Here is a 57,671-nt window from a genome sequence, read left to right on the forward strand (position 1 = left end):
CAGGATAAACAGGATAAACAGGATAAACAGGATAAACAGGATAAACAGGATAAACAGGATAAACAGGATAAACAGGATAAACAGGACAAACAGGATAAACAAGACAAACAGGACAAACAAGTACAATCGGAAAATGTAGTCATAGTACCCACAGATTCACACAGCTTAGATATATGGGATGAAATTTCTCTAAAAGAAATACAAGCTGGGGAACACACAAATTTATTTGAAGAAAAAAGTGATTATCAAAATATTAATTTAGTACAAGTCAGCGATGTTCGCCTCTATTTGGACAAACAACTACAATTTAGTTCCGTTGATGAGCAAATTTATCATGAAGCACTTGTGCATCCGATTATGTCAAAGGTAATTGATCCAAAACGTGTTCTCATATTAGGCGGTGGCGATGGTCTTGCCTTACGAGAGGTATTGAAATATGAAACAGTGCTACATGTAGACCTTGTTGATCTAGACGAAGCAATGATTAATATGGCGCGTAACGTTCCTGAATTAGTTTCTTTGAACAAAAGCGCATTTTTTGATAATCGTGTGAATGTGCACGTATGCGATGCAAAAGAGTTTTTGAATTCTCCTTCCTCTCTATACGATGTAATCATCATTGATTTCCCTGATCCAGCGACAGAGTTATTAAGTACTTTATATACAAGCGAACTTTTTGCTCGTATAGCTACATTCTTAACAGAAGATGGTGCTTTCGTCTGCCAATCTAATTCACCTGCTGATGCACCTCTTGTATATTGGAGTATCGGTAATACAATTGAAAATGCCGGCTTAATTGTAAAAAGCTATCATATAATTGTTCCTTCTTTCGGAACTGACTGGGGATTTCATATTGCAGCTAATTCTGCCTATGTACTCGATCAAATTGAGCAATTATACGTAGTACCAACTCCTCGAACATTACCTTCTCTTCTTTTTCCTTTATTTCAATTTAAAGAAGAACATTTAGATCACCGTAATCTCGCTCTTCTAAACTCAGAATCCAATCTTATCCTACATCAATGTTACAAAAAGGAAATGGAGTTTTGACGATATTATAGTAAGGAGTGCTAACCTATGGAATATTCTACTTTCGGTAAGCATATAATAGTAGATTTGTGGGGAGTGGATTTTTCCCTCTTAGATGATATTCACTTTTTAGAACGCCATTTAGTTGTCGCCGCCGACCACTCTGGCGCACATGTTTTAAATGTAAGTACAAAAGAATTCCATCCTTATGGCGTTACAGTATTAGTGTTACTATCAGAGAGCCACCTTTCTATTCACACTTATCCGGAAAAAAACTTTGCAGCAATCGACTGTTATACTTGTGGTACAACTGTTGAACCGCAAATGGCGATTGATTATATCGTAAATATATTAAAACCGGAGCAGATACAAATAAAAAAATTGATTCGTGGTATAGGAGAAATTGTTACTATCGATTAACTATTTCTCTTACTCATCCGTAAAAAGGAGGATTGCAACTACCATCAGTGGGATGAACACCCCACTGATGGTGCGGGCAAATACATAAAAAAACCTTGCATACGCAAGGTTCATTCATTCACTGACATCTTCCTATATAACTCTACAAATTCACTCGCTAATTCCTTTACTGTAATCGCATTCATTAAATGATCTTGCGCGTGCACCATCAGTAAGGTAACCTCTGTCTTTTCCCCACCAGCCTCTTTTTGTATAAGCTCCGTTTGTACACGATGTGCCTCTTTTAATTCTTCTAGTGCCTCTTGTAATTTAGCTTCAGCTTCTGTAAACGCCCCACGCTTCGCGCAATCAATTGCTTCCATTGAACAACTTCTTGCATTTCCCCCATGCAAGATTAGATGAAAAGCTTTCGTCTCTATCGTATCCATTTTAGTTCTTTACTCCCCCTTTTCTTCAGCTAATTTTTGTTTATCCCATATTTTTAAGAACGGTAAATAAATAAAGAATGCTAGTGCAAAGTTAACAAGTTGCAAAATAACACCTGAAATTTTCCCACCCGATCCTAAATATCCACTAAAAAGAATAGGTGTCGTCCAAGGTACAGCCGCTCCGCTCGGACGAGCAACTAATCCCCATTCCATCGCAAAGTAAGAAACAAGCGTTAATACAACTGGAACTAATATAAATGGAATAAGTAAAAGTGGATTCATTACAATCGGCATGCCGAACGTCACCATTTCATTAATATTAAAAATACCAGGTGCAATGGACAATCGACCAATACTTTTTAATTGCTGACTTCGTGCAAACAATAACATTCCTACAACTAAAGCAAGTGTTGCACCAGAACCACCCATGTAAATCCATAAGTCAAAGAACTGTGCCGTAATTGTATTCGGTACATCTTGACTAGCCTGAAACGCTACGCGATTTTGATCCATTAACGATAACCAAATCGGGCTCATTACACCACCAACAATTGCAGCACCATGAATTCCGCACGCCCAAAGAACATGGACAATAATAACTGCAATTACTGCGCCCCAAAGACTAGCACCAAGTACACTAAGTGGCTCTTGCAGCAGCTTCCCTACAACATTATGAATACTTCCGAAAGTTGTATGTTCAAAAATCAATCTAATGATCCAAACAACTGTCACAACAATAAATCCTGGAATAAGAGCAGCAAATGAACGTGTTACTGCAGGTGGAACTGTCTCAGGCATCTTTATAATCATTTTTTTCTGTACAATAAATCGGTATATTTCAGTAGATATAATTGCAATAATCATCGCTACAAATAAACCTTGGCTTCCCATTAACGCCGCTGGGATTGCTCCATCTACAATCACACTTTCCTTCGTGCTTGGTATAATATATGCAACTTGAAATGGAGTCGCAAGTAAAAATGTCACAAGCGACAATGCCCCGGATGCTAAAGCATCCACTTTATAATACTCTCCAAGTCTGTAAGCGATTCCAAAAACAGCTATTAAAGCCATTATATTAAAAGTTGCACTAACTGGATACCCCAAAGCTTTCTGCCAACCCTCACCAAACAACCCTGCCATAAAATCATTATAACCTGGTATTGGTAATGCACTAATAATAAGAAAAAATGATCCAATAATTAAGAAAGGCATCGTTAAAATAATTCCATCACGTATAGCTTGCAAATGCCTCTGCTCTGCTACCTTTCCTGCTATTGGCATTACATATTTTTCTAAAAACCGTATCATCTATCCCACTCTCCTCATGGTTTCATTGACAAAGCTGCTTGCAAGATAGCCTCCCCATTACAAAGTCCGTAATGGACGGATTGAATGACATCAACAGGTATCCCTTTCCCCTTACATAGTTCTTTCATTTTCGGTAATAAATAACGTACTTGCGGTCCAAGTAAAAGTACATCTGCTTCATCGATGTGACTATTCACTTCAGAACCTGATACAGCCCAAATCTTTACCTCTATCCCTTTTGCCTGTGCTGCTTTCTCCATTTTTGTAACAATCAAACTGGAAGACATTCCCGCTGCACAGCAAAGCAAAATATTCATCCCGCATCCCTCCCCTTTTTTCTAAACCTAAGTTATGGTACATCCCTTGCTACCACTAGGTTACAAATATATATGTCTAGATTTCTAACTGTATGCCGAGCTTAAAAACAAAAATTTCTCGGTTTTCACGCTATTCCATCTATCGGTATTCTTCTAGTAAAGAGGACTCTAACTCGCTATAATAGTTCAGTATGATTTTTTATAATTGATAGGAGGGTATATTTATGAAGGCATATCGCTTTCCACTTATTTTATTATCTTCTATCCTAATTGGTGGTTTCATTGGTTATTTCATGGGTGCCGATGCAGTTGCTTTAAAGCCACTTGGTGACATTTTCTTAAACTTAATGTTTACGATTGTTGTACCTTTAGTATTCTTTAGCATCGCGTCATCTATTGCTAATATGGATGGATTAAAACGTTTCGGTAAAATTATGTCTAGTATGGCTGGAACTTTCTTATTTACAAGTATTTTAGCTGCTATTTTTATGATTATTGTCGTGAAAGTATTCCCGCCAGCACAAGGCGTTGTATTAGAACTAACACAACCTGACAAAGCTGAAAAAGCAGTGAGTGTTGCGGATCAAATCGTCGGTATCTTAACAGTATCTGACTTCTCGAAGTTACTATCTCGTGAAAATATGTTAGCTCTTATTTTCTTCTCTATCTTAATGGGGGTTGCAACTTCAGCAGTTGGTGAAAAAGGTAAACCGTTCGCTACATTCCTACAAGCTGGTGCAGAGATTTCAATGAAAGTCGTATCTTTCATTATGTACTACGCTCCAATCGGACTTGCTGCTTACTTCGCAGCATTAGTTGGCGAATTCGGACCACAACTTCTTGGAACTTACTTCCGAGCAGCAATGGTATACTATCCAGCATCTCTAATTTATTTCTTTGTATTCTTCACTTTCTATGCATACCTTGCAGGTCGCAAACAAGGTGTTCAAATATTTTGGAAGAATATGGTCTCCCCTACAGTTACATCTCTTGCAACTTGTAGTAGTGCCGCAAGTATTCCAGCGAACTTAGAAGCAACGAAAAAAATGGGTATTTCTTCAGACGTTCGTGAAACAGTTGTCCTTCTTGGATCTACACTTCATAAAGACGGCTCTGTTTTAGGCGGGGTATTAAAGATTGCTTTCTTATTCGGTATTTTCAACATGGAATTTGAAGGACCAAAAACATTAGCAATCGCACTTGTCGTTTCTCTATTAGTAGGAACAGTAATGGGGGCTATTCCAGGCGGAGGTATGATTGGAGAAATGTTAATCGTTTCTCTATATGGATTCCCGCCAGAAGCACTGCCAATTATCGCAGCAATTAGTACAATTATTGATCCTCCTGCAACGATGTTAAACGTAACAGCAGATAATGCTTGTGCCGTAATGACAGCTCGCCTTGTAGAAGGTAAAAACTGGATCAAAAATAAATTTGCTTAATAAATAAAAAGAGGATGCTCTAAACGAGCATCCTCTTTTTGTCGTTATTTGTTGATAAGTCGATATCCCTTGTCGAAACGTCGATATATTGAAAAAATCGTTGATATATTTGAAGTTATGATAGATATATTCGAAGAATCGTTGATATATTTGAAGTTATAATAGATATATCCGAAAAATCGTTGATATCTCCTCTTGCCACAAATTTGTTAAAATCTTCACAAATATTCCACACCTCTCATCCTTACTCCGTACTATAATCATGTATGGAAAAGGAGATGGAAACAATGACACAAAGCGCACCGGAATTTAAGGTTTTGCAAAGCATTGCATTTCTTGCTGTCATTTTGCAAAGTTCCTTATTATATACAATGAATCAAGGAAATGTCTTACTTGAACAATCCCTCATTATGGGTATGCTATTTAATCTCGCAAAGTTTTCAGCACCTGCATTCATATTTATCGTTGGGTTTCACCTAATTCGTCACTATACAAAGCAATTAGTATACAAAGAATATATTTCTGAAAAAGCCACACACCTACTCATTCCTTATTTCTTTTGGTCTATTCTTTACTTATTAACAACAAACGATATTATGACATTACAAGGCGGGATAAAAAGTTTACTACTCGGAACAGCCGCACCGCATCTTTGGTACGTTATTATGATGTTCCAAATTCATTTATTATTCCCTTTACTATGCACACTATTTTATTGGTTTCAAAAACGAACAGAAAATAAAAAAGACATATATAAATATATGACCATCTTTGCTTGTCTATATTTCCTTTTAATGTGGTACTCCTCTCACTACATTTTTAATGGAGAGAAATTGACTAGTTCAACCATTTTACATTATACAGATCGTTCCTTCTTCTTCTACTCGTTCTATTTCGTTATGGGCGGAATCGCTGCTGTATCATTAAAAACTTGGCGTATATTTGTCATGAAACATATCCCGCTTATCACAATATTATTTTTCATCTTATTTTTATTCATCAATTATGAGTTATTTAGTTTTTACGGGGCAAACTCTATTCATTTAACCGTTTCTACTTATTTAAAACCGTCTATGTTTTTATATATCGTTTGTGAAATTATGATACTGTACGTGCTATCTATTACAATCGTACAGCGACGCGGTTTCTTATATAAAGCTTTACGATTTATCGGAAATTACACGTATGGTGCTTATTTAGCTCACTTTTTCTTCTTGCAACTATGTACAAAATTCCTTTCTTTATTCACACTGCAAGCAAACACAATATTATATAGCCTATTATTATTTACAATAACGGCTACAATCTCGATTTCAGCAATGGCCATTTGCAGTACACTACCACTTCATACGTGGATTACAGGACCTTCCCCTACAACAAATATAAAGTGGGCGAAGATCATACTTCGGAAAAATCACGAAAAAGTATGCAAACCATATCTTTGATATAATAGAATTCCATACAAGAAAAGAAAGTAGGATACACCTATGATTAATCAAATTGGACAAATTATGTTATATGTAAATAATCAAGATGAAGCCGTACAATTTTGGACTGAGACAGTAGGATTCCAAATTATTGCGGAAGAAAATAACGGAAAAGGATTCCGCTGGATTGAAATTGCACCGGCGAAAGAAGCAGGAACAAGCATCGTCCTTCACGATAAAGCGTTAATCGCGAAGATGCAACCTGAACTAAATCTTAATACACCTTCACTTATGTTCTTCTCAAATAACTTAGACCGTCTATATAAAGACCTTTCTGAGAAAAATGTCACAGTTGGACAAGTTGTAGATTTACCTACTGGTAAAGCATTTAGTTTTGCTGATAATGAAAATAATTACTTTGCGGTAATGGAACGCAAATAAAAAAGAAGCTATCCGAAAAAATCGGATAGCTTCTTTCATTTTAAGAAACTTATTCTGCATTCGTTTCTCTATGCTGTATATGACTCGTAATCCAAGCAATTCCACCAGCAACAACGAGGTAACATAACAATATTAAAATTTGCATTCGTAATTGCGACCAATCTCCTAAAGAGATAACATCTTGTAATCCTCTAAGAGAATGTGACATTGGAAGAAACTGTCCGATTTTGCTAAGAACAGCTACGTTTAATTCTCCTGGGAAAGTCCCCCCACTCGTCGCTAATTGCAAGACGAGAAGTGTTACTGCCGCGAATTTCCCAACAAGACCAAATACCGTTACTAACATAAGAATAAACGTCATGAACGTAAAGGAAATAACAATACTTGATAAAACAAAGAGCGGTACACTTGCAACTTCTAATTTCATGGCTCCTAGCACAACAACATCTACAAGTAGCGCTTGAATGAGCCCAATTAAATATACTAATCCTAGTTTATTAATAAAGTGTACCGTTCCACTTACCTTCATATTTTGTCTACGGCCAAGCGGTAAAATATTTGATGCCATAATTCCGCCGACATAAAATGCAAGTGATAAGAAATATGGTGCAATACCTGAACCGTAGTTAGGTACGTCAGAAACTGTTGACTTCACTAATTGAACTGGCTCCGAGAACATCGTATTGCGTGCATCATCATTGCGAACATCCGCTATCTTCTCTGCGCCCTCTCCTAATTTCGTAGCAAGTTCTTTCGCACCGTCGTCAAGTTTAACAAGGCCATTCACTAACTTGCCAGCGCCATTATTCAGCTCTGTTCCACCACTCGCAAGCTGATTTACACCTTCTTGTAATGATGTAAATCCATTGCCCCACTTCGTAAATCCATCAGCTAGATTTGCCGCACCATCTGCTATCTTTTTCGTTCCAGCAGTAGCTTCATTTAACTTAACTCCGAATGTATTCATGCCTTCTTCAACTTTACGCTGACCGTCAGCAAGCTTCTTCGCGCCTTGTGTCAATTGTTGTTGGCCATTATTTAAAGTATTTGTTGCTTTAGCTAACCCATTAGAAGTAGCAACGATTTTTTGAAAAGCAGGATCTTGCTGTGCTTCTGGATGACTTTTCATGTACTCCTCTAATTGCTTCTTCACACTACTTGCCGCATCATCCGCTTTCACTTGTCCCTCAGCAAGTTTCTCGCTTCCGTTCACCCATTCATTTGTACCAGCACTTAATTCACTAACTCCTGATTGTAAAGTTCCTTCACCTTGCGCTAGTAATTCCAAACCACTATGAAGTGATGTCGCTCCTTGACTTAGCTCATTTGCTCCCCCGGTTAAAGCAGATTGACTGGATGCAAGCTTGTCACTTCCCTCTTTCAATTTCGATGTCCCGTCACTTAAACGATCAATACCATCCGCAAGCCGATTTGCTCCATTTTTTGCATCGGTCGTTCCTTCATGTAACTTCTCAGCCCCATTACTTGCATCACTCAATCCTTGTGCCAAATCTTGAAACTTTGAAAAGACACCTTCTGTATAAGATTTCGTAATACTGTTTGAGATTTTTGTTTTCATATTTTCAACAGCTGTCGTTCCAATTTGAGCTGCTACAAAGTTTTTACCTGGATTTACTTTGTACTGCAATTGTGCCGGTTCTGGTTTCTCATCCATAAGTGTACTTACTTTTTTAGAGAAATCTTTCGGAATCGTAACAACCATATAATACTTATCTTCTTTTAACCCTTCATCAGCATTTTTTTCTGATACGAAATGAAAAGCTAGTTCCTTATTCTCTTTTAAATTTTTAACAAAGTCGTCTCCTGCATGAATTGTTTTTTCATCCATTGCAGCACCTTTATCTAAATTCACAACTGCAACAGGTAATTTATCTAATCGTCCGTATGGATCCCAATATCCAGCTAAAAAGAATCCCGAATAAATTAAAGGAACGATTAACAAAAAAATTAAAGCGATACGTCCATGTTTATGGTGCCACATCGCTTTCCAATCTTTAAATACAAGTTGAATTCCCTTCATGAAACATACTCCTTCTCCGAATTTAACACCATTAGAATGGTTTAACAGATTTACTATACACGTCACTTTTCATACTGTATAATACATCTTTAATTATAAATTCATTCCTTTTGGTCTATAGAAGGGAGATTCGAAATGGAACTGCTCCAATTAAAATACTTTCAAACAGTCGCACGACTAGAACATATGACAAAAGCAGCTGAAGAATTGCATATCGCGCAGCCTTCACTCAGTAAAACAATTGCTAGACTAGAAAAGGACTTAGGCGTCCCCTTATTTGATCGCCAAGGTCGACAGATTGCATTAAACTCTTTCGGAAAAGTATTCTTAAAACGAGTAGAACGCATTTTTCATGAATTAAGTGAAGGGGAACGAGAAATTAAAGATTTAGCTGCATTACAACAAGGCTCTATTACGCTAGCCGTTTCTATTCCGCGAATATTACCAGAACTACTCGGTTCTTTTTTACTAGAACATCCTAACGTTCGGTTCCAACAATTTCTCGCATCTACTCCTTCTATGAAACGACAACTAGATAATATAGAAATTGACTTTTGTATCTCCTCTGTGCCAATTGAAGGTGAGGAAATTGTTTGGGAACCACTTATTACAGAAGAAATCTTCTTAGTCGTCCCTTCAGGACATCGGTTATCAAACCGCGAAAGTATCCACCTGCATGAAGTAAAAGACGAATCGTTTATTAGTATGAATACTGGTTACGGATTTCGGCACTTAACGGATGAATTTTGTAAAGAAGCTGGTTTCACTCCACATATCGCTTTTGAAGTAGATGAACCAACAGTGATTAGCGACCTCATTAAGCAAGGCCTCGGCATCGCTTTTGTTCCAAGTTTAACTTTATTAAAAAACTCTACTTTATCATCAAATAAGTTACGTATTATTGAACCTAATTGCGAACGAACTATTGGCTTAAGTTGGTCAAAGAAACGCTATCTATCAAAAACTGCCCAGCAATTCCGTGAATTCGTGATTGACTACTTCTCCAATATTAGGTCATAAAATTATATCGATCATAACTTCAAATATATCGACGTTTCGCCAAGGAATATTGATTTATCAACAAATAACGACACAAATAGAAGATGCCATCTCCATAGGATGGCATCTTCTATTTCTTACTCTTCTCTAATTCCATTTCAGCTAAAAGTGGTAGTACATTATCAAAAATATGCGTATTATTATTTTCGCCTGTTACGTACCCACCGTAATATCTACTAAATACATTATCATTTCGGAATGTGGCCATATGTTCATACAATTCCGTCGCAAACTTTGTATCACCTGTTTGTAGTACGTACAAAATCGTTAATCCATAAGCAGCTGGTGATTCATAATCCACAGTTTGTTTTCCCGTTTCTAAATTATAACGGCCGTATAACTTTCCGTCCTTCTGGAACTTCTTCTTTATGAATTCCAAATAAGCATCTGATGAAAGACCACCTAAACTACGATGGTAAGCAACATATGATTGATCAATAAGATTCACTTCTTTGTCGTACGTAAATGTACCATCTTCTTTATACTCTTTCGGGAATGCCCATCCATGCCTTGGATAATCCGCTAAAAATTGAACGACTTCCTGATATTGCTGAGTAGAAAATTTGCCATACTTTTTCATATAAGAGAATGCATGCGGATTTATATATGACGTTGTTGCAAAACCACTTTGCTTCCCTGCATCCGCGTCATAATAATCAACGTAATAATTATCTTTCTTATTGTAACGAAGTACAGCATCACTCAATTGATCTGCAAGATTTTTATAACGATCTTCCTTATACATTTCATAAGCACGATATAATTGTTCTATAATACGAAGATCATCTATAAGTGCATTTGTAGCTGATTGCATTTCTCCCTTTTCAGAGACTTTCCATAAAACGATACGATCCTTATGTACAAAGTTATTTTGAACGACCTTTACTTGTTCATCAAATAACGCTTGATCATCTTTATCCAATGTATATTGTAGCCATAGCCCTGCCGATTCTGATAAAGCTTCACGGCCTTTCGCTTCCCCAGTACCTGCCTTTGTATCTTCTAAACGATAGGTGGCAAGTGTCCCATTTTCATTCACCATATGTCTTAAAATAAAATGTTCCGTACGGTTTCCTTGTAAGGCTGACCAAAATACAATTCCACCTAAGGCGATTAAGAGAATAACTCCAATCCCTATATATAAACGTTTCCGCAATCTTTTCACCTCCCTAATAAGGCTAACCTTAATTTTACCAGAACATACGTAAATTAAAAAAGACAATCTATTAGATTGTCTCCCGCATTTCTATCCCTCACAAACCTCTTTAGAAGGTCTATATAGTGATTCCACAAGTCGGTCATATTCACGACGTGTAATTTCTTTATTATACAACTTCAATAATAAATCTCTATGCTCTTTTGAAAACGCCATCTTTTTAATGACTTCAGGATACATAAAACACCCTCTCCATTTCACATAAACTTCTTCAACCACAAAACAGAACTTATGTTCGCATAAAAGATTATAAAATATTCCTAGATAAAAAACAAACAAAATATTATTAAACATTAATTTCTTTCTATTTATAATATTCAAACATCATATTACCATATTCACTTTTTAAATACATATATATTTTTGGCAGTTTATTGAATAAATCTTCCAATTCAATCAGAAAATAATGGCAAAAAAGAAGAGGAGTATATATATGGATACCGTAACATTAGCAAGAGCGTTTTTTGGTTCTTCATTAGCATTCCACATTATCTTTGCAACACTTGGAGTCGGGCTATCTTTGATGATTTTTATAAGTGAGATACTCTATCACTGGAAGAAAGATTCCGACTATGCCATTATGGCAAAAAGATGGACAAAGGCTTTTGCTATTCTTCTCGGTGTAGCAATTCCAACTGGAACAATTGTTGGTGTACAAATCTCACTTCTTTGGCCTGGTTTCGCCAAAATTGTTGGGCAAGTTATTTCTGTTCCCTTTCAAATTGAGATTTTCGCCTTCTTTTTAGAAGCTTTATTCATGTCTATTTATGTATATGCAGCTGATAAATTACCTCCATTCATGAGATTAATCTCACTCTTTTTCGTCATGATTGGTGCCACGGCATCCGCCGTGCTTATTACATCAGCAAATACATGGATGAATACACCCGCAGGCTTTTCCATGGGGCCAGATGGATCGGTTTTTAACGTTGATCCGTGGAAAGCTTTCTTTAATCCGAGCTTTGGCACAAGCGCATTCCACGTCGTTATTACAGCCTATGCGACTGGAGCAGCCGTCATTGCCTCTATCGCTGGATTTAAATTATTAAAGAAGAATGTAAATGAGCGTGAAGTGGCTTATCATAAAAAGGGACTACTGTTAGGACTCGTCGTGACATTTATTACAGGTGCTACGATGTGGCTTTCGGGGCACGAATCAGCAATCGCCTTACATAAGCATTCACCTGAAAAACTTGCATCTGCTGAAGCTTTATTTGAAACGACATCACATGCTCCCTTATCAATTGGCGGGGTTGTGGATCCTAACACACTTGAACTAAACTATGCGCTGGAAATTCCGAACATGCTTAGCCTATTAGTGGGACTAGACCCTAGCACCGTCGTAAAAGGTTTAAAGGAATTCCCACAAGAAACATGGCCACCATTTTACACACATACTCTGTTCAACTTAATGGTCGGCACCGCTGCCTTTACCTTTGCAGTTGCAGCAATCGCTCTCTTATATTGGTACTTCGTTTACCGAAAAAAAGGAGCCGAGTTACCGAAGTGGCTTCTTTGGGGAGCTGCCGCATGTGGACCAGTTATGATGCTCGGTATTGAATTCGGATGGATTTTCAGCTGTAGCGGTCGTCAGCCGTGGACAATTTATGGTATGCAGCGTACAGTCGATGCTTCTACACGCGCTGATTTCGTCGGTCCTTTATTTATTCTATTCATTATTTTATATATCGGACTCGGTATTTTAACAGTCTTTGTACTACGGACATTCTTTAAGAGACATCCGCTAAAGAATGATTTACATCACCAAGGAGGCGATTCTCGTGCATGAGGAAAGCATTGCAATCATCATCTTATGGGCTCTTATTTTCGTATACAGTATATTAGGGTCCATTGATTTTGGAGCGGGTTTTTGGGGCATGGTATATGCGAAACATCCAACACTTGCTGCCAAGCTTGCCAATCGATACTTATCACCAACTTGGGAAGTAACAAATACGTTTCTTGTCTTTGTCGTTGTCGCTTTCCTTGGTTTCTTTCCGAAAGCAGCCTTTACCCTTGCAACCGTTATGTTCGTACCAGTCATGCTAATTCTAGTACTCGTTGCAATTCGTAGTACATTTATGGTATTTGCTTACTCTCTGCCGAAGTACCAACATCTTCTTCGGATTATTTCAGGTATTACAGGGCTCTTAATTCCAGCCCTATTAATTACCGTTTTACCTGTTACAGAGGGTGCCTACATTACAATGGCTGAAGGAAAAGAAGTACTCCTTTACGGAAAACTTCTTTCTAGTCCTGTTATTTATTGTTATATGCTATTCGGACTAACTTCGGAACTGTTTCTATCTTCTCTCTTTCTCGCTGATTTTGCGAGAGAGCAAGGTTCAGAAGATGCATATAGACTTTATAGAAGAAATGCCATCATACTTGGTCCTGCAACGCTCGTTACGGCAATTATAGCTCTCGTTGTAATGGACCCACAAACACACTGGCTAATGCAAGGATTAATAAAGCAATTCCCATGGTTTACAGTCTCTATCATTTTATTTGTTATCGGCTATTCCTCCCTTTGGTGGACAAATAAGAAATATAGCACACTAGGATTTCCTCGCATTGCAGTTTTAGCTGTCGTCGCTCAATATGCATTTGCAAGCTACGCTTACGGCGTCGCTCATTTACCGTATATCATTTACCCGGACGTAACTGTATTTACAAGCTTTACGACGGTCGAAACATTCTATGCGCTACTTATCCTCTACGCAATCGGGATTGCAATTTTACTACCCGGATTCATTTTCTTCTGGAATTTATTCTTGAAGGATCGAACTTTTTTAAAGGAAAAATAAACATATAAGCTGGAAATGGGGCATTATCATATATAATGTCCCTAAGTATTAGGCCCCTCTCTCGATAGTTATTTCACTACTATCTACATTTGCCTCCTATCATCAAATACACATATTCACTAGATTCAATTAAATGCCTAGTTCCTATCATTTTTTTGTGAATATACTGCTATATAAACTTGAGACAAGCTACATCCGTTCAAGGGAAAATAGAAAGGTAGGCTAACTATGAGCATTGAGATATGGATTACTATTATTGTATTCTTCTTAACGATGGTTGTTATTTTTTGGCGACCTCGTGGCTTAAATGAGGCATGGCCAGCAGCAATTGGCGCTGGTATTATCCTCATTACTGGACTTGTATCAAAGCCAGATGTCATGGACATTATAAGTAAAATCGGAGGCGCTTCCATAACGATATTGGCGACCATCGTTATGGCAGTTATATTAGAAAGCTTCGGCTTCTTCCATTGGGCTGCAGCAAAACTCGCAAATTTAGCGAAAGGTTCTGGACGCCGCCTATACTGGTACATTCAATTACTATGCTTTCTTATGACTCTTTTATTTAATAATGATGGTAGTATTTTGATTACAACCCCAATTTTAATCCTTCTTCTGAAAAATCTTCAATTAAAGCCTCATCAACAAATTCCTTATTTATTAAGCGGTGCTTTAATCGCCACTGCATCTAGTGCACCAATCGGTGTAAGTAATATCGTAAACTTAATCGCATTAAACATCGTTAATATGACTCTCTATATGCACACAGCGATGATGTTTGTACCTGCAACCTTAGGATTATTGTTTATGTCATGGCTCATGTATACTGTTTTAAAGAAAAAATTACCAGAGAAATTACCGGTTTCTTCATATGATATTGAAGAAATTTTCTTCACGAAAAATTTCCATCCATTAAAAGGAAACAATTCTGTTGATACGAAACAAAAACGTACAAAATTCATGTTAAAAGTATTAGGTTTTGTCTTCCTTATGCGCTGTCTTCTGTTCGTTGCATCCTTCTTATCTATCCCAATCGAAATCGTTGCGGTGCTCGGTTCCCTCGTTCTTCTTATCTGGAGATGGTACTACTTACGAACAAACCCTGTCGATATTTTGAAAAAGACACCGTGGCACATTTTAATCTTCGCCTTCTCTATGTACGTCATTATTTACGGGCTTCACAACGCAGGATTAACAGCCGCACTTGTGCAATGGCTCGAGCCACTTGTAAGTCAGCATTTACTCTATGCTAGCTTTGCCATGGGCGGACTTGTATCCATCCTCTCTAACGTCTTCAATAACCACCCTGCACTTATGATTGGTACAATCACATTAACAGAAATGGGGCTAGATCCAGTCACATTAAAAACAATCTACCTCGCAAACATTATTGGTAGTGACATCGGTTCACTATTATTACCAATCGGTACACTAGCTTCCCTCATCTGGATGTATATTCTGAAACAAAACAAAATTAAAGTAAAATGGAAAGATTATTTAAGCGTATCTCTCATCGTTATTCCTCTCACAACAGTCGTCACATTATTCCTCTTATACTACTGGGTACACCTCTTCTTTGCCTTATAAAGAAAACAGAAGCCCCCTTTGCTACCGTCTTAGCAAAGGGGGCTTTTTCTATAATTAAGTTAGGTACTACAGTGTGATCAATCAAGTAAAGAGGTGTAACGTGTTATTGGTATAAATGACTACCAGTATCTTTAAATTCTTTCGCCTTCTCTTTCATTCCTTTTTCAATTGCTTCTGTCGTTTCTAAATCATTTTCTTTCGCATATTCACGAATATCATGTGAAATTCTCATACTACAAAACTTCGGTCCACACATTGAACAAAAATGAGCTGTTTTCGCTCCTTCTGCTGGTAACGTTTCATCGTGATACTCCATCGCACGTTCAGGATCTAAAGACAAATTAAATTGATCGCGCCAGCGGAATTCAAAACGTGCTTTTGAAAGTGCGTCATCACGCTGATGAGCCGTTTTATGCCCTTTCGCAAGATCCGCTGCATGCGCAGCGATTTTATACGTAATAACCCCTTCTCGAACATCGTCTTTATTTGGTAAACCTAAATGTTCTTTCGGCGTTACATAACAAAGCATCGCCGTTCCAAACCAGCCGATCATTGCTGCTCCAATTGCGGATGTAATATGGTCATATCCTGGTGCAATATCTGTCGTTAGCGGCCCAAGTGTATAAAATGGCGCGCCCTGACAAATATCAAGTTCTTTCTCCATATTTTCTTTAATTAAGTGCATCGGTACATGTCCAGGTCCTTCAATCATAACTTGCACATCATGTTTCCAAGCGATTTTCGTCAATTCACCAAGCGTTTCAAGCTCCGAGAACTGCGCTTCGTCATTTGCATCTGCAATCGAACCTGGACGTAATCCATCTCCAAGCGAGAACGAAACATCGTACTGCTTCATAATTTCACAAATCTCTTCAAAATGAGTATATAGGAAGTTTTCTTTATGATGGAATAAACACCACTGTGCCATAATCGAACCACCGCGTGAAACGATACCTGTCGTACGTTTTGCAGTAATTGGAATGTAACGAAGTAATACACCAGCGTGAATCGTAAAGTAATCAACGCCTTGCTCCGCTTGCTCAATTAACGTATCACGGTACACTTCCCACGTTAGATCTTCTGCAATTCCGTTTACTTTCTCAAGTGCTTGATAAATAGGTACAGTTCCAACCGGTACAGGAGCATTACGAATAATCCATTCACGCGTCGTATGAATATTTTTACCTGTAGATAAATCCATAATCGTATCTGCACCCCAGCGCGTTGCCCATGTCATCTTCTCTACTTCTTCTGCAATAGAAGAAGATACAGCAGAGTTTCCGATATTTGCATTTACCTTCACATGAAAGTTACGTCCGATAATCATCGGTTCTGCTTCCGGATGGTTAATATTCGATGGTAAAATCGCACGACCTTCTGCAATTTCCTTACGAACAAACTCAGGCTCCACTCCTTCACGAATCGCAACATACTCCATTTCAGACGTAATAATGCCATTACGCGCATAGTGCATTTGCGTAACATTTGCACCTTCCTTCGCTCTAAGCGGCTTACGATCCATTTGCGGGAAAACAGGTGTATGTTTCGAAGCCACTTTCACACCGTCATCCTCTGGTTTTACTTCACGCCCTTCGTATGCCTCTACATCCCCGCGCTCCATGATCCAAGAATGACGCGGCGTTGGAATCCCCTTTTCCAGCTCCACTTTATAGGCCGGATCCGTATAAGGACCGCTCGTATCATACACACGGATGGGCGGATTTGGGACGCCGTTCGTTTCGCTTTGTGCAATCTCACGCATCGGCACTTTCATACCTGCGCGTGGTCCATCCACATATACTTTCTTACTCCCTGGTAAACTCGATTTCAATTCAATTTGCTCAGCTGAAACAGATTGTTTCATAACCTTTGTTGCCTCCCCTGTTCGTGACAAGGACGAGATATGGCCAGCGCATGCCAAAATAAAAAAAGCCAGGTCCATAAAAAAATAAGGACCTGGCTCATAAAAGACATCATTATGTAAAGCCGTTAACTTCCCTACGCTGGTACGAGCCAGATCAGGTCCAAAGGGTTAAGAAGTTCACACGCTTCTCTCTCAGCCTACGCATACGTTAGGCACCCCTAGTTTATCACTGATTTAATTTTCAATACTTTCCCATCATACACGATAATCTGAAAAATGCAAAGGTTATTTATTTTCCGCTTACGGAATCATCCAAGTTAAATAATAAGCCTGAACATACGTCATAATCCCAACAATAATAACGAAGAACAAACTATGCTTAACTGTAAAACGGAACAAATCCGACTCTTTTCCGGCAAGTCCAACTGCAGCACAAGCAATTGCAATCGATTGCGGAGAAATCATCTTACCTGTTACACCACCTGTTGTATTTGCCGCAACGAGAAGTACTTCAGATACGCCAACTTGCTGCGCCGTTATTGCTTGTAAATTCGAGAACAGTGCGTTCGCTGACGTATCGGATCCTGTTAAGAATACACCAATCCAACCTAGGAATGGTGAGAAGAACGGGAATAGTCCGCCAGTTCCTGCTAGCGCTAGCGCTAATGTAGAAGATAGACCAGAATAGTTTGCGATAAATGCGAATCCTAATACGAATCCGATAGATAGAATTGGCATCTTAAGTTCGTTTAACGTTTCTTTAAATGTCGCTACTGCATCTTTTGCACTCATTTTCAAAATAAAGATAGAAATAATACAAGCAATTAAAATTGCCGTTCCAGTCGCTGATAAAACATCTAATTTCAAAATTGCTTCATAAGGCGTTGGTTTATTTACTATCGGCTCTGCTTTCATTACTAAATTGTGTAAGCCTGGAACTTCAAACTTAAATACAAGACTTTCTAAAGCGCCTCCTGGAGCAAATAAAGATTTAAAGAAGCTTTGGCTCCAAACAACTACCATAACCGTTAAAATAATGAACGGAGACCATGCTTTCACTACTTTTCCTATTGTGAGTTTTGGCATAGATGTCGTCGTTGTTGCCGCTACTTCACTATTTGCTTGTTTAGATTGATAGATTTCTTTCGGCTGCCAAACTTTTAAGAACAGCGCTAAACTCACTAAACTTACAAGTGCTGACGTAATATCCGGAAGCTCTGGCCCTAGAAACGTTGCTGTAATAAACTGTGTAATTGCAAATGAACTACCTGCTACAAGTAACGCAGGCCACGTTTGTTTTACCCCTTTAAACCCATCCATTAAAAATACGATGAAGAACGGAACAAATAATGATAGAAACGGTAACTGATGTCCAGCCATTTGTCCGATTTTATGTGGATCAATACCCGTTACTTGTCCAGCAACTGTAATCGGAATTCCCATCGCTCCGAATGCTACCGGTGCAGTATTTGCGATTAAACAAAGACCAGCCGCATATAAAGGATTTAATCCGAGACCTGCTAGAAGCGCTGCCGTGATTGCTACTGGTGCACCGAATCCCGCAGCCCCTTCTAAAAATGCTCCGAATGAAAAACCAATTAGAATAACGAGTAAACGGTGATCGTTTGTAATAGATAATACAGATGCACGAATGACATCGAATTGACCTGTTTTTACGGAAATTTTATACAAAAATACCGACATAATGATAATCCAAGCAATTGGCCATAGTCCGTATAAAAAACCGTATCCGGTTGCTGCCATCGCCATCGCAAACGGCATTTTATAAGCGAATAACGCTACTAAAATTGTAAGTACAACTGTAATAAACCCTGCCACATACCCCTTCATGCGGAAAACTGCTAAAGCTAAGAAAAAAAAGATGATTGGAATAAGTGCGACTGCTGCCGAAATCCAAATGTTACCGAACGGATCATAAACTTGTGTCCATGTGTTCATTGTTCTCTCCCCCTAAAGAATCCCCTTTTAAATAGAATAACCTCATCAATAGACTATCAGGTCATCATACCTTTAAGTCTAAAAATAAAAAACGTTCAAGAAAACGTTTTCATCTAATCCCATTTATACTTTATCACAGCATTTTCCATAAAAAAAGATTTTTTTGAAAATTTTATTATTTAAAGAAAAAATCTTACAAAATCGTCACGTTCTTGTAATGTTCATCGATAGTAAGCTTGTAAAAATTACTGCATAATAATAGTATAACAACGGAAATTATTTATGAGGTGATATATATGAATGGAAACAAAATACTAGCTGCTTTATCATACTTTAGTGTACTATTTGCCCCTATCTTATTCCCAATCATCGTTTGGATTGTGGGGGATGCTGAAACAAAGCCACATGCAAAACGTGCTCTATGGACACATATCATTCCAAGTATCGCTACATTTATCGGCGTAGCCATTTTAGGAATTATGGGCATCGGATCGGACCAACCAGATGTAACACTTGGAATTGGAGCAATGATTGTCTTAGCTATTTGCGGAATCATCAGCTTATACTACTTCATCTGGAACATTGTAAAAGGAATTAAAGTGCTGAAAGCTTAATTTTAAACAAACGTTTGTTTAAAAAAGGACACTTGCAAATTGCAAGTGTCCTTTTCCCGATTAGTGTAAGCTAATAATTAGCGGGGGATGCCCCTACCGATTAAAGTTTCACTTTATCTTCTTCGTTTCTTCTTTTTTCTCATCATTTTCTTTCGGCGCGTATTCGTTTTATCCGCTATAATGTGAAGCGTGCTCGCCACAACAATTCCCATTAGGAACGTTTTAATTTCCACCTCATGTTTTTTCGCAATTTCTATTAAGTTCCCGTCCAGTGCTATTACATTTAATAGAAATAAAAACGGAGAAAATACGATTAACATGTATGCAATACGAATTACATCACCAAGTATAATCGTATGTGTAAGAAAGGAACGATGTGGCATTACCTTCTTATACGGATACCAAAATATACGCAGGAATCCCCATTTATTATACGCATTACTGTACGTATCTAAATCAGGTGTTAAAAATGAAGTACCTACTAAAAAGCCAATTGCAAAAGTTAATAAAAAATCAAAATTTGTTAATCCATACGAAAAGAGCAGAAACAAAACAACCGGAAGGGATATTAAGTTTATTTTCGTATGCGTTTTTCCTGATGGCATAATGCACTTCCTCGCTTACGTTCGCCCTGTCACTCTATGACAGTTCTCACCTATTGATCTAATTTCTGATCGATAAATGATGTGTCTATATCCGAACCAAACCATTCTGCCAACTTCACTCGTGCCTTATCTTTCACATCTTCATTGACATATAACGACGCCTGTATTAGTGCGGCCGTTAATGCCCCTAAATCGTCCGTATAACCAACTCCAGCAATGAAATCTGGGATGGCATCAATCGGTGCAATAAAATAAGCAAGTGCTCCAATTACAATAATTTTCACCCGCTTTGGAACATCAGGTCTTTGCAAAACGTAAAACAGTAATAAACTGGCATAAATGACCGACTGTCCGGCTTGCTTTGCAACATGCTTTACTTTTTTCCAAAACGCTTCAACTGAAAATTTTTGTTTCATGTAAAAGCCCCCCTATTTTTTAAAAGAAATAAGCTACAATATATTACCAGTAAAAGTTCATCAAAATTACACATAATCTATCAATGAATTTTTATTTTAACAAACAAACTTAAAAAGAACAAGTGTTCGTTAATTTTCATATCCTTTCCTTCATATAATAGTTTTCTAGACAAACCATTACATATTTCCATTTCTTATTTCTCAACCATGAAAATTTTCACTTTCACTTAACATTCTTCTCTATCTTTGTTATATTTTCTAGTTGACGGACATATAAACGAATGATAAAGTTTTCTCTGGTAGTGACAAAACACATACAAAAAATGTAAAATGTTATAGTGTTTCTCAGAAATGAATTTTGTTGTATAATACAGAAATGACGTTATACTTATGAGCAGCAAAAGAAACCAAAAAAGGGTATGCATAGTTAAAGTCGTATATGGGTGAATATAGAAGCTCTAATTATGGCAAAAGAAACTATGTATTTTTTATTTTAACATTTTTCGCTCCAAAATCGACCAAGCCTGATAGAGAAAGGGTGGAAATGAATGAAAGAAACCTTGAAATCACAATTTCAAAATGTGCGTTTCACTTTATTCGTAGCTTTAGCCGTATGGCTGAAAACCTACATTATTACACGCACAAGCTTTGATTTAAAACTTGAATCTTTCATGCAAGAATTCATTTTATTCATTAGTCCATTAGCAGCATCATTACTGTTTGTGGGACTTGCATTATTTGCAAAAGGAAAAAAACGTAACTATATAGCACTTGGAATTAATTTTGTTTTAACGTTCATTCTTGTTGGTAACGTAATGTTCTACGGATTCTACAACGACTTCGTTACTTTACCAGTACTAGGGCAAACTTCTAACTTTGGAAGCTTAGGTTCTAGTGTAAAAGAATTATTTAACTACAAAATTATCCTTGCATTTGCGGATATTATCGTATTCTTCATCTTATTAAAGAAGAAGAAAAACTTTGCACCGACAGAGCGTGTAGCACGTCCGATGCGTTCTCTATACTTCGTGTCAACAGTTGCTATTTTCTTCGTAAACCTAGGGTTTGCAGAAGCTGAACGTCCAGAACTATTAACACGTTCATTCGACCGCGTTATGCTTGTTAAAAACTTAGGATTATATGTACACCAAGCATACGATCTTGGCTTACAAGCGAAGTCAAGTTCACAAAAGGCATTTGCAGACGGTAGTAAATTACAAGAAACAGAAAACTATGTGAAAACAACACAAAGTAAACCAGATCCAAATATGTTCGGTACTGCAAAAGGAAAAAACGTAATTGTTGTCTCTCTTGAGTCATTACAAACATTCTTAATTGGCGCAACAGTTAACGGACAAGAAGTTACACCATTCTTAAACCAATTTACGAAAGAAAGTTATTACTTTGATAACTTCTTCCATCAAACGGGGCAAGGTAAAACATCTGATGCTGAATTCTTAGTAGATACTTCTTTATATCCACTAGACCGTGGTGCTGTATTCTTCACACACGGTAACAACGAATACACAGCAACTCCAGAAATTTTACGTCAGCAAGGGTACCACACATCGGTATTCCACGCAAACAACGCAACATTCTGGAACCGTAACATTATGTATCCGGCACTTGGTTATGATCGTTACTACAACGAGCTTGACTACAAGATTACGCCAGAAACAAAATTAAATTGGGGATTAAAAGATATCGAATACTTTGATCAATCTATCGATATGTTAAAAGAAGTGAAGCAACCATTCTATACTCGCTTCCTTACTTTAACGAACCATTACCCATTCACTTATGATGACAACACGAAATTAATCGATGAATATAATTCTGGTGATGGCGTGTTTGACCGTTACATGGTAACTGCTCGCTATTTAGACGAAGCAATGAAACATTTTATTGAGCGTCTAAAAGCAGAAGGCATTTACGACAACTCTGTGATCGTATTCTACGGTGATCACTATGGTATTTCTGAAAACCATAACCGTGCAATGGCACAGTTCTTAGGAAAAGAAGAAATTACTGCATTTGACCATATGAACTTACAAAAAACACCGATGTTTATTCACGTTCCAGGTCAAAAAGAAGGTAAAACAATTTCAAAACCAACTGGTGAAATTGATATTAAACCAACTATTCTAAACTTACTTGGTGTAGATTCTACGAATCAAATTCAATTTGGCCATGACGTATTCTCACCTGATAATAAAGGATTCGTTGTTCTTCGTGACGGTAGCTTCATTACAGATAAGTACATGTACACGAACAGTACATTCTACGACCGTGCTACTGGCGAAGTTGTACAATTACCGAAAGAAGAATCTCAACCACTCATTGATCGTGCCCAAAATGAATTGAACATGTCAGACAAACTCATTGAAGGTGACTTACTTCGCTTCTCTGAAAGTAACAAGATTAAAACTGGTGAAGTAAAAACAGCTATTAAAGAAGAAAAGAAGAGCGCTGAGTAATCTCAGCCTCTTTTTTATTTTCCGCTATCCTTCTTCTCCTATTCATTAACTTTAAAATTACATAACCTTTACCAAATATTCACACCACATTAACGAAACATCTCTATAATAAAATATGTAAACGAGGTTCTACATATTTCTTATCTCTCATCTTCAATAAGATCCCTTAAAGAAATATGCGAACCGTTTGTTTTCTACTTTCTTTTAATTGTCTTTTAAAGTGTTTTGTTCTCATGTACAAAACCTTCAATAAGATGATATCCCTATGAAAGATAGCTACCCTCCTTTTGCAGCATTCCATATGAATGTTGCTTTTTTTTATTTATAGGCAGGATTATTATTTCTTATTTTCGAATTTGTATATACAAAATGCTATAAATCTCTATTACTTCCCTATTATTTACAAATACATATACGTCATATGTAGAGTATTGCTAACATAAAAATTACTATAGCGATTTTATGCCGCGTTAACTAGCAATAGGAATCCCACTTCAAAATTTGGCCGGATTCAAAAATCATATGGGTGGTCTAACCGTATAAGCTCGATTAATCAAAGTTTCACCTTACTTCAGTACTTACGAAAGGATGGGATGGAAATTGGCATATGAAAGATTTGTACTTTGGAATGATGCAGTTATTGATACAACCAAACAAAAAACATACATAGAACTAGAAGAAAGAGGCTTGCAATTTGGAGATGGTGTCTACGAGGTAATTCGGCTCTACAACGGAAACTTTCACTTATTAGATCCGCACATAACAAGACTATATCGCTCCCTAGAAGAAATAGAATTATCGCTCCCTTTCTCAAAAGCAGAGCTCATCACCTTACTTTACAAACTCATTGAAAGTAATAATTTCTACGAAGATGGAACCATTTATTTGCAAGTATCTCGCGGTGTACAAGCTCGTACTCATGCATTCTCATATGACATTCCCCCGACAATCTATGCCTATATCACAAAAAAGGAAAGACCGGCTTTATGGATTGAATATGGTGTACGTGCTATATCAGAACCAGATACTCGCTGGCTTCGCTGTGATATTAAATCATTAAATTTACTACCAAATGTATTAGCTGCTACGAAAGCTGAACGCAAAGGTTGTAAAGAAGCCCTTCTCGTACGAAATGGTATTGTAACTGAAGGTAGCCGTTCCAACTTCTTTTTAATTAAAAATGGAACACTCTACACACATCCAGCCAATCATCTTATTTTAAACGGAATTATTCGTCAGTATGTCCTTTCTTTAGCTAATACTCTTCACATTCCTGTACAAGAAGAACTTTTTAGCATTCGTGACGTTTACCAAGCCGATGAATGTTTCTTTACAGGCACGACGATTGAAATCTTACCGATGACTCACCTTGATGGAGCTGCGATTCAAGATGGTCAAGTTGGCCCCATTACAAAAACAATACAAAAATCATTTTCTCAAAGCCTTTTAAAATCGAACACACCATCTTCTTAAATACGAATAATTACCATCCCCTCTAATGTTAATATATGTATTTAAATCAAAATCAAGGTAGAAATTCATGCCTTGATTTTTTTCTTGTAATCTTTTTGTCACATTCAGTTTCCCGCATAAGTCTTGACAGTAGTCGACATGCCTTTTAGAATTTTTAATAGTTGGTAAATTTTTCTTCACTACATTACAGACAGAAAGGAATCGACAAACTATGAAAAAATACCTTGCCGGTCTTGCGGCAGTGTCTGTAGCAGGAGGAGCAGCCCCTACACTTGATAGCGTGCAAGCTGCCCCGGAACAAAATACACAAAAAGCTGCTACACAAACTGTACAAGCTTCTGCATCTAACACTTCATCTTACACGGTAAATACTAGTGTATTACATGTTCGTGCAGGATCAAGCACTTCTCACGATATCATCTCTCGTGTTTATAACGGTCAATCATTAGACGTGATTGGCGAAGAAAATGGTTGGTTCAAAATTAACCATAATGGAAAAACTGGCTTTGTCAGTGGCGAATTTGTATCAAAAAATGGAGCAAGTAATTCTAATGTAAGTACAACAGGTGGAAAGAATAAAGTTACTGCCGATGTATTACGTGTACGTACAGCTCCTAACACTTCTAGTTCTGTTTCAGGACGTGTGTATGAAGGACAAACATTAAACGTAATTGGTCAAGAAAATGGTTGGGTGAAAATCAACCACAATGGACAAACTGGATACGTTAGTGGCCAATTCGTATCAGGTGTTTCTGCAAATACAGGAGCTACAAACGATACGAATCAACAAACTGTACAACCAGCAAGCGGAAACTATACAGTAAATGTATCTTCCCTTCGTGTTCGTACAGGCCCTAGCACTTCTCACACAACTATAGCTTCTATTACAAAAGGACAAGTAGTACAAGTTGTTGGCGAAGTTCAAGATTGGTTCAAAATCAATTATGCAGGACAAGCTGCCTACATAAGTAAAGACTACGTAACAAAGGGCGGTTCTAACGAAAACGGTTCACAAGGCAACAATCAAAACAATAACGTAACTGTTCAAACTGGTGGTACTTACGTTGTTAACGCAACGTCTCTACGTGTTCGTACAGGCCCTGCTGCTTACCATAGTGTAATTGGCGGCGTGTTAAATGGTACAACATTAAACGTAGTTGGATCTGAAGGTAGCTGGTTTAAAGTTAATTACCAAGGAAAAACTGGTTTTGTGAGTAGCGAGTTTGTAAAATTTGTTAAAGGTGGCACTGCTACTCCTGAACAACCAAAACAACCTGAAAAACCTAACCAAGGTGCAATTGGTGACTACTACATTAATGCTTCTGCACTAAATGTACGTAGTGGCGAAGGTACAAATTATAGAATCATAGGGGCACTTTCACAAGGACAGAAGGTGCAAGTAATCTCTGAAAACTCTGGATGGAGTAAAATTAACTATAATGGCCAAAATGGTTATATCGGAACACGTTTCCTATCTAAAACACCAGTTGGTGGTGCAGTAGATAAGCCTAACAACAACAATAATAATCAAAATAACAACAATCAAAACAACAACAACAACAACAATACAGGCAACAACAGCGGTGACACTTCTTCTCTACTTGCATACGCGAAATCTATGCAAGGTGTACCATACGTTTGGGGCGGTACTTCTGCTAACGGTGTTGACTGCAGTGGTTACATCTACCACGTATTTAAGAAATTTGGTCATAACATTAGCCGTCAAAGTGTTGCAGGATATTGGAGCAGCTTACCGAAAACTTCAAGTCCACAACCAGGCGACTTAATTTATTTCCAAAACACTTATAAAGCAGGTCCTTCTCATATGGGAATTTACCTTGGGGGCGGATCATTTATCCAATCTGGAGATAAAGGTGTAGCAATTGCTTCATTAAGTAACTCTTATTGGAAGAGCCACTTCTTAGGTTATACGAAAGCACCTTAAGTTATAGTTTCAGAGCCTTCTAGATTACTAGAAGGCTCTTTTTTAAAGAACTCAATATAGTAATCCCCTTTCGTTCTCTCTCCACACAAAAATAATGCATACCTTCTCCTATTTCATACACTATATTCTATAAAAATCATTCAAAACGTTATCACAATGAATATATTTCCACAAAAAACATAACCTATTTCATGTCAATTCATTTTATATGTGTTTTTTTGAAGAATTTTCTTTTTATTTAAACTTTTCGTTAGACGTTTGACCTCCGATGTCCATTATGATAAGTTACTTAAGATGTTATATTCGCAAAAGTATAGACAACTGGTTTATACACTTTTTTACTATGAGGAAGGAGCATACACTGCATGAATCTTTTATGGGGAATTGGCGGCGTGATTGGAGTATTAGCAATTGCTTTTTTACTATCTTCCAACCGCAAAGCTATTAATTGGCGCACAATTTTAATCGCACTAGCATTACAAATGTCATTTTCATTTATCGTATTACGCTGGGATGCTGGTAAAGCAGGTTTAAAACACGCTGCTGATGGTGTTCAAGGATTAATTAATTTTTCTTACGAGGGAATTAAGTTCGTTGCTGGGGATTTAGTCAACGCAAAAGGCCCTTGGGGATTTGTCTTCTTTATTCAAGCACTACTTCCAATTGTATTTATTAGTTCATTAGTAGCAATCTTATATCATTTCGGTATTATGCAGAAATTTGTTAGTGTCGTTGGTGGTGCATTAAGTAAACTTCTTGGAACTTCTAAAGCAGAAAGTTTAAACTCAGTCACAACTGTATTTTTAGGACAAACTGAGGCACCAATCTTAATCAAACCTTACTTAGCACGCTTAACAAATAGTGAGTTCTTCACTATTATGGTAAGTGGTATGACGGCTGTTGCCGGGTCAGTTCTTGTCGGCTATGCAGCGATGGGAATTCCGCTAGAACACTTATTAGCAGCAGCAATTATGGCAGCTCCATCAAGTTTATTAATTGCAAAACTAATTATGCCAGAAACAGAAGAAGTAGATAATAACGTTGAGCTTTCTACAGAACGTGAAGACGCAAACGTTATTGATGCAGCTGCACGTGGTGCATCTGAAGGTATGCAACTTGTTATTAACGTAGCAGCAATGTTAATGGCTTTCATCGCATTAATCGCTTTATTAAATGGATTATTAGGATGGGTTGGTTCTTGGTTCGATATTAAACTTAGCCTAGATTTAATCTTCGGTTACTTATTATCACCATTTGCAATCTTAATCGGGGTTTCTCCAGGTGAAGCTATACAAGCAGCAAGCTTTATCGGTCAAAAACTTGCAATCAACGAATTCGTTGCATACGCAAACTTAGGACCACATATGGCAGATTTCTCTGCAAAAACAAATCTGATTTTAACATTCGCAATCTGTGGATTCGCAAACTTCTCTTCTATTGCAATTCAATTAGGTGTAACTGGAACGTTAGCTCCTACTCGCCGTAAACAAATTGCACAATTAGGGATTAAAGCAGTTATCGCTGGTACACTAGCGAACTTCTTAAACGCAGCAGTTGCAGGTATGATGTTCCTATAAATTTATATCAAATCTCCTCTTTCCATAGAGGAGGTTTTTTTGTATATATAAATGTATTTTTATATATACAAAATACTTTATGATGAAATATAAAAACATTATGATACAATAATTAGTAAGTCTGTTTATTTTTTCTTGTGCAAGGGAGATACTACTTCATTTTGTTCTATTAAAAAAGAATTGCAGTTACATGGTCTAATCCTTATTAATTGCGCATACTACAAGTATCCTTGCCTGAATTACCTTTAAGGAGGAACGTTTGTGAAAAATAATTTCTATAAAGTCTTCTCTATGTGGATTTTACAAATTTTATTTTATTTTACAACTGTACATGTGACGCATTATGAGCATGCTCTCATTTTTACAATTATATATGTAATCGTTAATGTACTATTTCTATTTTTGCCTGATAAAACCGCATTTGTTTTCTTCATATTGGGAACCATTATTTCGGTATTCTATTTATTCTATCAAGCGTGGCTTTACTTATGGAGTACATCAGATCAATGGGAGTACATTATTACTCACTTCCTGATGGTAGCAAACTTCTTCATTGTTTATATCTCAACACATCTATTAAAGAAAGTTATTCATGAGAATAAAGAATTAACTGAACGTGTGAGAACGCTAGAACAATACATTGGAGAATCAAAATTATTAACGAGACAAGAATTCGAAAGAAGACAAGCATTATTAATAACTGCAATGAATCGTCGCAATGAATCAGGTATTATCATTTACTTCGATTTTGCTTCCTTTAGTAAATACACGAAAGAAAGCGTCATGGACCGTGTAGCTTCATTATTAGTTGAAACGGTAAGAAATGACTTTGACCTTGCTGCTGAATACGATAGCAATACACTGGTTATTTTACTACAAAACACAAATGAAGCCGGTGCTAACATTGTAATGAACCGCCTACAGCCAAAAATGGGGCAATGGCTTGCTGCTGAAGCAATTCAAGATATAAAAATTTCGCGAGAGCAAATCGGAAGTAAAGGACCGACATTATTATGATGACGCTTGTTATACTCCTTTTATTTCTTTTATTCTGTGTACTCGTTTTTTGGATTAGCATCGCATTTTCAATTAAATACGTACTTATTTTTACAGCCTTTCTATTCTCTGGTTTACTCGTTTATTATTCTTTCTTAACACTCGCAGGCTTAATTCACCGAAATAGTAAACGAAAAGATCGTACGCTAGAACATTATCCGAGCGTTGATATTTTAATACCCGCCCATAATGAAGGGGTCGTTATTAAAGATACATTAGAGGCGATGGCAAAGATTGAATATCCAGGCAAACTAACTGTTTATTTATTAAACGATAATTCTCAGGATGAAACACCTGAAATTGGTGATGACTTTGACAAAGCTTATGCTCATATCCGTCACATTCGTGTCCCGCCTGGTGAACCAAAAGGAAAATCACGTGTATTAAACTATGGGCTTAGTATTTCGGATGGTGAATATTTCTGCGTTTACGATGCAGACAATCAACCTGAACCACATGCTCTGCGAATGCTTGTCGAACATGCTGAAACAACCAAAGATGCTGTCGGGGCTGTTGGACACGTTCGTACAGTCAATGAAAACAGAAACTGGCTGACACGAATGATTTCACTAGAGTTTCAAATCTTCCAGCTCCTTATGCAATCTGGACGCTGGTTACTATTCCAAACAGGTTCACTAACAGGAACAAACATGCTTCTTCGTCGCTCTGCCTTAGAAGAGCTTGGTGGCTATGATCCTTATGCAATTGCAGAAGACGCTGAATTAACATTACGAATTACACAAAAAGGCTATCTCTTACCAATCGTTCCAGAATCGATTACATGGGAACAAGAACCTGAGCATTTAAAAATTCTAATTAAACAACGTACACGTTGGCTCCAAGGAAACCTCTATATTTTAGAAAAGATGTTTTCTTCATTAAGTTTCTTTAAAGGGAAACTTCTTGTCCATTCCTTACAGCAAGTGTTAGTGTATGTCGTATTTTGGCTATTTTTAATCATTTCAAACGTTTGGTTTGTCATTGGACTACTCGGGATATTCCAGATTCAATATAGTATTCCGTTACTATTTATGTGGTATGTTGCATATATTACATATGTTTCGCAATTATTTAGTGCCCAGAGCGTCGAACGAACCTTTACACCGACGAATATTTTTATCAGCGTCATCATGTACTTTACGTACGCACAGCTCTTCACGTATTTATTTATTCGTAGTCTAATCTTATACTTACGTGCAAAGAGCAAGAAACAAGTCATCGGCTGGGATAAAACCGTTCGATTCAAAAAAGATAAATAATAAAAATAAGCACAGAGCGCCGTATGCTCTGTGCTTATTTATTGCCGTATAAATTATATATCAGACAATACCCCTTAGCTGAAAGTAATTTCACGTCCATCCCCCAACGAACGATCGACCTTCATTTATATACGAAAAAGTGATTGCTATTTTTGTAGAACCAATTGCTTCTCTTGCTGATCTTTGCGCGTTTCAGTCTTAGGTTCCGTGCTTTCTTGCACATTTCGATGTGCCACACGTTTCAAACAAATATGCTTCCACTTTCTTTCGTAACGTTTCATTATTCTAGATGTCCCCCTTGAATGCGCTTTAAAACTATTTGAAATCGCTTACAGGAAATAATATAGCACATATACATAAAAGTGACAACACATTTCCGACATATTTTTGACAAAAATATGAATAGAATTCATAAAATATCGAATGTTGTCGAAAATTATCATTTTTTCTTCGTATAAAAGGCATACTACTTATATAGTACAGTATTTTATTTCCCTGATTTGTATTTAAAATCTCTTCTATATAAAATGAAACTTTAATCAGTGGGGCTTTGTTCATCCCCCACTTAACTTCTTTGCTTTTGCTGAATTTTGAGGTGGGTGTCTTACTGCCACAAATAGAGGGATAAAAAAGAGCTGATATGAAATCAGCCCTTTTCCTTCTATTATTTATGTTGCTTCATACGTCCTTCTTTTTGCAATTCTTTAAATAATGCTGCCATCATAAAGAAAATAACAAAGACGAATGGGAATGCCGCAATAATAGCTGCCGTTTGCAATGCTTCTAATCCGCCAACATATAATAAGGTAGAAGCTATCGCGGCTAGAACGATCCCCCAAACCATTTTAATGCGGTTCGGTGGATTTAAACTACCATGCGTCGTTAACATTCCTAAAACAAACGTCGCAGAATCTGCTGATGTAATAAAGAATGTTGCAATAAGTAGAATACCTAAAACTGATAAAGCTGATCCAAAGCTACCCATCTGATCGAACATAGCGAATAATCCTACTTCTGTTCCCATCTCTTTCACTTTGTCGAAGATATGCGCATCACCAAACAGCTCCATATGAATACCAGTCCCGCCGAAAACAGAGAACCAAAGTGCACCAATTACGGTCGGAACAAGTAACACACCAATAACAAACTCACGAATCGTACGCCCTCGTGACACACGAGCAATAAATGTACCTACGAATGGTGACCATGCAATCCACCATGCCCAATAGAAAATTGTCCAAGACTGGATCCATTGATTTCCGCCTTCATCCAATGGACTTAAACGAAAACTCATGCCTGGCAATTCCTGAATGTAAGAACCAATCGTTGAAGTGAAGTAATTCATAATAAAGTTTGTTGGACCTGCAAATAATACAATTATCATAAGTGCAAATGCCAAAATAATGTTCGTATTACTTAAATATTTAATTCCTTTATCAAGACCGGTTTGCGCAGATAACATGAAAAGAACTGTTACGATTGCGATAATAACTAACTGTGTCGTTAATGAATTAGGGATAGATGTTAAATAGCTAACACCACCTGCAATTTGTTTTGCCCCAAGACCTAATGATGTCGCAACACCAAACACAGTCGCGAACACAGCTAACACATCAAATGAATGAGCAATACGCCCATGTTCCCCGCCCTTAAATAACGGACCTACTGTCGCACTAATCGTACTTGCTTTTCCTTTTCTAAAAGTGAAGTACGCAATACATAACGCTACAAACGCATATAGTCCCCAAGGATGTAATCCCCAATGGAAAAATGAAAAGCGCAGTGCAAGACGCGCACTTTCCTCAGTTGCACCATCTCCAAACGGAGGTGCGTATAAATGGTTTAATGGTTCCGCAACACCCCAGAAAACTAAACCGATACCCATACCAGCACTAAATAACATAGCAAACCATGTCATATAACTATAATCAGGTTCGTCATCATCTTTACCTAAACGAATAGAACCGTATTTCGAGACAATTAAAAAGATGGACACACCTAAAACGATAGAAACAGAAATAATATAAAACCATCCAAACTTACTAACTAGTGCAGTTTGAATTGCAGTTGTTACATTTCCTAGGCTACCTTGTCCAATAATAGATTCGGGAATAACCCCCCAAATTGTAAATACAATACATAATGTTAATGAAACGATGAATGTCTTTGTCAGTTTCCTCATCAAATCCCCCTTCGTAGGTTTCACTTTTGTAAATAACATAAATTCCGATATGTTAAATCGGATAGAAAACTATAATTTTTGCGGTGATTTTCTTTCAAATCTCTTACTTTCACCTTCACCAATTAGAATTCTTATAGACAGCCTTACCTTCCGTATAACCTTTTCACTCTGCAAGAGCTACAAGGTAGAAATACTGCTGCCAAATTGTGCGAGAAAAATGCGGATGGGAATGTATTTTCCCAAAAAAGGATGTGTTACATATGTAAAAAAGGGCAAATTCCTTCCTTGCAACCTTTTCTTCTTGTAACAATTATGCGGTTTTTTTACTAGTATATAGCACATGTTTATAGCTTCACAAACGAAATGTTTATGTTTATATAACTATATTACCCATAAAACGGTAAAATACTCAAGGAATGTAACTGTATAGTAAACCTTTTGTAATACTCTCGTAATATTTTTATTTACGGCGAAAAAAATATGTTGTATTAAATATTTTGAATATAACTAGAAACCTACTAATCATATAGAATGAAAAACGCTTTCCTATATTTTTTGTTATATTACAGGATGTTAACGACTGATTACGAATGGTTTGTAATTGTGTGTTTTCCCCAAATCCGAAAAAATCTGTTGCTATAATGAGGACACGAAAACAAACGCAATGGAGGCTATCATGAAAAAATTAATTGGTATAGCAACAGCAGCAGTTTTTGGTCTTGGGATTTTCACATCATCTGCCAATGCAGAAACTGTTGTAACAACAGACGTACTAAACGTACGCGAAAACCCTACTACTGAATCAAAAGTTGTCGGTAAATTACTAAACGGTAATAAAATAGATGTTCTAAATACAGAGAACGGATGGTCAAAAATCACTTTAGATGGTAAAGACGCATTCGTAAGTGCAGAGTTCACAAAAAGCATCTACTACGTAACAGCTAACGTATTAAACGTACGTGCTGAAGCGAACACAAACTCAGAAATTCTTGGAACGTTGAAGAAGGACGATATGATCGAAACAACAAACCAAATACAAAATGAGTGGTTACAATTTGAATATAACGGGAAAACAGCTTATGTTCATGTTCCTTTCTTAACAGGTACAGCACCTGTTATTGAGAAACAAGAAACACCAGCTCCTGCTAAAGCTGCAGCACCAGCTAAAGCTCAAGCACCTGTAGCACAAGCAAAACCAGCTGCTAAGCCTGCTGTGAAAGCTGCTGAAACTAGCGAACCTTCTGGTGGTCGTGAGTTAACAGTTGTAGCTACAGCATATACAGCTCACCCGAGCGAAAACGGTGGCACATATGGCGGCCGTGTATTAACTGCAATGGGTCATGATTTAACTGCGAATCCAAACATGAAAATGATCGCTGTTGACCCGAAAGTAATCCCATTAGGATCTAAAGTATGGGTTGAAGGTTATGGAGAAGCTATCGCTGGAGATACTGGCGGTGCAATTAAAGGTAACCGTATCGACATTCTACTTGGATCAGATAGCGCTGCCCAAAAATGGGGACGCAAAACTGTTAAAGTGAAAATTTTAAAATAACCAATGACTGCTAAATTACAGCCGGTTCTCTTTGTTGAGAGCTGGCTTTTATTTATTTATAATAGCTATGAGGAGGCTATTATCATGAATGTACAAGCAAAAGTAGACTGGATTGGTACACCAAAACCTTATATATATAAAGACGAAGTAACATATGATGCTACTTCCATTGATTTTTCACTCGCCGGCGATGACAATCGCTATAAATTAATTGTGCTCGGCCATGAAGGAAATATACATTACAAAATTGTACAATACGGGATAAAACCAGGCTCACAAAAGCCATTTCCTATCGATATTCCATTCGAACAAGCAATGCTACCGCTAGTCGAACAAATAGTAAATGATCCGTATGTACAAGCGACATTAAAGCAGACACGCTTCTGACCGCAAAAAGACTATCTCAATTACAAGAGATAGTCTTTCTTACGTTAACGAGTCGGACCAGATACTTCCCCTGGTTTCAACGTATTATTTGTACCAAGAGAATGATACAGCATCTTCCCATTCACAGTTACGATATGATAATCTAAATTTCATTTTTTCTGTTTTGAGCATTTTTTGTTTATAATGGTAAAGGAAAGAAATATGTGTACGGAGGAATATTATGCTGCAACACTCAATTACGAAAGATGAAATTATGATGATTGCGAATGAGTTCGTTCAAGGACTAGATCCACAGCAAACAGCTGATCAGGAACATGTCGCTACAGCTCGGCACCTATATCGTAGTGGTGTTGTCTACAACGTTGACTTTGATGGTTACACGCTATCAGGAACTGTAGATGCTGAAGGCAGCGTATATAGCGTTCATATCCCGATTCGTAACGTCGCTGAAAGCTATTGCGATTGCTTCGCACCAACGCAATGTGAGCATATGCTCGCTGTGTTACTATCTGCAGCGTCTAGTTTCGGGCAAGTAGGAGATGTATTAACTTTATTTAAAAATAATACGAAACCTTCTCTTCCTCCTATTCGAACTGCAAGACAAGTATTGCAATCATCAGCTTTTGAAGAAACGGATTATAAAAGTTGGCAATCATATTTTGACAACGAATATGAATCATTTAAAAAAGAACAAGCTCGGCTTACTTATAAACAAATGTATTTTCTTATGAGTATTTTTACAGACTTCTATACGAAACTCGAGCGGAAAGCTCCGCGTATCATTGCGATACATGAATTGTTCAGACTACACGCGGCACTTTATTGCTTTCAAAAATTATTAGAAGAAATTCAGGCATTCGAAGTAAATAAAACGTATTCTTATCACCAACCTGTTAACGTCGTTCGCCTATTTGTGGATAAAGTGGAATCCATCGTTCGGGACCTACAATCAGAAGCGATTCCTTCAGAGTCTGAATCAATTTTACAAGAAACTGCTCGTCTCGTTCACGAAGTATTCTTCTCCACTGATGCCTATACACAGGAGAGATTTTTTATTTATCGTCACATATGGAGTGAACTGTTAAACAATAAAGATCAACTGCAAGAAGAAGAAAAACGAATTGACACGAAAATAAATCCACTTTCCAAAGCATTAGCATCTTCTCATCTATTCTTTTTAAATGACGAAGACCTACTAGCAATGGACTTACTAAAAAAACAGCCTGCTTCTGTTGTAAGTCTTTATTTCTATTGGTTAGAAGAGCTATTAAGCGCCATGCAGTGGGATCGCGGAAAAAACTGGCTTTCGTTTACGTATAAACAAGTAAAGAAAACCATACATGAGCACGAGGATACAATCTTCATAAAAGATATCGTTCGGTTATTTGTAATCATGTACGAAACATATGCAACGCATACAAATGAACAAGCTGGATTCGAAATGATTTTACAAGAACTATTACCGTATAGTTTCACAAACTACGAACAATACGTACTCGCGAAGAAGCAGTATCGTACATGGTCCGAACTTCATCTCTTATATGGATTTGAAGCAATTGAACTATTGAAAGAGCCATTGAAAGATATTGAAAAAGAAGCGCCAGAAGCGGCACTTCCTCTTTATCATCTTGCTGCTGTAGAGGCCATTGAAGAACGAAACCGTAAATCATATAGACGTGCAGTTCGCTACTTAAAGAAATTACGTACATTATATAAACGTTTAAAACGCACCGATGAATGGGATGCTTTCATTATTCATATCGCCAATCTACATTCACGCCTTCGTGCACTACAAGAGGAATTACGGAAAGGAAAATTAATCGATGATCAATCAAACTGAAGTAACAATTAGGCTCCAGCATGTTAGTCAAGGTTGGTTCCTTTGGGGCGAAGATGACAGCGGTACTCCATTATCCGTAACAAGTTGGAAACGAAATGCATTTACATGGCACGCCACTTCCTTCTATGGCACGTTTCTAAAAGAAGCAACCTTTGAAGGGAAACAAGGTGTTATGCTAACAAACGCACAAGCATTTGAATACATCGCAAACAAACCGATGAACTCCTTTGCACATATTCAAATGAACGATCCTATTACAGCACTTACGAAAGATGCAAATGAATTATGGGATGCCTTCGTAAGCGGTAGCTTCGTACCCGATATGGAACGTTGGCCCAAACAACCATCTTGGAAAGTTCAAAATACACCAATCGAAGATGACACATTAGCAACGCTTTTCTCAACCTCGGTAAATGAAAGTATATTGCAAGATAACCGATCAAATGACGGATGGGAAGATGCAAAGAGACTATACGAACATTACGACTTTACGAAAAGACAGCTGGAAACAGCGCTACATGAAGAAGATTGGCTTCGAAAAATCGGTTACATTGAAGATGACCTTCCCTTTACAATTGGACTAAGACTGCAAGAACCACAAGAGGAATTTGAAATGTGGAAGCTTGAAACGATTGTGACACCAAAGCGCGGGGCACATCGCATATATGTATATGAAAACATCGATTCCTTACCGAAAAGATGGCACGATTACGAAGAGCGTATTACGGAAACGCAAGAAGGCTTTAGTAAGCTCGTACCGTGGCTAAAAGAAGGGGATACGTTCAGAAAAGAACTGTTTGAAACGGAAGCTTGGAATTTCTTAACAGAAGCAAGTGACGAGTTACTTGCAGCTGGTATTACAATTTTATTACCATCATGGTGGCAAAATTTAAAAGCAGCAAAACCGAAGCTGCGTGTACAGCTGAAGCAAAGCACAGCACAAACACAATCTTTCTTCGGCATGAATACGCTCGTTAACTTTGATTGGCGCATTTCAACGAACGGAATTGATTTATCGGAAAGCGAATTTTTCGAACTCATTGAACAAAACAAACGATTATTCAATATAAATGGTCAATGGATGCGACTGGATCCAGCCTTTATTGAAGAAGTAAGAAAACTAATGAACCGTGCCGATAAATACGGACTAGAAATGAAAGATGTCCTCCAGCAACATTTATCAAACACTGCTGAAACAGAAATTGTAGAAGAAGATAGTCCGTTTACTGATATTGAAATCGAACTAGACGGATATTATGAAGAGCTATTCCAAAAGCTGCTCCATATTGGAGATATTCCAAAAGTAGATGTCCCTACTTCACTAAACGCAACACTTCGTCCGTATCAGCAACACGGCATTGAATGGTTATTATATTTACGACAACTTGGATTTGGGGCATTATTAGCGGACGATATGGGACTTGGGAAAAGTATTCAAACGATCTCTTACTTACTATATGTAAAAGAAAACAAGCTCAAAACAGGTCCTGCATTAATCGTGGCGCCGACATCCGTTCTTGGAAATTGGCAAAAAGAATTTGAGCGTTTCGCACCAAATTTACGCGTTCAATTACATTATGGAAGTAACCGCGATAAGGGAGATTCATTTAAAGATTTTCTTCAATCAGCAGATGTTGTATTAACGTCTTATGCGTTAGCTCAACTTGACGAGGAAGAACTTACTTCGTTATGCTGGGACGCTGTTATTTTGGATGAAGCACAAAATATTAAGAACCCACATACGAAACAGTCGAAAGCAGTACGCAACTTGCAGGCAAATCATAAAATTGCTTTAACTGGTACACCGATGGAAAACCGACTTGCCGAGCTTTGGTCCATTTTCGACTTTATTAATCATGGATATCTTGGCAGTTTAGGACAATTCCAGCGCCGCTTCGTCACACCGATTGAAAAAGACCGTGATGAAAGAAAAATCCAACAAGTCCAACGCTTTATCTCACCATTTTTACTGCGTCGAACGAAGAAAGATCAAACAGTCGCATTAAACTTACCAGATAAACAAGAACAGAAAGCTTACTGCCCACTAACTGGTGAACAGGCTTCCTTATACGAGCAACTTGTTCAAGATACATTACAAAATGTTGAAGGGCTAAGCGGGATTGAACGTCGCGGGTTCATATTACTAATGTTGAATAAACTAAAACAAATTTGCAATCACCCTGCTCTTTATTTAAAAGAAACAGAGCCGAAAGATATCGTTGAACGTTCTATGAAAACAAAAACGGTAATGGAACTAATCGAAAATATTAAAGATCAGAATGAGAGCTGTTTAATCTTTACCCAATACATCAGCATGGGAAACATGCTAAAGAGCATATTAGAGGAAACATTTGGTCAGCGCGTCCTCTTCTTAAACGGCAGTGTACCGAAGAAAGAGCGTGATAAGATGATCGAACAGTTCCAAAACGGAACGTATGACATTTTCATCTTATCCTTAAAAGCTGGCGGAACAGGCTTAAACTTAACTGCCGCTAATCATGTCATTCACTACGATCGTTGGTGGAATCCAGCTGTAGAAAATCAAGCAACGGACCGTGCATATCGTATTGGTCAAAAACGATTCGTTCATGTTCACAAACTTATTACAACAGGAACATTAGAAGAGAAAATTGATGAAATGTTAGAACGAAAACAATCACTAAACAATGCTGTCATTACAAGTGATAGTTGGATGACTGAACTATCAACAGATGAACTAAAAGAATTACTTGGTGTATAAACAAAAGGAGCAAATCTCGAAATGAGATTAGCTCCTTTTTCTATTCCAAAACCAATTACTTATTATAATTCCTGTCAATCCGCCGCACGTATCAAGTAATGTATCTTGCCACATCGGTGTACGGTCTCCCGTAAACCATTGATGGATTTCATCCACTGTTGCATACCCCGCAACGAAAAGAAGGGCATATATAAAGCATCTTTTTCTCGAACAACCCGATCGATGAAAAGCGTAATACGTCAAAGAACCGAGCATGAAGAATACCATAAAATGAGCACCTTTACGAAGGAAAAATTCAATAAATCCGCCCACACCTTTATTTGCAATACTAACAGGTGTACCTCCACCATAATCGATAGATACCCATGAAAAATGCTCTTTCACAAACTCAACATTTACATATTGTTCAATATCCGAACGCATATCCTGTTTTTTATATGGTTGTGCTGAGGAATAGAAGATAAGCCCCATCCATAGTAATACAGGAATCCAAAATAACCATTTACGATTCATTCTTCCGAAACCCCTCTCTTAGTCTTTTAAGAGTACCAAAAAAAAGAAAAAATTTCACGCCAAAACATGACATTTGCCCCCTATTTATAAAGTGAAAGGGGGTGATAAACATGGCAGTTGAAACAATCGTAATGGATTTAACTCTACGTCTTGTATTAAACAATGGATTAGATAAGAATGGAAAAACAACTTTGAAGAACAAACAATTTAAACGCGTTAAAACAAATGCAAACTTAGAGCAAGTACACAACGTAGCTCGTGCCCTTGCTTCCTTACAAGAATCATCACTTCACGCTGTACAACTTGTAAGTACTTCAGATCTTGCTAACGTATAAATAATAAGGAGGGAATAAAGCATGCAAGTACTCGAATTGATTTTCACGAAAGAAGATGGAAAAACAGTTGTTTTTTCTATCGATAAGCCCATCACACCCGTCGATGCACAAGTCGTAAATCAAGTAATGGATACCATTCTTGCGTCATCTGTATTTTCATCAATTGATGAAAATACCCGAAAAAAAGGAGCTCGTCTCGTAGAAAAAAATGTATCCGAAGTTCCAATTACTCTATAAAGTGAAACTTTAATCAGTGGGGATTTTGTTCATACCTACTGATTATTAACCTTCACCAATCAGGCAGTTACAGGCAGTAAGGCTCCCAACTAACTTCTTCTCTCCAGCCGAATTTTTAGATAGGAGTCTGACTGCCCACAAACAGCGGAATAAACGAAAAAGACGAATCTGCATTATTTTGCAGATTCGTCTTTTTTCTTCGGCATTTCAATCGGAATAAAAATCTTTGAAAAACCGACGCATACATATTTATAATTTTCTCCACCTAAATCGAAATCGGTCGTATATGTTGAGAAGAAAATATAATCATTTCGCTTTGTATAATGGTCGATTAATAATCCAACTTGTGGCTCAACATACTTTTTCGCCAACTTCTTACCTGCCGATGCTAAATCGCCAAGAAGACCCTCTTCATTTTCTTTTTGAACCTCATCTAGCTTCTTACTCACATCATTACGTTTCATAAACTGCTTCGCTGCCCAATCCGTATATTCTCCTTTACTCGGATTACTATTTGCTAAATAAACTAGGAGAACAACAGCTAGAACTATAATAATATACTTTTTCTTCATGCTATATCACCGCCTATTCTTTTCTATTTTCATATATATGTACAAGCGATGCAAATTAGAAAGACTATCATCTGTTGATTGTAAACGAATAACTAAAATTTACAATATAAAACAGAATATTAATAGTGACTTTACAAAATTTATATATAATTATATTAAGAATAAAGATTACAAGGGAGGCATTATACTAATGAACAATGAAAATGATATTTTTATTTCTAGTTCTACAATGATGTTAGAGCCATGTAAGCACCCCTCTTACCGTACAAAAATTATCGACAGTAGCGGGAAGCACCTTTACTCCCGCCAAACCGCTCTCCAGCTCATACAGAAATCTTGTCTAACAGATGTTTATTCTACTTATCAGGGCAGACGTAATGCAGTCCAAGCAAACTTTAAATTCAAACAAAACGTTCCGATTCCAATTAATCATAAGGAATATATTTGCGCTTTTCCAACAGAATCTCCTGCTTCTCCAAACTGTATTTGGTTGTTCTACAAGCATATCCATACAATAGAGTTTTTCAAAAAAACGAAGAAAGCTAAAATTCATTTCTCAAACGGATTTACCGTAACGATACAAATTAGTTCCCATAAGTTAAGTCAGCAATTATGGAAAGCTGGATATGTTTTATCCCAAATGAACATGCAAGATTCACTACACTCATAAAACCTCATGCCACATTTACTATCTTAAAACAAATAGAATGGAAGGTGATATTTCTCTTATCTTCCATTCTACTTATTCTCTTTATCCCTTTACACTATCTCGCATTTTCCCAAGTGCCTGCCGGTATATCCACCTCACTTGATAATATGTCATTCCCATTTCACAGGCTATTTCTCCCATCTTTTTCCCTACAAAAAATCGTTCCGAAATAATGTGCCTCTCCCTCTTATTTAACACACTCATAAAATCCTGTGCTCTCATTCCCGTTTCTTCAGACTCAAATTGTTCATCGTACTCTCCGACGCACACATACCTCTCCTGCATTACACATTCTTTCTTCAATCTTTCCAATATATAACCACGTACCGTTATCACCGCATAAGCAGGAAAACTTCCTTTCCCCTCCTCATATCTTTCATACGCATACCAAAGACCAATTAAACCACATTGATAATACTCTTCATGATCTTGATAAATACTTAACTTTTTTATTTGATTTACAATCATTCCCTCATACAAAACAACCGTCTCTGTAAAAGTCGCTGGCTTCACATAGTACCTATTTCTAAAAGGTATACCCCTTTGTTATTCCGCGGTACCTTTACAATATAAAAATAAAGAAGAGACTTCACTGTGAGTAATTTCAAATACTACCGAAGGAATTTGAAATTACACTAGGCAGTATTTGAAACTTTGTTGGTGGTATTTGAAGTAAGGGTAAAAATAAAAAAGGTGACTCTAGAGAGCCACCTTTTTTGTCAGATCATATTATACAGGAATATTTGGTAATATTTTTGCCATTAACACAACAAATGCAGCTAAGAATGCCGCTTTAATAATGAATAAAACAATAATTGGAATTGCTGCTTTCACTTTACTTAATCCAGCTGTAACTTGTAATCCTAACCAAATTAAAACTAAATTCCATAAATAGAACAATTCAATTGTATTACCTATTCCATATGCAAGTGAACCTTGGTCAAATAATGGTCCTAAACTTGTATACTGGGTTGCTCCACCATCTAAAATTAGGGCTATAATACCATTAATAAGTCCACCAATAATAAGAATAATATTAGTATATACAACAATCGTTAATAACTTCTTATAAGACGTATCATTTCCAAAGAACATCATAAATACTTTATAAATAGCTGCGACAAATAGCGCTCCAATCATCGCTCCAACAAAACCAGATCCAATTCCATAAATAACTTCTGATGTTATTGAACCCTTACCAGCAAGTTCACCTAATTCTTTCTGCATTTTAATCATTTCAGGTGACGTGTTCACAACATATGTTGTCAAACCACCTACAAGCCCTTGTAACAACGCAACTAAAAAGAACAGACCCCAAACTTTCTCGCTCGCCTTCATTCTCTCAAACTGTAAACCAGGAGAAGTAATCATTCCAAATAAAGACGGCTTCCCTCCGCCAACCTTTTGCGTATTCAAATTCGCTTCCATTATAACGCCTCCTTCTATTTATATAACCCGTTCTAACGGGCGGTTCACTTCCTCATTGTAAGAGGCTACGAACCGCCCACTAGAACGGTAATAGTGTAGTTCTACTACACTATTAATTACTCATAACGTAATGCTTCAATTGGATCTAATTTCGCAGCTTTGTTTGCTGGAATTAATCCAAAAACAATACCAAGTGTCATAGAGAATAGCACTCCTCCAACGACAACTTCCCATGAAACGAGCGGTGGCCACTTCGCAAATGTGGAAACGATATATGCCCCGCCATACCCAAGACCAATCCCGATTAAACCACCTAGAAGCGTTAACATAACTGCTTCAATTAAAAACTGTAATAAAATTTTACTACGCGTCGCTCCAAGTGCTTTACGTACTCCAATTTCGCGCGTACGTTCTGTTACAGATACGAGCATAATGTTCATAACACCAATACCACCAACGACTAGTGAAATACCAGCGATACCGCCGATAATCATTGTCATAATACCGGTCATCTTTGAAATACCTTCTTGAAGTTCTTTTAAATTCATAACTTCGTATTTACCAGTTGCATCACTCGGTTTACGACTGTTTAAGACATCTGCAGCTTTTTTACCTGCTTTTTCTAAGTTATCTACATTTTTTGCTTGAACAGAAATATTTTGAATTTCATCTTTTCCATACAGTGTCGGCCATAATGAAATTGGAATTAATGCTTCTGATGGTCCCATTCCCATAAACTCGTTATCTGATTTGTAGACACCGATAATTTGCATCGGTTGACCCTTCATTTCAATAATTTTACCGACTGGATTGGCATCCTTAAATACCTTTTCCTCCATTTGTTTACTAATCATGACAACGTTATTACCTTGATCCACATCTGATTCTTGTAAAGAACGTCCCTTTAACAACTTTACTTTATTTACTGAAAAATACTCACTGTCTAATCCAGTAATACTCACCATTTCTACTTTATCTTCAATATCAAGTGGTTCCATACTTGAATTTGTTGTTACAACATGTGAGATTTCTGGAATTTTTTTAATTTCAAAAATATCTTCTTCAGTTATTTTCGGTGCTTCTACCATCCCCATACCAAAAGGATCATTCATATCAGCACTATAATGAATCGGAACCGTTTGATTACCTGATCCAACAAATTGAGATTTCAATGCAGCTTCCCCGCCTTGCCCAATCGCAACGACGGTAATAATAGAGCCTACACCGATAATAATCCCAAGCATCGTCAAAGCCGAGCGTAGTTTATGAGCTAAAATAGACGATAAGGCAATTTTCATACTATCTAGTAAACTCATACTGCACACCTTCTATCTTCTGTAACTTTCCCGTCTCGCAGTACAATGCGGCGAGACGAATAAGCCGCTACTTCCTCTTCATGCGTAACCATAACAATTGTCGTACCTTCTGCATTAAGCTTCGTAAAAATATCCATAACTTGCTCACCAGACTTCGTATCTAGCGCACCAGTCGGCTCATCGGCCATAATGAACGTTGGGTTATTCGCAATTGCCCTTGCAATCGCTACACGTTGCTTCTGTCCACCTGATAATTCATTCGGTAAATGATGTACGCGGTCCGCTAATCCAACTTTACCTAACGCCTCTAAGGCACGCTTACGACGTTCTGCTTTCTTCACGCCACCGTATACGAGCGGAAGTTCAACATTTTCCACCGCAGAGAGACGCGGCAGTAAATTAAAATGCTGGAATACAAAGCCGATATATTCATTACGAATTAAAGCGAGCTTTGACTCGTCTGCTGTTAAGATATTCACATCATTCAGCATATATTCGCCTTCTGTTGGACGATCTAAACAACCAATAATGTTCATAAGCGTTGACTTACCAGAACCAGAAGGCCCCATAATCGAAACAAACTCACCACTCTGAATCGTTAAACTAATACCATGCAAAATCGGTACCGCAAGCTTTCCTTGATAATACGTCTTAGCAATATTATTTAGCGTAATCATTTCTCTTTCACTTCCATTCCGTCATACACGTTGTCGGAAGGATTTTTAACCACCTTTTGCCCCACTGTTACGCCTTCAGTAATCTCTGCCCAATCTCCATCAGTAGCACCCTTTTTCACATTTTGTTTACGAAGCTTTCCTTTTTCTTCGATATAAACAAATGCATCATCGTCTTTTTCTACAATGCTCTTACTTGGAACAGCAATCATCGTCTTATTCTCTAAGTTTACTTGTAATGAAACATGGTAACCTGGAGATAAACCGTCTTGGCTATCAAGACTTGCTTTATATGTATATTGGGACATATTTTGAGTTGCTTCACCTACACCACCAGCTTGACCCATCTCTGCACTCGTTGGGAATTCACTTACCTCTGTAATCTTACCTGTCCACTTCTTCTTATTATTTGCTTTCGCAGTTACAGTGAATGTTTGATCCTTTTGGATTTGTGACTTCTGAAGCTCTGTTAAAGTCCCTTGAACTTGGAACGGGTCTTTAGAAGCAACTTGTAAAAATGCCTTCCCTTGTCCACCTAACGCTTGAGATGAACTTTGCGCCGCATCTTTATCTAACTTTTGAACAACACCAGCAAAATTACTATAAATCGTAAGCTCTTTCTGCTTTTTATTTAACTCTTCTTTCTGTAACTTCCCTTTCTCTTTCTCAAGGTCAGTTGTTTTTTGCGCTATTTCTAACTCATTTACTTGCTCTTCCATCGGATCTGTTACTTCTTTCCCAGCTCCGCTATCTTTCACCTTCTTAATTTCTTTCTTGAGCGAATCAATCTTCTTTTTCCCTTGATCATAACGCATATCTGCCATCTTCTGATCAAGCTCAGCTTGCTTCATTTGAAGATTAATCTCTTCATTATCATAAGAGAATAACTTCGTACCTTTCTCTACCTCTTGTCCCTCTTTTACCTCAATATCTTTCACTTTTCCTTTGGCCGGATCCGCATAGAAACTTTCAATATTCCCAGGCTTCACCTGACCAGAAACTAACTTCGTATTATTCAGCTTACGCTCTGTCACTTTCTCAAAACTTACAGCATCAGCTGTTGTTGATGCGCCCTTCTTCTTACCTTGCATAATAAAAATATTAACTGCTGCCACAATAACAATTAGTGCAATAACTCCGATAATAATCCATTTTTTCTTCTTATTTGGAGTACGAACCGTATTTGGTAACATATTCTCTCTCCCTTTATAACTTAATAGTTTAATAAACACCACAATTGTATAAAACTTTCTGAAAAATATTCATATATTATTACAATCATTTTACAAAGTTTTACACATCCATTTATATTGTAACAAAAATTCCAATGATTAGAAATATGACATCTTGTCTTTTAAGATAGATTTAAGGAAATATTATATTATATAGAAAAAGCTATCCAATATAAAAATTGAATAGCTTTTCAAACAAAATATTACGCCGCTTTAGGATCTTTTCTCTCATGTCCACGTTGAACGATGAACAAGAAGACTGTTGATAAAATCGCACCTGTTAATAGTAAGATAAAGCAACCATCCCAGCCAGAACGATCAACAATAACACCAATTGCTGCGTTTGCTACAAGACTTCCGCCCACATAACCGAACAGACCACACATACCAACTGTCGTACCTACCGCAAATTTCGGTACTAATTCCATCGCACTTAAACCGATTAAGAACTGTGGTACGTAAATTAAACATCCGATAATAGAAACTGCAATACTTACAACAAGTACGCTAGTTGCTTGCCAATATACAAACGTACCAATAACAACTCCAACCATACTAATAATACACAATGGCATACGTTTCCCTTTAAATAATTTATCACTTAAAAGACCAACGATTAATGAACTTGGAATTGCCATACCTTCAAAGATTGCGTATGCTGCATGTGCTTCATTTTTTGAAAAACCTTTAACTGTCGTTAAATAAAGTGGAACCCAGTTAATAACACCGAAACGAATTAAATAAACAAATGCATTCGCAATACATAAGAACCATACAAATTTATTTTTTACTACATATTTCATTAAAATCTCTTTTGGTGACATCTTGTTAGCATTATCTGCTTTTTCAAGATTTTCATAGTCATTACGATACTCATCAATTGGAGGAAGACCTTCAGACTCTGGTGTATCCTTCGCATTGATCCAAACAAGAACTGAAATTACCATTGCGATAATCGCTGGGAAAATAAATACGCCGCCTTGCCAATGACTTTCACCGAAAATACCTACACCAATTCCGACAAGTGGTGGCACAAGCATTCCGCCAACGTTATGTGAAATATTCCAAATACCTGTTTTCGTACCGCGTTCTTTCTTTGAGAACCATTTCGTCATAACGATACTACAAGGTGGTGCTCCCATACCTTGTACAATACCGTTCAGGACAAGTAATGTAACAATCATTCCAAATGAAGATGCAAACCCGAAACAAATATTTACAAGCCCTGATAAGAATAATCCGACTGCGATAAAGCGCTGGGCAAAAGCTTTATCTGATAAATTCCCCATAAAGAACTTACTAAATCCATAAACAATCGCCATTACTGAACCTAGTAGTCCAATTTCAGCTGTACTAAAACCATATTCTTGTACTAAATACGTACTTGATAACGTAAAGTTACTGCGTACTAAATAATAAGCAGCATATCCAACAGAGATTCCGATTAGCACACGAATACGTAGTAACGTATATACTTTCGCGATCATATCCGCTGGTAATCTCTCAATTGCAGGTGCTGGCTTAAGCCATTTAAACATATACACTCGTCTCCTTTTCTCACTTTTGAGAGAGACGCTGTCTATTCCATATCTCGATTATTCCACTATTTGATATATTTTGGTTCGTCCTTCTAACCGGCTGTCCTTCTATTTCTTTCTCATTCTTCGCAAACATCGTTGGTACGCCAAACGAAACTTTTTCTAAAATGTGACCCGCTTCTTCTGATAAACAATAATCAATAAATAAATCCGCAATAATACCACTCGGTGCACGTTTTAGTTTCGAAATCGCATTGACAGACAAACCTGTTTGCTCAGGTTCGTTACTTAAAATAGGAAAGCCTCGTTTTTGAAGCATTCTCTGATCTCCCATAAAATTGATGCCTATCATATATTCACCACTTGCCACAAGTTCTGCTGGTATGTAACCATTCACCGTTACTTCTCCAACCTGTCCTGCAAGATGCTTCACATACGCCTTCGCTTCCTCTTCACCTAAAGTATCAATAAGTGATTGAAAAAACGTATATGCAGTACCCGAAACATTTGGATCTGGCATAACAATCTTTCCTGTGTACGCAGAGTTTAATAAATCTTGCCACCTGGATGGATACGGTAGGCCAAGCGGTGCTATTTCTTCGTTCCACCGCTCTTTATTAATTGCGATTGCCAATTTCTCTACTTCGTAACCGTACCAATAACCATCTTTATCTTTAACAGTTTTTGAAATACGATTCGCATGCTGGCTCGTCACAGGAATAGACAGATCTTTTTGCTTCATCATTTGATGTGCATCTACTGTACCGCCAATAATAATATCCGCTTTCGGATTTCCAGCTTCTTCTTCCACTCTTCGAAGAAGTTCTTCTGTCGAAAGACGAATAAATTCATACGTACATCCACGCGGTTTACAAAATGATGAAAGCAATGCCTCACCAACTTCCTCACGGGCCGCTACATATGCAACAAGATGACGATCATCCAAAATAGGGAGACCACTTTTATTATATTTAATAGAGGTTGTATCTCGAGAGCAACTAGACATCGCTCCTCCAATTACTAGCAAAAAGAAGAAAAAGGCTATCTTTCTCATGACGCATTCTCCTTTACGAATAACTCTGCTAAAGAGCCTTTCATATACATGACATTCCCGTTATTATCACCGAGGTATTGCACAACAAAGTACGATGGATACACAGAAATCGTAAGAATATCTTCACGCTCATTCTTTACATGCTTACCTGATTTATAAGCTGTAATATAAGCAATCGGTTCATTCTGTGATTGTAATAATTTCTGAATTTCTCCGTAATCTGTAATTTGTTTTGCGTACCGAATAGAATCAAGCATGTGCGTAAGATTGATAGTACGTACTACATTCCCTTGACGTACTATGACATCCTTTGCTGAAGCGAAGAAATCACTAATACGCTCGGGCGTGTAATACAGGCTTAACAAATACGTTTGAAATGCCGAGATCATCGGATCAGTGCCCTTCTTTCCGTATACGTTCGCCTCATACTGGAACAAGTCACCTACTGCAAAAGTACGCTTATGTCCATTCAAGTACGTTACTTCTCCAGTAAATACTTGTTCTTGGCTCTCTGCCTCTCTCGGTTCTATTCGAATTCGGTCAAAGAATGAAACAATTGTATGTAAACGAACTTCATCCGTTACAACAATTTCTCCCCACTTTTCATGTCTTACTTTCACTTCAATTGGAAGAGATTCGTTCACTCTTTGTAAAACGGCTTGTTTGTCATTCACAATTGTGATTCGATTATATGTTTGTTTCTCCACAACATAAAACAAAACAAGAGAAACAATGATACAAAAGACAAACATAAGAATTTGAAATGATAGCCTTTTCATTTCTGCCTACCTCCAAGATAAAAAAACGTTGTTTCGAAAATACCGCATAATTGTTTCATAAATGTATCATTTAACCGCTTTCAAGTTTTTTATGTCTTCCATTCGTCTTGGAAGCAAAAATGTAATAAATATCGTAGTACCAATCTCTTCACTGCTCTCAATTCGCACACTTCCGCCTTGCTTATTCATAATCTCCTGACAAATATACAAACCATAGCCGTTCCCATAACTAGAAGGAAGCATTTTCCCTCCTGGAGACCCATTCCACTCGGCAAGTACATCCTCATCTATACCGATACCATCATCATGAACAAAAACCTTCGCCTCATGCTCACTTACAATTACATTCATGCGAATTTGCGTAGCATCACTATATTTAATTGCATTATCAAGTACATTTAAAAAGATTTGCTTCGTCTTATCAAAATCCGCAACGACATGTACATCCGTTAACTCATTTATCACTTCAATCTCAAATTGCTGCAGACGAGGTTTCACAATTGAAACTGCTTCTTCTGCTAATTCTTTTATATTCACAACTGTAGGTGACACTTCAAACGTACTCGTCCCGTACTTTGAAGACTTAAGTAATTCCTCTACAAGTGATAATAGACGCTCACTTTCTACAGCTACATACCGGAGACTCTCTTGCACATCTTCCTTCGAGTGTAACTTCGGAATTAAATCAACATAACCGATAATTGCCGTAAGTGGTGTCTTCAACTCATGCGTAATACGGTCCAAGAAATCTTTCTGTTTCTCTTTTTCTTCCTTCAATTGCTTAATATGCAGTTCAATTCCATCAGCCATCACATTAAAGGATGCTGAAAGCTGTGCAATTTCCACATACTCATTTAGCTCAATCTTACTTTCATAATCGCCATTCGCAAGCCGCTTTGCCATTTGTCTCAACTGATCAATTGGCCTATGAAGAGACCTAGCTAAACGAACCGCAAAGAAAATACCTGCAGCCACTAAACAAAGAGATGTCATTAAAAAAGTCCAGCTCACATTTGTTAAAACTTCCTTCTCACCCGTTAACTCATCTATAAAACGAATACTCCCAATGACATCGTTTCCATAATAAACCGGGCTTGAAAACAAAAGAATGGGTGCTGGCTCTCCTTCCGCAAAAACATAAGCTTTCTTACCCTTCAAAGAACTCTCAATATCAATATTTCGATGAAGTAACGCTCCTTTTTGTGTATCTGCAACAACATCTCCATTCTTTCCTATCATCTGTACACGGACATCCATCCGCTTCGCTAAGTACGAAGCAATTAAAAGCGAATTCGGACCTAACGTCTCGATTTCTGCTTCTTTCTCTAAATAATTCATCGTATAAATTTGTGCCTCTACACTTAACTTCTCAAGAGAATCTGCTGCATTATGATACATATTCTTCTCTAGTGAAATATAAACAACCGTATACAAAAGAAAAAGAATTGGAATCAACAATCCAACTATTCCAAATACCATATTCCGTTTTAACGACATATCATCACCACTTAACAATCCAGCTTATAGCCAACGCCATAAATTGTTTTAATATATTCTCCGCTCGTACCAAGCTTCTTACGTAATCTTTGCACCATAATATCAACCGCTCTCGTATTTCCGATATACTCAAAGCCCCACACTTTCTCGAGTAACTCATCTCTCATAAATACACGCTGTGGATTTGAAACAAACAGCTGACATAAATTAAATTCTCGGTACGTTAACTGAATCTCTTGTCCGCTAACATGTAATTTTCTTTCCTTAGGACAAATTATTAACTCTCCAGCTCGAATTACTTCGTGGATTGCAGTGACCTCCTCCTTCTTCACACGCCGACTCATATTCTTCACACGAAGAATGAGCTCCGCATAATTGAAAGGCTTCGTTACATAATCATCCGCACCGAGTTGCAAGCCGAGCAATTTATCATTCATCTGACTCTTTGCAGTTAACATGAGTACTGGAATATCTCTATCCTTCTCACGGAACAAGCGAAGTAACTCATACCCATCTGTATCTGGAAGCATAACATCCAAAATCAATACATCCGGTCCTTCATTCCACTTTTCTAGCGCTTCTCTACCATCGGCCGCTACTAATACTTCATATCCTTCCATCTCTAACTGCATTCGAATCAAATTACGAATACTCGATTCATCATCAACTACAAGTATTTTCATCCTTATCCTCCTTCCATCTTGTATTATAGTACAGTTTAGTATAGCAAAAATCATACAAAAAAAGAGAGGATATTGTCGAACATATGTTGAACGACAATACCCTCTCTTTCACTTATTATATTTACTTAGCATATCCATTCGGTTGTTTTTGATGCCAATTCCAAGCATGCTCAATGATTGTTTTCACATTTACATACTTAGGATCCCATCCTAACTTCTCTTTCGCCTTCTGAGAAGAAGCAACTAAACGTGCTGGATCTCCCGCACGACGCGGTGCTACCTCAGCAGGAATTTCATGATTTGTAACTTCACGAACTGCATCAACGATTTCTTTTACACTGAAACCATTACCGTTTCCTAAGTTATAGAAATCACTTTCTCCGCCGTTTTGTAGGTCTTTAAGCCCTAAGAAATGAGCTGCTACTAAATCTTCAACATGAATATAATCACGAATACAAGTACCATCTGGTGTATTATAATCTTCACCAAACATCATAATTTTCTCACGTTGACCTAACGCCACTTGCAATACAAGAGGAATTAAATGCGTCTCTGGACGATGATCTTCCCCAATAATACCATTTGGAGTTGCACCAGCCACGTTAAAGTATCTGAAGACCTTATATTTTAAGTTTGACGCTTGGCTATACCAATGAAGCATTTTTTCAATTGCTAATTTTGTCTCGCCATACGTATTCGTTGGATTTGTTACAGTTTCCTCAGTAATAAGATCCACATCTACTTCGCCGTAAGTTGCCGCAGTAGAAGAAAAAATGAACTTATCTACTTTAAACTCGTCCATTACTTCTAATAAGCAAAGTGCGCCATACACGTTGTTGTTATAATATTGAAGAGGTTTCTCCATACTAACACCAACTAAAGAATCAGCCGCGAAATGCATAACCGCGTCAATATTTTCTTGTGTAAAGACGTCTCTTAAGAAACTTTTATCACGAAGGTCTCCTTTATAAAACTTTGCGCCTTCTGTAATGGCATCTTCATGACCTGTTTGTAAGTTATCCACTACTACTACAGATAAACCTTCATCTACTAATTTTTTCACAGCATGTGAACCGATGTAGCCAGCTCCGCCACAAACCAAAATTGAACTCATGTTATTCCTCCTATTATACTCAATACAACAAATATATAGTTTCTCTCATACATTTTATGCTTACCTATATTTTACCATAAACATTCATTTAAAATAATATAATGTGAACCGTAACGACAACTAACTTCTTAAAGTGGCAAGCTTCTCTTCAACCTTCTCTAAATCCTCGACAGAATCTATTTCAAAGCTGGCATTGCTATCAATTTCATATAAATGAACATTCAGATGACCAATATTATCTTTCACAATATTATCCCAATACAGCTCACTAAAGTCTTCTTGCTCCACTGCTTTTTCTAACTCTTTTACGATATAATCCGCATCGTCCTTACACCAATAGGAAAGGCCACATAAAATGTAATCATCATGACCGTCACCAATTTCAATATCGTACACTTTCTTGCTCTCATCGTGCTTAATAATCCATTCATTGCGGAAATCTTCTTTCCTTGCACTAAAGTATAAAGATGACTCTGGTTTTTCAATAAATATATTACGATGTAAATACACATCAGCATCTACCACATACGCATCTGCCAAATATTCACGCACTACATACATCGTATAAATATTGTTATACACATTATATTTATCGTTATATACAAGACGTATATTTTCATATTTATCAACAAGATAATTAAATTTTTCCGATAAATATCCAGTAACAACAATAATTTCATCTATACCAATCTCTTGTAAATATTCAATTTGTCGTTCTAGCATCGGTTTCCCGTTTACCTCTACTAATGACTTTGGTTTCGTTAATGTTAATGGGCGCAAGCGTGTCCCCATACCAGCTGCTAATAAAATCGCTCTCATGCTACCTCTCCTCTATATTTCTTTCTCTTAATAAATTCATTTGCATCCGCGACTGTTAAAACAGCCCCTACAATAATGAATAAACAACAAATAATTAATTTCCAAGAAAATGGTGTTCCCATTACTAATATAGAAATCCAAATCGCCCAAGCTGAATATGTAATATTCAGCCCCATAGCTTTCGTTGGGCCCAGTTCATGGATTGCTTTATAGTAAAAAATGTACGAAGCCGTCCCAATTAACGCCACAAAGATAATTAAGATAAATTCACTACTTACCATAACTTCTTTCGTTAAAAAATGCCCGCCTAATGTCGGTAAAATGATCAGTCCATATGTTACAGACGAAACAAGTTGGCGAATTTGCAACGCCTCTTCTGGCGAGACTTCCCCATCCTTCATACCGTAGGCACAAATAACACATTCTAACCCCCAACCTATAATACAAATCAAAACAAAAATAAAACCTAACATGTAGTTTTGTGTTGCAAATCCATCACCGGTAAAGCCAAGAATAATAATACTACTAATGCTTATTACAAGCCCTAACCAATTCCAAGAGCGTAAACGTTCTTTTAAAAACATAAATGCAAAAAATGCTCCAACGGCTGGATATATGGCTGAAATTGCTGCCGTATACGAAGCCCCTATATACTTTACAGCTAATACATAAAACGTCATCCCTAAAGGTCCGCCCATTAAAGCACCTAACATTACGAAACGACCACTTCTTGTTTTTAATTTAGAAAGCGCTGTTCGTAATTGACCTTTAAGTCCCATATAGACCATCATCCACAATGTCGACATAAAATCATGTAAAAAGGTGCTAACAAGCGGCGCAAGGAATATAACTTGCTCCGTTTCCAACATAACTGTCGAGGATAATATAATTCCAATTAAAACCGTATCTATAGCCCAAGCAAATCCGGAGAACACACCATAAAAAATCCCTCTACTTTGCTTTCGATTCATACTGGTATCCTCCATAGTACTCTAAAAATAACTGTAAATTTTCTTTTGCACGCGTATAACGATCCATTCCATATGTTCCGAAATCACTACCCGCTGCTTCTTTAATCTTTGTCCAAATACTCCATAAAAAGTCTTGGAAAATTTTATTTAATAAGATTCTTTGTCGATGCATTTCTTCTACTTTTCCATTAAAATAGTAATCTAAAAATAACTCTTCATCTTCAGCTGAGAATTCACACTCTAAACTATGCGCTGCAATATCCCACATCGGATCATTCAAGCCGCCATACTCCCAGTCGATTAAATACATCTTGTTTTCTCCGTTTTTCACAAAGTTTTCAGCAACAGTATCATTATGGCAAGGTGTTAACTGAACATCCATTTTCTCATACATTGCTTTTAATCGCATAACTTGCTTCTTTACCTTTTTATAATCAGCAAAGTTTGAACCATTTGATTTACTTAATAAACCTTCATAATGCTCAATTTTCTCAAATACATTAAACGTATTACTCATCGCTGCACTTGATTCATGTAATTCCTTCAAAATAGCTGCCGTTAACTGCATATTATCGCTACGTCGCGCCGTTTTCGGATTCAATGTTTCTGCATTTGAAATAAGCTCTGCTAACTTCACACCTGTTTCTTCATTAAAGTATAGAAGCTCAGCGTCAATTCCTAGCTCACTTGCCAAATTAGAATTCACCATTTCATCATGACGACTAATCATTTCTTCCGTACCGCTTCCTGGAATACGAAGTACATATTCTGAATCCCCGACACTTACCTTGAAATTCGTATTTGTCATACCACCAAATGGTTGAATATTTGTAATAGCATCTTCTGAAATATTTAAAGCCTCCATAACGTGGCCTTTAATTTGTTTTTCTTTAAACTCTGCTTCTTTTCTCAATAAACGAGGGTAAATTTTATTCCTCACAACTTCATATTGCTGTTTTGTATCAATTTCTGCCCATACAATATTTTGTAATTTGATATGCCCAATATCATATGTTCTCGCAACATCAAGAAGTAAATACTCATAATTCACATACGGATTTTGATTATGATTAAACAACTCCAACATATTAAGAAAAACATCATAAGAAAGTTTTGAAATTCCAATCATCTCGCCATCAATACGATTTAATTGATGAACATCTTTCGAGATTTTATACAAATTCCCGTTTTGAATCTCTACAAATGCCTCATCACCAGAACCACTTTCATTCGTAATCAATACACAGTCCCGTTCCGGATATTGTAGCAATTGAGAAATCGCATCTTCTTCTATTAAAATATCATCTTCAATTAATAGAAAATCATCTGTAATTAAACTTTGAACACTTGAAAGTGAAGCCATAGAGCCTGTCCATTTATATTTTGGATTTTCTACAAAGTATACTCCTTGCTCTTTATTCCAAGAAGCAAATTTTTCTTTTTTATATCCAGAAACAATAACAACTTTTTCAATTCCGTTATTGTGTAATATCTCTAAATTTCGATTTAAAAGTATTTTATCACCAATGGATAATAACCCAGATGGTTTACCTAATTCCTTACGATTTCCTGCCGCAAGAATAACTGCTTGCTTAACTTTTTTATACTCTCGCTGATGAATACGAATCTTTTTTTTCTGCAGTGTAGCTAACTCGCTCTGCAAAAATTTAAGACCCTGTTCTTTCACATAATAACTTATATGTTTTCCATTTTTTTCACTAACAACATAATTTTTTTTCGTCAAATCATTTATAATATAATTCACTTTTCCGGTAGATATCCCACTACGTTCTGCAATTTTCTTCTGACTTAAATGTGGTTCTTTATTAATAATTTCTAATATATCAATCATATGTTGCATATGTGGTCCCCCATAACATCGATAATACATTCAAAATTTGAACGCAACATTAATATTATCACTAATAAGGCGGAATGTAAATTTGTTGTAAAATTTCAGTAAATACAGTTTTACATTTCTCCTATCATCTAAAATAAAAAGAAGTGCCCCTGCTTATTTTGCACAGGGGCACTTCTTTTTATTTATAAATAGCCTCAACGTTATTGGCTGACACAACCTTAATATTACTAGCAGAATTTGCAAAATCCCAATTCTCATCCTTAATCATATAATTAGGACCATAGTTTTCAATAAGATACTCTTCGACATTTGAAGGAACCGGGAATTCTTCGCCCTTGAATGGCATTAATTTCGTTCCTAACAATGTAGAACTTGCTGTTTTTGTTTTCCAGCCTGTAAGGATCTTTTCAGTTCCTCTTTCCTGCGTCGACATCTCATCCGTTCCTTCAAAGAAGTAACACCATACTTTATTAGGATCTTCCGAAAAATAATAGAAAAGATCGATATGAGTTCCTTTATAAGTGAAAGTTTGCTCTACAACATGGCCATCAACTGTGAACTCCCTAAACGTCTTAACACCTTTATCATTTAACGTTTTCTCTAGTGCTCTTTTCTTCTCTTCACTTATATTAAAAGTACCAATATCCATATCTAAATCATGGCTTATGAAATCTTTTTCTCGCACAGCGCCAAGTAACGTGCCATAATCTAACCAAAATTCTTGGTCATGCTCCTTAAAAGCTTCTTGCACTAATAGTAAACACTCTACTCCATATTGTTTAATATTGTTTCGTACTAATTGCAATTGCTTATTCGCACGATATTCTAAAGGCTTTTTTAACAATGTACGAACTAGCTTATTTCC

General features: G+C 37.1%; 52 protein-coding genes and 1 riboswitch (1 of these 53 running past the window's edge). Of the genes, 23 read left to right on the plus strand and 29 right to left on the minus strand.

All coding sequences use genetic code 11. From position 1 onward, the window contains the following. A partial coding sequence (locus JDS81_RS16575) for a polyamine aminopropyltransferase (protein WP_199688599.1) occupies window positions 1-1,050 on the plus strand: 1,050 nt, incomplete at its 5' end. A gap of 27 nt (window positions 1,051-1,077) precedes the next feature. Next, window positions 1,078-1,449 (plus strand): adenosylmethionine decarboxylase, encoded by a 372-nt coding sequence (speD, locus tag JDS81_RS16580; RefSeq protein WP_000456812.1) that lies wholly within the window; start codon window positions 1,078-1,080, stop codon window positions 1,447-1,449. 110 nt (window positions 1,450-1,559) lie between these two features. Here the strand turns inward: speD and JDS81_RS16585 are convergent, their stop codons facing one another. From JDS81_RS16585 to JDS81_RS16595, 3 genes are read right to left on the minus strand one after another with little or no spacing between them, the layout of a single operon-like run. Then, window positions 1,560-1,877 (minus strand): PTS sugar transporter subunit IIA, encoded by a 318-nt coding sequence (locus JDS81_RS16585; RefSeq protein ID WP_000379629.1) that lies wholly within the window; start codon window positions 1,875-1,877, stop codon window positions 1,560-1,562. A gap of 9 nt (window positions 1,878-1,886) precedes the next feature. After that, complete coding sequence (gene celB, locus JDS81_RS16590; protein ID WP_097955115.1) at window positions 1,887-3,188, minus strand: PTS cellobiose transporter subunit IIC; 1,302 nt, start codon at window positions 3,186-3,188, stop codon at window positions 1,887-1,889. A gap of 14 nt (window positions 3,189-3,202) precedes the next feature. Further along, entirely contained in the window at window positions 3,203-3,505 is a 303-nt protein-coding gene (locus tag JDS81_RS16595) for a PTS sugar transporter subunit IIB (protein ID WP_001023559.1), read from the minus strand. Between the two features lie 224 nt (window positions 3,506-3,729). Here JDS81_RS16595 and JDS81_RS16600 point away from each other — a divergent pair, with 224 nt between their 5' ends. From JDS81_RS16600 to JDS81_RS16610, 3 genes are all read left to right on the plus strand, one after another. Beyond that, window positions 3,730-4,947 carry a dicarboxylate/amino acid:cation symporter gene (locus JDS81_RS16600; protein ID WP_000649372.1) on the plus strand — a complete coding sequence of 406 codons (1,218 nt, stop codon included), beginning with the start codon at window positions 3,730-3,732 and terminating at the stop codon, window positions 4,945-4,947. A 287-nt stretch (window positions 4,948-5,234) separates the two neighbouring features. Then, a complete protein-coding gene (locus JDS81_RS16605) occupies window positions 5,235-6,392 on the plus strand; it encodes an acyltransferase (protein WP_097955113.1) in 1,158 nt (385 codons plus the stop codon). 42 nt (window positions 6,393-6,434) lie between these two features. Next, window positions 6,435-6,815, plus strand: a complete 381-nt coding sequence (locus JDS81_RS16610; RefSeq protein WP_097955111.1) for a VOC family protein — start codon at window positions 6,435-6,437, stop codon at window positions 6,813-6,815. A 49-nt stretch (window positions 6,816-6,864) separates the two neighbouring features. Here the strand turns inward: JDS81_RS16610 and JDS81_RS16615 are convergent, their stop codons facing one another. Then, window positions 6,865-8,856, minus strand: coding sequence for a YhgE/Pip domain-containing protein (locus JDS81_RS16615; RefSeq protein WP_097955110.1), 1,992 nt, complete (start codon window positions 8,854-8,856; stop codon window positions 6,865-6,867). Between the two features lie 135 nt (window positions 8,857-8,991). Here JDS81_RS16615 and JDS81_RS16620 point away from each other — a divergent pair, with 135 nt between their 5' ends. Further along, on the plus strand, window positions 8,992-9,876 hold the full coding sequence (locus JDS81_RS16620) for a LysR family transcriptional regulator (protein WP_097955108.1): 885 nt from the start codon (window positions 8,992-8,994) through the stop codon (window positions 9,874-9,876). Window positions 9,877-9,985: 109 nt separating this feature from the next. On the opposite strand, the gene JDS81_RS16625 is transcribed toward JDS81_RS16620, so the two are convergent. Both JDS81_RS16625 and JDS81_RS16630 read right to left on the minus strand, forming a co-directional pair. Then, window positions 9,986-11,071 (minus strand): transcriptional regulator, encoded by a 1,086-nt coding sequence (locus tag JDS81_RS16625; RefSeq protein ID WP_142312900.1) that lies wholly within the window; start codon window positions 11,069-11,071, stop codon window positions 9,986-9,988. A 90-nt stretch (window positions 11,072-11,161) separates the two neighbouring features. After that, entirely contained in the window at window positions 11,162-11,311 is a 150-nt protein-coding gene (locus JDS81_RS16630) for a hypothetical protein (protein WP_000283176.1), read from the minus strand. Between the two features lie 253 nt (window positions 11,312-11,564). On the opposite strand from JDS81_RS16630, the gene cydA reads away from it, so the two are divergent. The 3 genes from cydA to JDS81_RS16645 all read left to right on the plus strand — a co-directional run bounded on the left by cydA (window position 11,565) and on the right by JDS81_RS16645 (window position 15,525). Continuing rightward, complete coding sequence (cydA, locus tag JDS81_RS16635) at window positions 11,565-12,920, plus strand: cytochrome ubiquinol oxidase subunit I (RefSeq protein WP_097955107.1); 1,356 nt, start codon at window positions 11,565-11,567, stop codon at window positions 12,918-12,920. After that, on the plus strand, window positions 12,913-13,938 hold the full coding sequence (locus JDS81_RS16640; RefSeq protein WP_087970390.1) for a cytochrome d ubiquinol oxidase subunit II: 1,026 nt from the start codon (window positions 12,913-12,915) through the stop codon (window positions 13,936-13,938). The genes cydA and JDS81_RS16640 overlap by 8 nt, the downstream gene beginning before the upstream one ends. 228 nt (window positions 13,939-14,166) lie before the next feature. Beyond that, window positions 14,167-15,525: an arsenic transporter gene (locus JDS81_RS16645; protein WP_087970389.1), complete on the plus strand. Its 1,359-nt coding sequence runs from the start codon at window positions 14,167-14,169 to the stop codon at window positions 15,523-15,525. Window positions 15,526-15,628: 103 nt separating this feature from the next. Here the strand turns inward: JDS81_RS16645 and thiC are convergent, their stop codons facing one another. Together thiC and lldP are read right to left on the minus strand one after the other, a co-directional pair. Then, entirely contained in the window at window positions 15,629-17,389 is a 1,761-nt protein-coding gene (thiC, locus tag JDS81_RS16650) for a phosphomethylpyrimidine synthase ThiC (protein ID WP_097955105.1), read from the minus strand. A gap of 114 nt (window positions 17,390-17,503) precedes the next feature. Beyond that, window positions 17,504-17,619: riboswitch (TPP riboswitch) on the minus strand. 70 nt (window positions 17,620-17,689) lie between these two features. Further along, a complete protein-coding gene (gene lldP / locus JDS81_RS16655; RefSeq protein ID WP_097859280.1) occupies window positions 17,690-19,348 on the minus strand; it encodes an L-lactate permease in 1,659 nt (552 codons plus the stop codon). A gap of 296 nt (window positions 19,349-19,644) precedes the next feature. Here lldP and JDS81_RS16660 point away from each other — a divergent pair, with 296 nt between their 5' ends. Further along, on the plus strand, window positions 19,645-19,962 hold the full coding sequence (locus JDS81_RS16660; protein WP_001014094.1) for a magnetosome magnetite crystal formation protein family: 318 nt from the start codon (window positions 19,645-19,647) through the stop codon (window positions 19,960-19,962). Between the two features lie 113 nt (window positions 19,963-20,075). On the opposite strand, the gene JDS81_RS16665 is transcribed toward JDS81_RS16660, so the two are convergent. Together JDS81_RS16665 and JDS81_RS16670 are read right to left on the minus strand one after the other, a co-directional pair. Next, entirely contained in the window at window positions 20,076-20,567 is a 492-nt protein-coding gene (locus tag JDS81_RS16665) for a metal-binding protein (protein ID WP_001139015.1), read from the minus strand. A gap of 50 nt (window positions 20,568-20,617) precedes the next feature. Further along, window positions 20,618-20,983, minus strand: coding sequence for a YkvA family protein (locus JDS81_RS16670; RefSeq protein WP_000810376.1), 366 nt, complete (start codon window positions 20,981-20,983; stop codon window positions 20,618-20,620). 548 nt (window positions 20,984-21,531) lie between these two features. Between JDS81_RS16670 and JDS81_RS16675 the strand changes: the two genes are divergently transcribed. The 6 genes from JDS81_RS16675 to JDS81_RS16700 all read left to right on the plus strand — a co-directional run bounded on the left by JDS81_RS16675 (window position 21,532) and on the right by JDS81_RS16700 (window position 30,770). Then, window positions 21,532-23,460 (plus strand): LTA synthase family protein, encoded by a 1,929-nt coding sequence (locus JDS81_RS16675; protein ID WP_000665340.1) that lies wholly within the window; start codon window positions 21,532-21,534, stop codon window positions 23,458-23,460. A gap of 588 nt (window positions 23,461-24,048) precedes the next feature. Then, complete coding sequence (locus tag JDS81_RS16680; RefSeq protein ID WP_097955103.1) at window positions 24,049-24,933, plus strand: D-amino-acid transaminase; 885 nt, start codon at window positions 24,049-24,051, stop codon at window positions 24,931-24,933. Window positions 24,934-25,144: 211 nt separating this feature from the next. Beyond that, window positions 25,145-26,878: a C40 family peptidase gene (locus JDS81_RS16685; protein WP_199688600.1), complete on the plus strand. Its 1,734-nt coding sequence runs from the start codon at window positions 25,145-25,147 to the stop codon at window positions 26,876-26,878. 365 nt (window positions 26,879-27,243) lie between these two features. Next, window positions 27,244-28,455 carry a NupC/NupG family nucleoside CNT transporter gene (locus JDS81_RS16690; protein WP_001051016.1) on the plus strand — a complete coding sequence of 404 codons (1,212 nt, stop codon included), beginning with the start codon at window positions 27,244-27,246 and terminating at the stop codon, window positions 28,453-28,455. A gap of 261 nt (window positions 28,456-28,716) precedes the next feature. Continuing rightward, window positions 28,717-29,472, plus strand: a complete 756-nt coding sequence (locus JDS81_RS16695; RefSeq protein WP_000794326.1) for a diguanylate cyclase domain-containing protein — start codon at window positions 28,717-28,719, stop codon at window positions 29,470-29,472. Continuing rightward, on the plus strand, window positions 29,469-30,770 hold the full coding sequence (locus JDS81_RS16700; protein ID WP_000988737.1) for a glycosyltransferase family 2 protein: 1,302 nt from the start codon (window positions 29,469-29,471) through the stop codon (window positions 30,768-30,770). Before JDS81_RS16695 ends, JDS81_RS16700 begins: the two co-directional genes overlap by 4 nt. A gap of 146 nt (window positions 30,771-30,916) precedes the next feature. On the opposite strand, the gene JDS81_RS30750 is transcribed toward JDS81_RS16700, so the two are convergent. Next, the gene (locus tag JDS81_RS30750; protein WP_000833064.1) at window positions 30,917-31,051 is read right to left on the minus strand and encodes a hypothetical protein; all 135 of its coding nucleotides are present in this window, start codon (window positions 31,049-31,051) and stop codon (window positions 30,917-30,919) included. A 383-nt stretch (window positions 31,052-31,434) separates the two neighbouring features. Then, the gene (gene opuD / locus JDS81_RS16705) at window positions 31,435-32,952 is read right to left on the minus strand and encodes a glycine betaine transporter OpuD (RefSeq protein WP_097955100.1); all 1,518 of its coding nucleotides are present in this window, start codon (window positions 32,950-32,952) and stop codon (window positions 31,435-31,437) included. A gap of 676 nt (window positions 32,953-33,628) precedes the next feature. Here opuD and JDS81_RS16710 point away from each other — a divergent pair. The 4 genes from JDS81_RS16710 (at window position 33,629) to JDS81_RS16725 (ending at window position 39,474) form a co-directional block, all read left to right on the plus strand. Continuing rightward, the gene (locus JDS81_RS16710) at window positions 33,629-34,507 is read left to right on the plus strand and encodes a cell wall-binding protein EntA (RefSeq protein ID WP_097955099.1); all 879 of its coding nucleotides are present in this window, start codon (window positions 33,629-33,631) and stop codon (window positions 34,505-34,507) included. Window positions 34,508-34,591: 84 nt separating this feature from the next. Then, a complete protein-coding gene (locus JDS81_RS16715) occupies window positions 34,592-34,894 on the plus strand; it encodes a DUF3910 family protein (protein WP_001102519.1) in 303 nt (100 codons plus the stop codon). Between the two features lie 220 nt (window positions 34,895-35,114). Then, a complete protein-coding gene (locus tag JDS81_RS16720) occupies window positions 35,115-36,734 on the plus strand; it encodes an SWIM zinc finger family protein (protein ID WP_000939160.1) in 1,620 nt (539 codons plus the stop codon). Beyond that, entirely contained in the window at window positions 36,718-39,474 is a 2,757-nt protein-coding gene (locus tag JDS81_RS16725; protein ID WP_097955097.1) for a DEAD/DEAH box helicase, read from the plus strand. The genes JDS81_RS16720 and JDS81_RS16725 overlap by 17 nt, the downstream gene beginning before the upstream one ends. 27 nt (window positions 39,475-39,501) lie before the next feature. Here JDS81_RS16725 and JDS81_RS16730 read toward each other — a convergent pair whose 3' ends face one another. Next, the gene (locus tag JDS81_RS16730) at window positions 39,502-39,987 is read right to left on the minus strand and encodes a VanZ family protein (protein ID WP_097955096.1); all 486 of its coding nucleotides are present in this window, start codon (window positions 39,985-39,987) and stop codon (window positions 39,502-39,504) included. Window positions 39,988-40,097: 110 nt separating this feature from the next. Here JDS81_RS16730 and JDS81_RS16735 point away from each other — a divergent pair, with 110 nt between their 5' ends. Both JDS81_RS16735 and JDS81_RS16740 read left to right on the plus strand, forming a co-directional pair. Further along, window positions 40,098-40,322, plus strand: coding sequence for a DUF1659 domain-containing protein (locus tag JDS81_RS16735; protein ID WP_000257697.1), 225 nt, complete (start codon window positions 40,098-40,100; stop codon window positions 40,320-40,322). Between the two features lie 21 nt (window positions 40,323-40,343). Beyond that, a complete protein-coding gene (locus tag JDS81_RS16740; protein WP_001197607.1) occupies window positions 40,344-40,559 on the plus strand; it encodes a DUF2922 domain-containing protein in 216 nt (71 codons plus the stop codon). 173 nt (window positions 40,560-40,732) lie between these two features. Here the strand turns inward: JDS81_RS16740 and JDS81_RS16745 are convergent, their stop codons facing one another. Continuing rightward, complete coding sequence (locus tag JDS81_RS16745) at window positions 40,733-41,131, minus strand: DUF4359 domain-containing protein (RefSeq protein ID WP_000731398.1); 399 nt, start codon at window positions 41,129-41,131, stop codon at window positions 40,733-40,735. Window positions 41,132-41,321: 190 nt separating this feature from the next. On the opposite strand from JDS81_RS16745, the gene JDS81_RS16750 reads away from it, so the two are divergent. After that, a complete protein-coding gene (locus JDS81_RS16750; RefSeq protein ID WP_001058458.1) occupies window positions 41,322-41,801 on the plus strand; it encodes a competence protein ComK in 480 nt (159 codons plus the stop codon). An 81-nt stretch (window positions 41,802-41,882) separates the two neighbouring features. Here the strand turns inward: JDS81_RS16750 and JDS81_RS16755 are convergent, their stop codons facing one another. The 15 genes from JDS81_RS16755 to JDS81_RS16825 form a co-directional block, all read right to left on the minus strand. Then, window positions 41,883-42,353, minus strand: a complete 471-nt coding sequence (locus tag JDS81_RS16755) for a sigma-70 family RNA polymerase sigma factor (protein WP_097879139.1) — start codon at window positions 42,351-42,353, stop codon at window positions 41,883-41,885. Window positions 42,354-42,569: 216 nt separating this feature from the next. After that, window positions 42,570-43,268, minus strand: coding sequence for a YknW family membrane protein (yknW, locus tag JDS81_RS16760; protein WP_097955094.1), 699 nt, complete (start codon window positions 43,266-43,268; stop codon window positions 42,570-42,572). 116 nt (window positions 43,269-43,384) lie between these two features. After that, window positions 43,385-44,584, minus strand: coding sequence for an ABC transporter permease (locus tag JDS81_RS16765; protein ID WP_000054399.1), 1,200 nt, complete (start codon window positions 44,582-44,584; stop codon window positions 43,385-43,387). Next, a complete protein-coding gene (locus JDS81_RS16770) occupies window positions 44,581-45,261 on the minus strand; it encodes an ABC transporter ATP-binding protein (protein ID WP_000631624.1) in 681 nt (226 codons plus the stop codon). The genes JDS81_RS16765 and JDS81_RS16770 overlap by 4 nt, the downstream gene beginning before the upstream one ends. Beyond that, window positions 45,258-46,451, minus strand: coding sequence for an efflux RND transporter periplasmic adaptor subunit (locus JDS81_RS16775; RefSeq protein ID WP_098145646.1), 1,194 nt, complete (start codon window positions 46,449-46,451; stop codon window positions 45,258-45,260). Before JDS81_RS16775 ends, JDS81_RS16770 begins: the two co-directional genes overlap by 4 nt. A 242-nt stretch (window positions 46,452-46,693) precedes the next feature. Continuing rightward, on the minus strand, window positions 46,694-48,028 hold the full coding sequence (gene pgtP / locus JDS81_RS16780) for an MFS transporter (protein WP_000477572.1): 1,335 nt from the start codon (window positions 48,026-48,028) through the stop codon (window positions 46,694-46,696). A 19-nt stretch (window positions 48,029-48,047) separates the two neighbouring features. Next, on the minus strand, window positions 48,048-49,082 hold the full coding sequence (locus tag JDS81_RS16785) for an ABC transporter substrate-binding protein (protein WP_097954604.1): 1,035 nt from the start codon (window positions 49,080-49,082) through the stop codon (window positions 48,048-48,050). Then, window positions 49,079-49,861: a DUF3919 family protein gene (locus tag JDS81_RS16790; RefSeq protein WP_000826601.1), complete on the minus strand. Its 783-nt coding sequence runs from the start codon at window positions 49,859-49,861 to the stop codon at window positions 49,079-49,081. The genes JDS81_RS16785 and JDS81_RS16790 overlap by 4 nt, the downstream gene beginning before the upstream one ends. 66 nt (window positions 49,862-49,927) lie before the next feature. Continuing rightward, window positions 49,928-51,358, minus strand: coding sequence for a sensor histidine kinase (locus JDS81_RS16795; protein ID WP_097954603.1), 1,431 nt, complete (start codon window positions 51,356-51,358; stop codon window positions 49,928-49,930). Window positions 51,359-51,369: 11 nt separating this feature from the next. After that, window positions 51,370-52,041: a response regulator transcription factor gene (locus tag JDS81_RS16800; protein WP_097879134.1), complete on the minus strand. Its 672-nt coding sequence runs from the start codon at window positions 52,039-52,041 to the stop codon at window positions 51,370-51,372. Between the two features lie 121 nt (window positions 52,042-52,162). Continuing rightward, a complete protein-coding gene (galE, locus tag JDS81_RS16805; RefSeq protein WP_000095039.1) occupies window positions 52,163-53,155 on the minus strand; it encodes a UDP-glucose 4-epimerase GalE in 993 nt (330 codons plus the stop codon). Between the two features lie 120 nt (window positions 53,156-53,275). Beyond that, window positions 53,276-53,974, minus strand: a complete 699-nt coding sequence (locus tag JDS81_RS16810) for a sugar phosphate nucleotidyltransferase (protein ID WP_001201615.1) — start codon at window positions 53,972-53,974, stop codon at window positions 53,276-53,278. Beyond that, window positions 53,971-54,945 carry a DMT family transporter gene (locus JDS81_RS16815; protein ID WP_001080586.1) on the minus strand — a complete coding sequence of 325 codons (975 nt, stop codon included), beginning with the start codon at window positions 54,943-54,945 and terminating at the stop codon, window positions 53,971-53,973. Before JDS81_RS16815 ends, JDS81_RS16810 begins: the two co-directional genes overlap by 4 nt. Next, window positions 54,926-56,806, minus strand: a complete 1,881-nt coding sequence (locus JDS81_RS16820) for a phosphocholine cytidylyltransferase/choline kinase family protein (protein ID WP_097954602.1) — start codon at window positions 56,804-56,806, stop codon at window positions 54,926-54,928. Before JDS81_RS16820 ends, JDS81_RS16815 begins: the two co-directional genes overlap by 20 nt. Window positions 56,807-56,984: 178 nt before the next feature. Next, window positions 56,985-57,671, minus strand: the 3' portion of a protein-coding gene (locus tag JDS81_RS16825) for a LicD family protein (RefSeq protein ID WP_000505982.1). It continues 36 nt past the right edge of the window; the window shows 687 of its 723 coding nt (coding positions 37-723); its start codon lies beyond the right edge, outside the window; its stop codon occupies window positions 56,985-56,987.

This window comes from Bacillus cereus group sp. N31 (genome assembly GCF_016483245.1).
In the GTDB taxonomy this organism is placed as follows: domain Bacteria; phylum Bacillota; class Bacilli; order Bacillales; family Bacillaceae_G; genus Bacillus_A; species Bacillus_A toyonensis.

What these genes read in the sequence shown, in the direction of transcription:
- JDS81_RS16775 (WP_098145646.1), bottom strand. Translation starts at nt 46,451, where the DNA reads ATGTTACCAAATACGGTTCGTACTCCAAATAAGAAGAAAAAATGGATT.
- JDS81_RS16820 (WP_097954602.1), bottom strand. Translation starts at nt 56,806, where the DNA reads ATGCAACATATGATTGATATATTAGAAATTATTAATAAAGAACCACAT.
- JDS81_RS16630 (WP_000283176.1), bottom strand. Translation starts at nt 11,311, where the DNA reads ATGTATCCTGAAGTCATTAAAAAGATGGCGTTTTCAAAAGAGCATAGA.
- JDS81_RS16765 (WP_000054399.1), bottom strand. Translation starts at nt 44,584, where the DNA reads ATGAGTTTACTAGATAGTATGAAAATTGCCTTATCGTCTATTTTAGCT.
- opuD (WP_097955100.1), bottom strand. Translation starts at nt 32,952, where the DNA reads ATGAGGAAACTGACAAAGACATTCATCGTTTCATTAACATTATGTATT.
- JDS81_RS16790 (WP_000826601.1), bottom strand. Translation starts at nt 49,861, where the DNA reads ATGAAAAGGCTATCATTTCAAATTCTTATGTTTGTCTTTTGTATCATT.
- JDS81_RS16745 (WP_000731398.1), bottom strand. Translation starts at nt 41,131, where the DNA reads ATGAAGAAAAAGTATATTATTATAGTTCTAGCTGTTGTTCTCCTAGTT.
- JDS81_RS16740 (WP_001197607.1), top strand. Translation starts at nt 40,344, where the DNA reads ATGCAAGTACTCGAATTGATTTTCACGAAAGAAGATGGAAAAACAGTT.
- celB (WP_097955115.1), bottom strand. Translation starts at nt 3,188, where the DNA reads ATGATACGGTTTTTAGAAAAATATGTAATGCCAATAGCAGGAAAGGTA.
- JDS81_RS16660 (WP_001014094.1), top strand. Translation starts at nt 19,645, where the DNA reads ATGAATGGAAACAAAATACTAGCTGCTTTATCATACTTTAGTGTACTA.
- JDS81_RS16815 (WP_001080586.1), bottom strand. Translation starts at nt 54,945, where the DNA reads ATGAATCGAAAGCAAAGTAGAGGGATTTTTTATGGTGTGTTCTCCGGA.
- JDS81_RS16720 (WP_000939160.1), top strand. Translation starts at nt 35,115, where the DNA reads ATGCTGCAACACTCAATTACGAAAGATGAAATTATGATGATTGCGAAT.
- speD (WP_000456812.1), top strand. Translation starts at nt 1,078, where the DNA reads ATGGAATATTCTACTTTCGGTAAGCATATAATAGTAGATTTGTGGGGA.
- lldP (WP_097859280.1), bottom strand. Translation starts at nt 19,348, where the DNA reads ATGAACACATGGACACAAGTTTATGATCCGTTCGGTAACATTTGGATT.
- JDS81_RS16725 (WP_097955097.1), top strand. Translation starts at nt 36,718, where the DNA reads ATGATCAATCAAACTGAAGTAACAATTAGGCTCCAGCATGTTAGTCAA.
- JDS81_RS16800 (WP_097879134.1), bottom strand. Translation starts at nt 52,041, where the DNA reads ATGAAAATACTTGTAGTTGATGATGAATCGAGTATTCGTAATTTGATT.
- pgtP (WP_000477572.1), bottom strand. Translation starts at nt 48,028, where the DNA reads ATGTTTAAATGGCTTAAGCCAGCACCTGCAATTGAGAGATTACCAGCG.
- JDS81_RS16700 (WP_000988737.1), top strand. Translation starts at nt 29,469, where the DNA reads ATGATGACGCTTGTTATACTCCTTTTATTTCTTTTATTCTGTGTACTC.
- JDS81_RS16605 (WP_097955113.1), top strand. Translation starts at nt 5,235, where the DNA reads ATGACACAAAGCGCACCGGAATTTAAGGTTTTGCAAAGCATTGCATTT.
- JDS81_RS16675 (WP_000665340.1), top strand. Translation starts at nt 21,532, where the DNA reads ATGAAAGAAACCTTGAAATCACAATTTCAAAATGTGCGTTTCACTTTA.
- thiC (WP_097955105.1), bottom strand. Translation starts at nt 17,389, where the DNA reads ATGAAACAATCTGTTTCAGCTGAGCAAATTGAATTGAAATCGAGTTTA.
- JDS81_RS16670 (WP_000810376.1), bottom strand. Translation starts at nt 20,983, where the DNA reads ATGAAACAAAAATTTTCAGTTGAAGCGTTTTGGAAAAAAGTAAAGCAT.
- JDS81_RS16600 (WP_000649372.1), top strand. Translation starts at nt 3,730, where the DNA reads ATGAAGGCATATCGCTTTCCACTTATTTTATTATCTTCTATCCTAATT.
- JDS81_RS16615 (WP_097955110.1), bottom strand. Translation starts at nt 8,856, where the DNA reads ATGAAGGGAATTCAACTTGTATTTAAAGATTGGAAAGCGATGTGGCAC.
- JDS81_RS16595 (WP_001023559.1), bottom strand. Translation starts at nt 3,505, where the DNA reads ATGAATATTTTGCTTTGCTGTGCAGCGGGAATGTCTTCCAGTTTGATT.
- JDS81_RS16770 (WP_000631624.1), bottom strand. Translation starts at nt 45,261, where the DNA reads ATGATTACGCTAAATAATATTGCTAAGACGTATTATCAAGGAAAGCTT.
- JDS81_RS16735 (WP_000257697.1), top strand. Translation starts at nt 40,098, where the DNA reads ATGGCAGTTGAAACAATCGTAATGGATTTAACTCTACGTCTTGTATTA.
- JDS81_RS16620 (WP_097955108.1), top strand. Translation starts at nt 8,992, where the DNA reads ATGGAACTGCTCCAATTAAAATACTTTCAAACAGTCGCACGACTAGAA.
- galE (WP_000095039.1), bottom strand. Translation starts at nt 53,155, where the DNA reads ATGAGTTCAATTTTGGTTTGTGGCGGAGCTGGCTACATCGGTTCACAT.
- JDS81_RS16610 (WP_097955111.1), top strand. Translation starts at nt 6,435, where the DNA reads ATGATTAATCAAATTGGACAAATTATGTTATATGTAAATAATCAAGAT.
- JDS81_RS16665 (WP_001139015.1), bottom strand. Translation starts at nt 20,567, where the DNA reads ATGCCATCAGGAAAAACGCATACGAAAATAAACTTAATATCCCTTCCG.
- JDS81_RS16795 (WP_097954603.1), bottom strand. Translation starts at nt 51,358, where the DNA reads ATGTCGTTAAAACGGAATATGGTATTTGGAATAGTTGGATTGTTGATT.
- JDS81_RS16585 (WP_000379629.1), bottom strand. Translation starts at nt 1,877, where the DNA reads ATGGATACGATAGAGACGAAAGCTTTTCATCTAATCTTGCATGGGGGA.
- JDS81_RS16750 (WP_001058458.1), top strand. Translation starts at nt 41,322, where the DNA reads ATGAACAATGAAAATGATATTTTTATTTCTAGTTCTACAATGATGTTA.
- cydA (WP_097955107.1), top strand. Translation starts at nt 11,565, where the DNA reads ATGGATACCGTAACATTAGCAAGAGCGTTTTTTGGTTCTTCATTAGCA.
- JDS81_RS16710 (WP_097955099.1), top strand. Translation starts at nt 33,629, where the DNA reads ATGAAAAAATTAATTGGTATAGCAACAGCAGCAGTTTTTGGTCTTGGG.
- JDS81_RS16680 (WP_097955103.1), top strand. Translation starts at nt 24,049, where the DNA reads ATGGGATGGAAATTGGCATATGAAAGATTTGTACTTTGGAATGATGCA.
- JDS81_RS16685 (WP_199688600.1), top strand. Translation starts at nt 25,145, where the DNA reads ATGAAAAAATACCTTGCCGGTCTTGCGGCAGTGTCTGTAGCAGGAGGA.
- JDS81_RS16715 (WP_001102519.1), top strand. Translation starts at nt 34,592, where the DNA reads ATGAATGTACAAGCAAAAGTAGACTGGATTGGTACACCAAAACCTTAT.
- yknW (WP_097955094.1), bottom strand. Translation starts at nt 43,268, where the DNA reads ATGGAAGCGAATTTGAATACGCAAAAGGTTGGCGGAGGGAAGCCGTCT.
- JDS81_RS16645 (WP_087970389.1), top strand. Translation starts at nt 14,167, where the DNA reads ATGAGCATTGAGATATGGATTACTATTATTGTATTCTTCTTAACGATG.
- JDS81_RS16690 (WP_001051016.1), top strand. Translation starts at nt 27,244, where the DNA reads ATGAATCTTTTATGGGGAATTGGCGGCGTGATTGGAGTATTAGCAATT.
- JDS81_RS16810 (WP_001201615.1), bottom strand. Translation starts at nt 53,974, where the DNA reads ATGAGAGCGATTTTATTAGCAGCTGGTATGGGGACACGCTTGCGCCCA.
- JDS81_RS16785 (WP_097954604.1), bottom strand. Translation starts at nt 49,082, where the DNA reads ATGAGAAAGATAGCCTTTTTCTTCTTTTTGCTAGTAATTGGAGGAGCG.
- JDS81_RS16730 (WP_097955096.1), bottom strand. Translation starts at nt 39,987, where the DNA reads ATGAATCGTAAATGGTTATTTTGGATTCCTGTATTACTATGGATGGGG.
- JDS81_RS30750 (WP_000833064.1), bottom strand. Translation starts at nt 31,051, where the DNA reads ATGAAACGTTACGAAAGAAAGTGGAAGCATATTTGTTTGAAACGTGTG.